At 60.1% G+C, this 57,671-nt stretch carries 46 protein-coding genes and 1 riboswitch (2 of these 47 running past the window's edge); of the genes, 13 read left to right on the top strand and 33 right to left on the bottom strand.

What is annotated here, in order from left to right:
• The 9 genes from hflC to ACA057_RS02535 form a co-directional block, all read right to left on the bottom strand.
• A protein-coding gene (gene hflC, locus ACA057_RS02575) for a protease modulator HflC (RefSeq protein ID WP_059405812.1) crosses the window boundary here: on the bottom strand, nucleotides 1-65 show its 5' end (the start). It extends 805 nt beyond the left edge of the window; 65 of the gene's 870 nt are visible here — the first part of the coding sequence; it begins with the start codon at nucleotides 63-65; its stop codon lies beyond the left edge, outside the window.
• Nucleotides 65-1,237: an FtsH protease activity modulator HflK gene (gene hflK, locus ACA057_RS02570; RefSeq protein ID WP_059405813.1), complete on the bottom strand. Its 1,173-nt coding sequence runs from the start codon at nucleotides 1,235-1,237 to the stop codon at nucleotides 65-67. Before hflK ends, hflC begins: the two co-directional genes overlap by 1 nt.
• Before the next feature lie 96 nt (nucleotides 1,238-1,333).
• Nucleotides 1,334-2,635: a ribosome rescue GTPase HflX gene (gene hflX / locus ACA057_RS02565; RefSeq protein ID WP_059405814.1), complete on the bottom strand. Its 1,302-nt coding sequence runs from the start codon at nucleotides 2,633-2,635 to the stop codon at nucleotides 1,334-1,336.
• Nucleotides 2,636-2,647: 12 nt separating this feature from the next.
• Nucleotides 2,648-2,908, bottom strand: a complete 261-nt coding sequence (gene hfq, locus ACA057_RS02560) for an RNA chaperone Hfq (protein ID WP_057397732.1) — start codon at nucleotides 2,906-2,908, stop codon at nucleotides 2,648-2,650.
• A 94-nt stretch (nucleotides 2,909-3,002) separates the two neighbouring features.
• Nucleotides 3,003-3,974, bottom strand: a complete 972-nt coding sequence (miaA, locus tag ACA057_RS02555; protein WP_401362539.1) for a tRNA (adenosine(37)-N6)-dimethylallyltransferase MiaA — start codon at nucleotides 3,972-3,974, stop codon at nucleotides 3,003-3,005.
• A complete protein-coding gene (mutL, locus tag ACA057_RS02550) occupies nucleotides 3,974-5,884 on the bottom strand; it encodes a DNA mismatch repair endonuclease MutL (RefSeq protein WP_497345713.1) in 1,911 nt (636 codons plus the stop codon). Before mutL ends, miaA begins: the two co-directional genes overlap by 1 nt.
• Nucleotides 5,881-7,308: an N-acetylmuramoyl-L-alanine amidase gene (locus ACA057_RS02545; protein ID WP_401362528.1), complete on the bottom strand. Its 1,428-nt coding sequence runs from the start codon at nucleotides 7,306-7,308 to the stop codon at nucleotides 5,881-5,883. Before ACA057_RS02545 ends, mutL begins: the two co-directional genes overlap by 4 nt.
• Complete coding sequence (gene tsaE / locus ACA057_RS02540; protein ID WP_059405818.1) at nucleotides 7,309-7,779, bottom strand: tRNA (adenosine(37)-N6)-threonylcarbamoyltransferase complex ATPase subunit type 1 TsaE; 471 nt, start codon at nucleotides 7,777-7,779, stop codon at nucleotides 7,309-7,311. It abuts the gene before it with no gap.
• A complete protein-coding gene (locus ACA057_RS02535) occupies nucleotides 7,767-9,266 on the bottom strand; it encodes an NAD(P)H-hydrate dehydratase (RefSeq protein ID WP_497345710.1) in 1,500 nt (499 codons plus the stop codon). The genes tsaE and ACA057_RS02535 overlap by 13 nt, the downstream gene beginning before the upstream one ends.
• Nucleotides 9,267-9,329: 63 nt before the next feature.
• Here ACA057_RS02535 and queG point away from each other — a divergent pair, with 63 nt between their 5' ends.
• Nucleotides 9,330-10,400 (top strand): tRNA epoxyqueuosine(34) reductase QueG, encoded by a 1,071-nt coding sequence (queG, locus tag ACA057_RS02530; protein ID WP_497345708.1) that lies wholly within the window; start codon nucleotides 9,330-9,332, stop codon nucleotides 10,398-10,400.
• Nucleotides 10,401-10,460: 60 nt separating this feature from the next.
• Here queG and ACA057_RS02525 read toward each other — a convergent pair whose 3' ends face one another.
• The 5 genes from ACA057_RS02525 to orn form a co-directional block, all read right to left on the bottom strand.
• The gene (locus ACA057_RS02525; RefSeq protein WP_497345706.1) at nucleotides 10,461-15,215 is read right to left on the bottom strand and encodes an RHS repeat domain-containing protein; all 4,755 of its coding nucleotides are present in this window, start codon (nucleotides 15,213-15,215) and stop codon (nucleotides 10,461-10,463) included.
• Between the two features lie 4 nt (nucleotides 15,216-15,219).
• Nucleotides 15,220-16,188, bottom strand: coding sequence for a hypothetical protein (locus ACA057_RS02520; RefSeq protein WP_497345704.1), 969 nt, complete (start codon nucleotides 16,186-16,188; stop codon nucleotides 15,220-15,222).
• Nucleotides 16,189-16,366: 178 nt separating this feature from the next.
• Nucleotides 16,367-20,281, bottom strand: a complete 3,915-nt coding sequence (locus ACA057_RS02515; protein WP_497345702.1) for a dermonecrotic toxin domain-containing protein — start codon at nucleotides 20,279-20,281, stop codon at nucleotides 16,367-16,369.
• Nucleotides 20,282-20,389: 108 nt separating this feature from the next.
• Entirely contained in the window at nucleotides 20,390-21,001 is a 612-nt protein-coding gene (locus ACA057_RS02510) for a trimeric intracellular cation channel family protein (protein ID WP_497345700.1), read from the bottom strand.
• 180 nt (nucleotides 21,002-21,181) lie between these two features.
• Entirely contained in the window at nucleotides 21,182-21,724 is a 543-nt protein-coding gene (gene orn / locus ACA057_RS02505) for an oligoribonuclease (RefSeq protein ID WP_008035288.1), read from the bottom strand.
• Nucleotides 21,725-21,831: 107 nt separating this feature from the next.
• Here orn and rsgA point away from each other — a divergent pair, with 107 nt between their 5' ends.
• The gene (gene rsgA, locus ACA057_RS02500) at nucleotides 21,832-22,863 is read left to right on the top strand and encodes a small ribosomal subunit biogenesis GTPase RsgA (RefSeq protein ID WP_497345698.1); all 1,032 of its coding nucleotides are present in this window, start codon (nucleotides 21,832-21,834) and stop codon (nucleotides 22,861-22,863) included.
• 89 nt (nucleotides 22,864-22,952) lie between these two features.
• Here rsgA and ACA057_RS02495 read toward each other — a convergent pair whose 3' ends face one another.
• From ACA057_RS02495 to motA, 3 genes are all read right to left on the bottom strand, one after another.
• Entirely contained in the window at nucleotides 22,953-23,222 is a 270-nt protein-coding gene (locus tag ACA057_RS02495) for a hypothetical protein (protein ID WP_461952106.1), read from the bottom strand.
• Nucleotides 23,223-24,109: 887 nt separating this feature from the next.
• The gene (motB, locus tag ACA057_RS02490; RefSeq protein ID WP_497345696.1) at nucleotides 24,110-25,123 is read right to left on the bottom strand and encodes a flagellar motor protein MotB; all 1,014 of its coding nucleotides are present in this window, start codon (nucleotides 25,121-25,123) and stop codon (nucleotides 24,110-24,112) included.
• A 3-nt stretch (nucleotides 25,124-25,126) separates the two neighbouring features.
• Complete coding sequence (motA, locus tag ACA057_RS02485) at nucleotides 25,127-25,978, bottom strand: flagellar motor stator protein MotA (RefSeq protein WP_497345694.1); 852 nt, start codon at nucleotides 25,976-25,978, stop codon at nucleotides 25,127-25,129.
• Between the two features lie 166 nt (nucleotides 25,979-26,144).
• Between motA and ACA057_RS02480 the strand changes: the two genes are divergently transcribed.
• The 4 genes from ACA057_RS02480 to ACA057_RS02465 all read left to right on the top strand — a co-directional run bounded on the left by ACA057_RS02480 (nucleotide 26,145) and on the right by ACA057_RS02465 (nucleotide 31,374).
• Complete coding sequence (locus tag ACA057_RS02480; protein WP_497345692.1) at nucleotides 26,145-27,683, top strand: HDOD domain-containing protein; 1,539 nt, start codon at nucleotides 26,145-26,147, stop codon at nucleotides 27,681-27,683.
• 42 nt (nucleotides 27,684-27,725) lie between these two features.
• The gene (locus ACA057_RS02475; RefSeq protein ID WP_497345690.1) at nucleotides 27,726-28,541 is read left to right on the top strand and encodes a rhodanese-like domain-containing protein; all 816 of its coding nucleotides are present in this window, start codon (nucleotides 27,726-27,728) and stop codon (nucleotides 28,539-28,541) included.
• Between the two features lie 18 nt (nucleotides 28,542-28,559).
• Complete coding sequence (asd, locus tag ACA057_RS02470) at nucleotides 28,560-29,420, top strand: archaetidylserine decarboxylase (protein WP_131058796.1); 861 nt, start codon at nucleotides 28,560-28,562, stop codon at nucleotides 29,418-29,420.
• 181 nt (nucleotides 29,421-29,601) lie between these two features.
• Nucleotides 29,602-31,374, top strand: a complete 1,773-nt coding sequence (locus ACA057_RS02465) for a cyclic-di-GMP receptor FimW-related protein (RefSeq protein ID WP_497345688.1) — start codon at nucleotides 29,602-29,604, stop codon at nucleotides 31,372-31,374.
• A 113-nt stretch (nucleotides 31,375-31,487) separates the two neighbouring features.
• Here ACA057_RS02465 and serB read toward each other — a convergent pair whose 3' ends face one another.
• Complete coding sequence (gene serB, locus ACA057_RS02460; protein ID WP_497345686.1) at nucleotides 31,488-32,702, bottom strand: phosphoserine phosphatase SerB; 1,215 nt, start codon at nucleotides 32,700-32,702, stop codon at nucleotides 31,488-31,490.
• A gap of 135 nt (nucleotides 32,703-32,837) precedes the next feature.
• Here serB and ACA057_RS02455 point away from each other — a divergent pair, with 135 nt between their 5' ends.
• Nucleotides 32,838-34,358, top strand: coding sequence for an AhpA/YtjB family protein (locus tag ACA057_RS02455; RefSeq protein WP_497345684.1), 1,521 nt, complete (start codon nucleotides 32,838-32,840; stop codon nucleotides 34,356-34,358).
• A 230-nt stretch (nucleotides 34,359-34,588) separates the two neighbouring features.
• On the opposite strand, the gene ACA057_RS02450 is transcribed toward ACA057_RS02455, so the two are convergent.
• From ACA057_RS02450 to ACA057_RS02410, 9 genes are all read right to left on the bottom strand, one after another.
• The gene (locus ACA057_RS02450) at nucleotides 34,589-35,302 is read right to left on the bottom strand and encodes a PqiC family protein (RefSeq protein WP_059405834.1); all 714 of its coding nucleotides are present in this window, start codon (nucleotides 35,300-35,302) and stop codon (nucleotides 34,589-34,591) included.
• Nucleotides 35,303-35,478: 176 nt separating this feature from the next.
• Nucleotides 35,479-37,746 carry a DNA topoisomerase IV subunit A gene (parC, locus tag ACA057_RS02445; RefSeq protein WP_497345682.1) on the bottom strand — a complete coding sequence of 756 codons (2,268 nt, stop codon included), beginning with the start codon at nucleotides 37,744-37,746 and terminating at the stop codon, nucleotides 35,479-35,481.
• A 7-nt stretch (nucleotides 37,747-37,753) separates the two neighbouring features.
• Nucleotides 37,754-38,278: a retropepsin-like aspartic protease family protein gene (locus tag ACA057_RS02440; RefSeq protein ID WP_497345680.1), complete on the bottom strand. Its 525-nt coding sequence runs from the start codon at nucleotides 38,276-38,278 to the stop codon at nucleotides 37,754-37,756.
• Nucleotides 38,275-39,264, bottom strand: a complete 990-nt coding sequence (locus ACA057_RS02435; protein WP_497345678.1) for an esterase-like activity of phytase family protein — start codon at nucleotides 39,262-39,264, stop codon at nucleotides 38,275-38,277. Before ACA057_RS02435 ends, ACA057_RS02440 begins: the two co-directional genes overlap by 4 nt.
• The gene (gene parE, locus ACA057_RS02430; protein ID WP_497345676.1) at nucleotides 39,264-41,168 is read right to left on the bottom strand and encodes a DNA topoisomerase IV subunit B; all 1,905 of its coding nucleotides are present in this window, start codon (nucleotides 41,166-41,168) and stop codon (nucleotides 39,264-39,266) included. Before parE ends, ACA057_RS02435 begins: the two co-directional genes overlap by 1 nt.
• Nucleotides 41,169-41,222: 54 nt before the next feature.
• On the bottom strand, nucleotides 41,223-41,831 hold the full coding sequence (locus ACA057_RS02425) for a YqiA/YcfP family alpha/beta fold hydrolase (RefSeq protein ID WP_497345674.1): 609 nt from the start codon (nucleotides 41,829-41,831) through the stop codon (nucleotides 41,223-41,225).
• Nucleotides 41,832-42,017: 186 nt separating this feature from the next.
• Nucleotides 42,018-42,833, bottom strand: coding sequence for a 3',5'-cyclic-AMP phosphodiesterase (gene cpdA / locus ACA057_RS02420; protein ID WP_497345672.1), 816 nt, complete (start codon nucleotides 42,831-42,833; stop codon nucleotides 42,018-42,020).
• A gap of 98 nt (nucleotides 42,834-42,931) precedes the next feature.
• Nucleotides 42,932-43,384 carry a DUF1249 domain-containing protein gene (locus ACA057_RS02415; RefSeq protein ID WP_046819863.1) on the bottom strand — a complete coding sequence of 151 codons (453 nt, stop codon included), beginning with the start codon at nucleotides 43,382-43,384 and terminating at the stop codon, nucleotides 42,932-42,934.
• A complete protein-coding gene (locus ACA057_RS02410; RefSeq protein ID WP_497345669.1) occupies nucleotides 43,375-43,992 on the bottom strand; it encodes an NUDIX domain-containing protein in 618 nt (205 codons plus the stop codon). Before ACA057_RS02410 ends, ACA057_RS02415 begins: the two co-directional genes overlap by 10 nt.
• A gap of 213 nt (nucleotides 43,993-44,205) precedes the next feature.
• Between ACA057_RS02410 and ACA057_RS02405 the strand changes: the two genes are divergently transcribed.
• Nucleotides 44,206-44,952, top strand: a complete 747-nt coding sequence (locus ACA057_RS02405) for an RsiV family protein (RefSeq protein WP_401362468.1) — start codon at nucleotides 44,206-44,208, stop codon at nucleotides 44,950-44,952.
• Here the strand turns inward: ACA057_RS02405 and cytX are convergent.
• The gene (gene cytX / locus ACA057_RS02400; RefSeq protein ID WP_497345667.1) at nucleotides 44,921-46,213 is read right to left on the bottom strand and encodes a putative hydroxymethylpyrimidine transporter CytX; all 1,293 of its coding nucleotides are present in this window, start codon (nucleotides 46,211-46,213) and stop codon (nucleotides 44,921-44,923) included. The two genes, ACA057_RS02405 and cytX, sit on opposite strands and share 32 nt — an antisense overlap.
• Nucleotides 46,214-46,364: 151 nt before the next feature.
• On the bottom strand, nucleotides 46,365-48,254 hold the full coding sequence (thiC, locus tag ACA057_RS02395; RefSeq protein WP_497345665.1) for a phosphomethylpyrimidine synthase ThiC: 1,890 nt from the start codon (nucleotides 48,252-48,254) through the stop codon (nucleotides 46,365-46,367).
• Between the two features lie 163 nt (nucleotides 48,255-48,417).
• Nucleotides 48,418-48,523: riboswitch (TPP riboswitch) on the bottom strand.
• A 192-nt stretch (nucleotides 48,524-48,715) separates the two neighbouring features.
• Between thiC and ACA057_RS02390 the strand changes: the two genes are divergently transcribed.
• Complete coding sequence (locus ACA057_RS02390; protein WP_401362460.1) at nucleotides 48,716-50,149, top strand: TolC family outer membrane protein; 1,434 nt, start codon at nucleotides 48,716-48,718, stop codon at nucleotides 50,147-50,149.
• 127 nt (nucleotides 50,150-50,276) lie between these two features.
• On the opposite strand, the gene waaA is transcribed toward ACA057_RS02390, so the two are convergent.
• Entirely contained in the window at nucleotides 50,277-51,554 is a 1,278-nt protein-coding gene (gene waaA / locus ACA057_RS02385; protein WP_497345663.1) for a lipid IV(A) 3-deoxy-D-manno-octulosonic acid transferase, read from the bottom strand.
• A gap of 11 nt (nucleotides 51,555-51,565) precedes the next feature.
• Nucleotides 51,566-52,468, bottom strand: a complete 903-nt coding sequence (locus ACA057_RS02380) for a LysR family transcriptional regulator (RefSeq protein ID WP_497345661.1) — start codon at nucleotides 52,466-52,468, stop codon at nucleotides 51,566-51,568.
• A 103-nt stretch (nucleotides 52,469-52,571) separates the two neighbouring features.
• Between ACA057_RS02380 and ACA057_RS02375 the strand changes: the two genes are divergently transcribed.
• From ACA057_RS02375 to ACA057_RS02360, 4 genes are all read left to right on the top strand, one after another.
• A complete protein-coding gene (locus ACA057_RS02375; RefSeq protein WP_008027887.1) occupies nucleotides 52,572-52,904 on the top strand; it encodes a DMT family transporter in 333 nt (110 codons plus the stop codon).
• Between the two features lie 109 nt (nucleotides 52,905-53,013).
• Nucleotides 53,014-54,189, top strand: a complete 1,176-nt coding sequence (locus ACA057_RS02370) for an NAD(P)/FAD-dependent oxidoreductase (RefSeq protein ID WP_497345659.1) — start codon at nucleotides 53,014-53,016, stop codon at nucleotides 54,187-54,189.
• Nucleotides 54,186-54,998, top strand: coding sequence for an aldo/keto reductase (locus ACA057_RS02365; protein WP_497345657.1), 813 nt, complete (start codon nucleotides 54,186-54,188; stop codon nucleotides 54,996-54,998). Before ACA057_RS02370 ends, ACA057_RS02365 begins: the two co-directional genes overlap by 4 nt.
• A gap of 32 nt (nucleotides 54,999-55,030) precedes the next feature.
• Nucleotides 55,031-55,999, top strand: a complete 969-nt coding sequence (locus tag ACA057_RS02360; RefSeq protein WP_497345655.1) for a metal ABC transporter ATPase — start codon at nucleotides 55,031-55,033, stop codon at nucleotides 55,997-55,999.
• Between the two features lie 101 nt (nucleotides 56,000-56,100).
• On the opposite strand, the gene hldE is transcribed toward ACA057_RS02360, so the two are convergent.
• Together hldE and cysC are read right to left on the bottom strand one after the other, a co-directional pair.
• Nucleotides 56,101-57,525, bottom strand: coding sequence for a bifunctional D-glycero-beta-D-manno-heptose-7-phosphate kinase/D-glycero-beta-D-manno-heptose 1-phosphate adenylyltransferase HldE (hldE, locus tag ACA057_RS02355; protein WP_401362442.1), 1,425 nt, complete (start codon nucleotides 57,523-57,525; stop codon nucleotides 56,101-56,103).
• 102 nt (nucleotides 57,526-57,627) lie between these two features.
• Nucleotides 57,628-57,671: the final stretch of an adenylyl-sulfate kinase gene (gene cysC / locus ACA057_RS02350; protein ID WP_497345653.1), read on the bottom strand. 562 nt of this gene lie beyond the right edge of the window; the window shows 44 of its 606 coding nt (coding positions 563-606); its start codon lies beyond the right edge, outside the window — the gene reads right to left on this strand; its stop codon occupies nucleotides 57,628-57,630.

The following is a 57,671-nucleotide window of genomic DNA, read 5'->3' as shown; positions in this document are numbered from 1 at the left end:
CAGTTCCAGGCAGCGATCGCCACGACGACGCCGACAATAAGGGCGATCAGCGATTTATTGCTCATCAGCGACTCTCCCTGGTACGTGCTGGCTGTTGCTGCAGATCAGCTGCTGCACGCGCATTCGCTTCATTGCTGCTGGCTGCCGCACCGGTCACCGAAGTGCTGGTGTTGCGACCACTTTCGACCATCTTGTCCAGCGGCAAGTAGAGCAGATTGCTCTGGCCATTCTTGTTGCCGGTCACGAGCACCTTGCTGGTGTTGCTGAAGACTTCCTGCATGGTGTCCAGGTACAGACGCTCACGGGTGACTTCAGGTGCCTTGCGGTACTCGGCCACCAGTTTGGTGAAGCGATCTGCTTCACCCTTGGCGCGCGAGACGGTTTCGTCACGGTAACCATTGGCATCTTCGATGATGCGCTGGGCCTGACCACGGGCTTCCGGCACGACACCGTTGGCATAGGTTTCAGCCTGGTTGCGCGAACGCTGCTCGTCTTCACGGGCACGGATCACGTCATCGAAGGCTTCCTGCACTTCACGCGGTGCCGCTGCGCTCTGTACGTTGACCTGAGTGACGGTGATGCCGGTGCGATAGGTATCCATGAAGCGTTGCAGACGCTCCTTGATTTCGCTGGCCATCAATTCACGACCTTCGGTCAGCACCTGGTCCATCGCGGTGGAACCCACCACATGGCGCAAGGCACTTTCAGTCGCGTGCTGCAGGCTGATTTCCGGCTGGTCGACGCTCAACACGAAGTCCTGCAGGTTGCTGATCTTGTACTGCACGGTCAGCGGCACTTCGACGATGTTTTCGTCTTCAGTCAGCATTTGACCCTGCTTGGTATAGGCACGCTCACGCGTGACGTTTTCCAGGTACTTGCGATCGAGCGGCGGGAAATAGATGTTCAGACCCGGGCCGACGGTTTCGTAGTACTTGCCGAAGCGCAGCACCACGGCTTGCTCCTGCTCGTCGACAACGTAGACCGCGCTGTACAGCCAAACGGCCGCCAACACGACGAGAACGACACCAAGAATGCCGCCGAAGCCGCCACTCTTGCCCGAACCACCGCCGTCATCACCCCGTTTCTTACCACCACCGAACAACCCGTTCAGGCTTTCCTGCAGCTTTCGGAAGGCCTCGTCGAGATCCGGTGGTCCCTTGCGGTCGCCGTTATTGCGGCGTTTGCCACCCCAAGGATCCTGATTATTCGAGTTGCCACCCGGCTCATTCCAAGCCATAGCGCTCTCCATCTGATAAAGCAAAGACGCACCCACGGCGCGCCGACCAATGCTACAGAATGCCTGTCACCACGGCACAACCGCTTTCTCAGGCTTTTATTGCAAAGTGTGTTGCTCGATGAATTCAGTCGGCTGCAAACCTTCGCGGCTCACCAATCGATTCAACTCGATTCGTGGCAAGCGAACGGCCAGCAAGCTGATGCCTTCTTCGTCGTGTTCTTCTTTCTGTACCGCACCGAGTTCGAAAAACTGCGCACGCAGTCGAGCAAAACGTTGCGGCAAGCGCAAGGTGCCGATAAACAACTCACTGCCCAGCAACTCGGCAATGGCTTGCTCAAGCAATTCCAGTCCACTGCCATCACGCGCCGAAAGCCAGACCCGTTGAGGCTTGCCGTTTTCGTCACGCTGGATTTGTGGCTCAACGCCTTCAAGCAAATCGAGTTTGTTATAGACCTCTAGGATCGGCAAGTCCTGGGCACCAATCTCACCCAGCACCACCATCACCTGCTCGATCTGCAACATGCGATCCGGTTCGGCCGCATCGATCACGTGCAACAGCAGGTCGGAGTTGCTCGACTCTTCGAGGGTAGACCGAAATGCCTCGACCAGCTTGTGGGGCAAGTGGCGGATGAAACCCACAGTGTCGGCCAGGACAATCGGCCCCAGGTCGTCCAGTTCCAGACGGCGCAAGGTCGGGTCCAGCGTGGCAAACAACTGGTCAGCCGCGTACACGTCGGATTTCGTCACGTTATTGAAGAGCGTGGATTTACCGGCGTTGGTATACCCCACCAAAGACACGGTAGGTATATCCGCACGCGAACGGCCGCGTCGCGACTGTTCGCGCTGGCTGCGCACTTTTTCCAACCGGCCTTTGATCTGCCGCAAGCGAACCCGCAGCAAACGGCGGTCGGTTTCCAGCTGGGTTTCACCCGGGCCACGCATGCCGATACCGCCACCTTGACGCTCAAGGTGAGTCCAGCCACGAACCAGCCGGGTGCTCATGTGGTCAAGCTGGGCCAGTTCTACCTGGAGCTTGCCTTCATGGGTACGGGCGCGTTGGGCGAAAATATCGAGAATCAGACCGGTGCGGTCGATCACGCGACACTCGAAAACACGTTCGAGGTTACGTTCCTGACTGGGCGTGAGGATGTGATTGAAGATCACCAGATCTGCCTTTTCGGCATGAACCAGGTCGCGTAACTCCTCGACCTTGCCGCTACCGATCAGGAATTTGGCGGTTGGCCGATGACGCGGCACGTTAAAAAACGCAACGGTCTCGGCGCCAGCCGAATTAGCCAATTCCTGAAACTCCTGCGGATCTTCGCGCGCCTCAGGGTCCTGTCCATCCAAGTGAACGAGGATCACTCGCTCACCACCACCGTGGCGCTCAAAGAACAAAGGAGACTCCTATCAGGCGTTACCTGGCTCAGTGTCACCGGCTTCGGATTCGGTTGCGCTAGGCAGACGAATTGGACGAACCGGCACCACTGTAGAGATAGCGTGTTTGTAAACCATTTGGCTGACGGTGTTTTTCAGCAGGATAACGAACTGGTCGAACGACTCGATCGTACCTTGCAGTTTGATCCCGTTGACCAGGTAGATGGACACCCCAACTTTCTCTTTACGTAAAGTATTCAAGTAAGGGTCTTGTAGCGAATGCCCTTTTGACATGTGCCGCACTCCTTTAAGGATTCAATATAAAAAATAGGTAAACAGATGGCTTGTGGCCGTCACACCCCCAAGGATAGACGGCAATTGCAAGGACTCAGCTCAATATGGAGATGGTCCCCAGGTATTTCAAGGCGCGCGGCAGATTGTCGCAATCCAGGCTGTCCAACCAGTGTAAATCAGCCCAACTGCGCAGCCAGGTGAACTGGCGCTTCGCCAATTGGCGCGTGGCAATGATTCCACGCTCCTGCATCTCGGCTTGCGTCAGCTTGCCATCCAGGTAGTCCCAGACTTGTCGGTAGCCTACTGCACGTATCGACGGCAACCCGGCGTGCAGGTCACTTCGTTTACGCAGGGCTACGACCTCGTCAATGAATCCCTGTTCCAACATTAGCGTGAATCTTTGTTTAATTCGCTCATGCAGTACCTGTCGATTTGCCGGAGCAATCGCCAAGTTCGCGACAGTATAGGGCAATTGTTGGCGTCCCGAAGCGGCTGCTTCAGTACTTTGCGCAGATTGTTGCAAACGCAGTGCGGTCATGCTCTGACCGCTGACCCGATAAACTTCCAGTGCTCGACTGAGGCGCTGGGGATCGTTCGGATGAATACGCGCCGCAGATTCCGGGTCGATCACCGCCAATTGCTCGTGCAGGGCCTGCCAGCCAAGGCGTGCAGCTTCTTCTTCGATCTGCGCGCGGACCTCGGGATCGGCTGCCGGCATGTCCGCCAGACCTTCGACCAAAGCCTTGTAATAGAGCATTGTGCCGCCCACCAGCAGCGGTATTTTGCCGCGCGCGGTGATCTCGGCCATGGCTTCAAGGGCGTCACGACGGAAATCAGCGGCCGAATAGCTCTCTGCCGGGTCGAGAATATCGATCAGACGGTGCGGGAATTCAGCCAAAAGCGCTTTCGAAGGCTTGGCGGTGCCGATGTCCATGCCGCGATAGACCAGCGCCGAATCGACGCTGATCAGCTCGCAAGGCAAGACTTTGGTGAGCTCGATGGCCAGATCGGTCTTGCCGGCAGCCGTCGGCCCCATCAGGAAAATCGCAGGAGGGAGCTGGCTCATCAACGACCGCGCAAGAACAGTTTGTCCAGATCGTCCAGACCCAGTTGGGTCCAGGTCGGTCGGCCATGGTTGCATTGACCGCTGCGCTCGGTGTTTTCCATATCGCGCAGCAGACCGTTCATTTCTGGCAAGGCCAGGCGCCGATTCGCACGAATCGCGCCGTGACAGGCCATGGTGCCGAGCAGTTCGTTCAGGTGCGCCTGAATGCGGTCGCTGGTGCCGTATTCCATCAGGTCCGCGAGTACGTCGCTGACCAGTCGATTGGCTTCGGCCTGCTTGAGCAACGCCGGAATCTGCCGGATCGCCAGGGATTCCGGGCCCAGGCGCTGCAATTCAAAACCCAGGCGCTGGAACCAGGCGACGTGCTCTTCGGCGCAATCGGCTTCACGCTGACTGACTGCGAGGGATTCCGGCACCAGCAGCGGCTGACCGCTCAATCCTTCGCTGGCCATGGCGATTTTCAGGCGTTCGTACATGATCCGCTCGTGCGCGGCGTGCATGTCCACCAGCACCAGGCCTTGGGCGTTTTCCGAAAGTATGTAGATGCCCTTGAGCTGCGCCAGCGCGTAACCCAGCGGCGGGATGTCGTCCTGCCCGGCCGGCAGTGCCACGGCATTGGCTTCGGGCAACGGCGCAAAGAACTCGCGGTAGGCGGCCTGAGCTTCGGCGACGGGAACGCCGGACTGAGGCCGAGGCGTGTACTGATATTGATAACCGGCGCCAGCGCCCGAACCTGCCGCCGTATTAAAGGCGGGCTGTGGCTGAGGCTGCTCAAGCAGTGCGTTGGCCGCCAGGCGCATTTCGCCTTGCGGGCCGAATTCGCCGGCGTCGATGCCGGTAGGCCGAACGATGGCCGTCGCCACAGGCGCCGCCAGATGATCTTCCGGGCGCACATCGCCCAAGGCGCGGTGCAAGGTGCCGTAGAGGAAATCGTGGACCATGCGCCCGTCACGGAAGCGAACTTCGTGCTTGGTCGGGTGCACGTTGACGTCGACGCCCGCTGGGTCGACTTCGAAAAACAGCACGAACGTCGGGTGCCGGCCGTTGAACAGCACGTCACGGTACGCCTGGCGCACCGCGTGGGCCACCAGCTTGTCGCGCACCGCACGGCCGTTGACGAAGAAGTACTGCAAATCCGCCTGGCTGCGGTTGAACGTCGGCAACCCGACCCAACCCCACAGGTGCAAGCCGTTACGCTCGATTTCGATCGGCAGCGCTTGCTCCAGAAAACCCGAGCCACAGATCGCCGCCACTCGCCGGGCCCGGGCCGCGTCATCGTGGGCCTCGTGCAGGCTGAGAATGGTTTTGCCGTTATGGCGCAGATGGAACGCCACATCGAAACGCGCCAGCGCCAGGCGCTTGATCACTTCTTGCAGGTGATCGAATTCGGTTTTCTCGGTCTTGAGAAACTTGCGCCGCGCCGGGGTGTTGAAAAACAGGTCACGCACTTCCACCGACGTGCCCACCGGATGGGCGGCCGGCTGCACGCGCGGCGCCATGTCCCGGCCTTCGGTCTCGACCTGCCAGGCCTGATCGGCATCTTTTGTGCGCGAGGTCAGAGTCAGGCGCGCCACGGAACTGATCGACGCCAGTGCCTCACCACGAAACCCGAGGCTCATGACTTGTTCAAGGTCTTCGAGGTTGCGGATCTTGCTGGTGGCGTGACGCGCCAGGGCCAGCGGCAAGTCATCGGCAGAAATGCCACTGCCATCGTCGCGCACCCGCAGCAGCTTGACGCCGCCCTGTTCGACGTCGACATCAATACGCCTGGCGCCGGAGTCGAGGCTGTTTTCCAGCAGCTCCTTGATCACCGACGCCGGGCGTTCAACCACCTCGCCGGCGGCAATCTGGTTCGCCAGCCGTGGGCTGAGCAGCTCGATGCGCGACGTGTTGGTCAACACCTGGTTCATTCTTTGGCCGCCAGTTCAGTGCCAGGAATGGTCAAGTGCTGACCGACCTTGAGCTCATCATTCGACAGCTTGTTGGCGCTGCGCAGCGTGGCCGGAGACACCTGATAGCGCACGGCAATCATCGCCAGCGTCTCGCCGGGATTGACCCGATGGTCACGCGGTCCTTGGGCGATCCCACCGGAATCACGCAGCCAGGCGATGTAGGTGCCCGGCGGTGGGTTCTGCTGGAAGAACTGGCGCACGCCGCTGCTGATCGAACGCGCCAGCGCCTGCTGGTGGTTCGCTGCGGCAAGCTTCGAGGCTTCGTTGGCGTTGGAGATGAACCCGGTTTCCACCAGGATCGACGGAATGTCCGGCGATTTCAGCACCATGAACCCGGCCTGCTCCACGCGCTGTTTGTGCAGTGGCGTGACACGGCCAATGTTGGTCAGCACCTTCTGGCCGACGTTGAGGCTGGACGTCAGGGACGCCGTCATCGACAAATCGAGCAGTACGCCTGCCAGCATGCGGTCCTTGTCATCGAGGCTGACGTTGCCGGCACCACCGATCAAGTCGGAACGGTTTTCACTGTCGGCCAGCCAACGGGCGGTCTCGGACGTCGCGCCGCGATCGGATAACGCGAACACTGACGCACCAAACGCAGCGGCGGAAGGCGCGGCGTCGGCGTGGATCGACACGAACAGGTCGGCGCCCTTCTTGCGGGCAATTTCGGTACGGCCGCGCAACGGGATGAAGTAGTCGCCGGTACGGGTCAGTTCGGCGCGGAAGCCTTTCATGCCGTTGACCTGACGCTGCAATTCGCGGGCGATGGCCAGCACCACGTCTTTCTCACGCTGACCGCGAGAACCCGAGGCGCCCGGGTCTTCGCCACCGTGGCCGGCGTCGATCACCACAATGATGTCGCGCTTGCCGGCCGGTGCGGGCGGCAGCTTGACCGCCGGCTCCACCGGAGTGACCGGGACCGGGGCCACCGTCGCGACGTTGGTCGGCGGCGGGATTGGCGCTGCGTCGGCGGGGTTATCGAACAGGTCGACCACCAGGCGATTGCCGTACTGGGCATTCGGCGCCAGGGTAAAACTTTTCGGCGTGACGGCTTTTTTCAGGTCGATGACCACCCGCAGGTCGGTCGGCGTACGCTGAGCCGAGCGCATCGCGGTGATCGGGGTGTTCGAGCTGTTGACGTTCAAAGGCGCGCCAAGACTGGCACCATTGATGTCGATCACCAGCCGATCGGGGGAGCTCAGGGTAAAAACACTGTGCTGGACGGGGCCGGTCAGGTCAAACACCAGTCGTGTGTTGTCCGGCGCCCGCCACAGGCGAACACTGTTGACCTTCGTCTCGGCCACAGCGTCGACGGTCACCGCCAAAAACAACACCCCTACGGCAGCAACCAACGCGCGAAAGCGCATACCTAACCCCATCATTTAATTGGATTCCAATGCCAAAGCGGCACACCACGACTCGCCACGCGAGCCCTGGGATAAAATTTTCAGCGAACGCCCGCTGTCTTGCGGGCTAATGGTAATGGTCAGGTCGGGCTTTGGCAAAAAGCCTGCACCCTTCTGGGGCCATTCGATCAGGCACAACGCGTCGTCTTCGAAGTAATCACGGATGCCGAGGTACTCCAGCTCTTCGGGATCGACCAGGCGATAGAGGTCGAAATGGAAGGCGCGGATATCGCCGATCTCGTAGGGCTCGACCAGGGTAAAGGTCGGGCTTTTTACCGCTCCCACATGCCCCAGGCCCCGGATGATGCCGCGGGACAGCGTGGTTTTACCCGCCCCCAGGTCCCCCTCGAGAAAAATCAGACCGTGCCCTTCAGTGGTTTGTGCGATGCGTGCGCCAAACGCGGTCATCGCCTCTTCATCAGCCAGGTATAGGGTTACTTCAGACACGGTGCTTGCTCCTCCAATAACTGACGAATGGCTGGGATCAGATCACTGGCCGCCAGTCCACGGCCCGATTTACCTTGTTGCGCGCCGGCATTGGCGTGCAGCCAGACCGCCAGGCTGGCGGCCTCGAACGCCGGCATACCCTGGGCCAGCAAGGCGCCGACCAGACCGGCCAGCACATCGCCCAAACCGGCAGTGGCCATGGCCGGATGGCCCTGATGACACACCGCCAAACGCCCATCGGGGCTGGCGATCAGGCTGCCGGCGCCTTTCAGAATCACCACGGCGGTGTATTTTTTGCTCAACGCGTGTGCGGCCGCGGGACGATCCGCCTGAACCTCGGCCGTCGATATCCCCAGCAACCGCGCCGCTTCGCCGGGGTGCGGGGTGATCACACAGTCCTTGGGCAAGCTCACATGTTCGCGGGCCAGGAGATTCAACGCATCCGCGTCCCAGACTTGTGGCAGCGGTGCGTTAGCCGCGGCCGACAACAGACTACGTCCCCATGCCGCTTGACCAAGCCCCGGGCCGACGACCAGCACGCTGACCTTCTCCAGCAGGCCCATCAATTGATTGGCCGACGAAGTCCCCAGCACCATGGCTTCGGGCACCCGCGTCAAGGCAGCGGAAATATGTTCACTGCGAGTCGCCAGGGACACCATGCCGGCCCCACTGCGCAGCGCACTTTGCGCGCTCAGCAGGATCGCGCCACCAAAACCGCGATCACCGCCGATCAACAGGACATGACCGAACTTGCCTTTGTGCGAAGCGGGCGCCCGGGATGCGAGGCGTGGCAGGTTACAGGCCGTCAGACGACGCGCCGTGAATGGCGCCCCATCGAATAATTCCGGTGGTGCTTGCAGGTCGTTGAAGACCAGTTCGCCGACCACGTCTGCCGCATCACCGGTGAAAAGCCCCAGTTTCAAACCGATGAACGTCACGGTCAGGTCGGCTCGCACCGCAGAACCGAGCCTGCGACCGGTGTCGGCGCACAGCCCTGAAGGGATATCCACCGCCGCCACTGGCAAACCGCTGGCATTGATCGACGCGATGACGCTGGCGTAGGGCTCGCGCACTTCACCGGTCAGGCCGGTGCCCAGCAAGGCATCCAACACGACGCCGCGCAATTGCGCCTGCGCGGTCCAGCTTTCGATTGTAACGTTCTCGGCGACGGCCTCGGCATGCGCCAACGCCGCATCGCCCTGCAAACGCTGAGGATTGCCAGCAGCCAGCAGTCGGACCGACCACCCGGCCCGCCGGGCCAGTACCGCCACCAGATAGCCGTCACCGGCGTTGTTGCCATGGCCGGCCAGCACCGTCAGTTCATGGGCTGTCGGCCATTGACGGACCAACGCCCGCCAGGTCGCATGGGCTGCGCGCTGCATCAATTCGAAGCCCGGTGTGCCGGCCGCGATCAGGCTCGCATCGAGCCCACGGACTTGCGCGGCGCTGTACAGCGCGTCGGGTAATTCATCTTTAGTGTGCGGCATGCGTCTTCGGGCTCCGATGTCTGGCAGAATTATACGCACCTCAGCTCCGGTTTCTCTCGCCTCATGCCTGCTATTACCACAGACCTGCCCGCCCTCGCCCAATCCATTAAGGATTGGGGTCGTGAGCTGGGTTTCCAGCAAGTCGGCATCAGCGGCCTCGACCTGGCCGAGCATGAGCAGCACCTGGAGCGCTGGCTCGAAGCCGGCTACCACGGCGAAATGGACTACATGGGCGCCCACGGCAGCAAACGCTCGCACCCGGAAGAACTGGTGCCGGGCACTTTGCGCGTGGTTTCGTTGCGCATGGACTACCTGTCGGGCGACACCAAAATGGCGCAATTGCTGGCCCAACCGGAAAAAGCCTACGTCTCGCGTTATGCCTTGGGCCGCGATTACCACAAATTAATTCGTAAGCGCGTGCAACATCTGGCCGAAAAGATTCAGACCGTCATCGGTCCCTTTGGCTACCGCGCCTTTGTCGACAGCGCCCCGGTGCTGGAAAAAGCCATCGCGGAAAAGGCCGGCCTGGGCTGGATCGGCAAAAACACCCTGGTCTTGAATCGCAAGGCCGGCAGCTATTTCTTCCTCGCCGAACTGTTCGTCGATTTACCGCTGCCGGTTGACCCGCCGCACGCCACCGAACATTGCGGCCGCTGCACCGCGTGCCTCGACATTTGCCCGACCAACGCCTTCGTCGGCCCCTATGTACTGGACGCCCGGCGCTGTATTTCCTACCTGACCATCGAACTCAAAGGCGCCATCCCCGAAGACCTGCGAGCGCTGATTGGCAATCGGGTATTCGGCTGCGATGACTGCCAGATCGTCTGCCCATGGAACCGCTTCGCCCGCCCCTCCGGCGAAAGCGACTTCAAGCCCCGGCACAACCTTGACAACGCCGAACTGGCCGAACTGTTCATGTGGGACGAGGACACGTTTCTCGGCAACACCGAAGGCTCGCCGCTGCGGCGTGCAGGTTACGAAAGCTGGCTGCGCAATCTGGCAGTGGGATTGGGGAATGCGCCTTCAACGATTCCGGTGCTGGAAGCGTTGAAGGCGCGACGGGATTATCCGTCGGAAATGGTCAGGGAGCATGTGGAGTGGGCGTTGCGACAACACCTTACCCGCAGCGCTTAGCGTAAACAGAAGCCTGCCTGGGGCTGTCTTGCATCAATATCTCCTGCCCTGTCCGCTGCTTTAAGAACCTTTTACTGTATGGCTGATCTTGTGAAGCGTCACAACCCGCGAGTCCCTGTTGGCGAAGAAAAAAAGCCGAAGACCTCCGTTGAGTCTGATCTCGGTGAACCCCGTCGGATTGAGTCCCGTTGCCCTATCGGTTTTGCTTGCATCGAACTTGATCATCTCGCGGAACTTGGTGTGTTTGCCGACCTGCATAGCGGCATCTTCCGGGGGTAAACCAAGGTCCCTGATAATATTTTTGAACTGGAAGAAACGATCGCGAGACGACCCCTCCAACATTTCGAAACCCGAAAGATTGCGCTGCGTCGTGTAAGTCCACTTTGCAGCGGTCGTTTCTGCGGCCTGGATGGATGATCCAGCCCTCGCGGCCCCGGCGGATGACCCAGCCATCGCTCTGCCGCTCATCCCGCTTCTCATCGCCCGTGCAGCCCCTGCGGAATCACTGCTTAACGGGACCCTGAGCTTTCCAGCGACCTTGCTGGCCCCCTGAAGCGTAGCCCCGACGCCGGCGACAGCAGATGCCACACCCAGCCCAAGACTTACATAGCCAAGGATGTCACCCAACACCGATTGCGGCGCAACCTCGTGCGCAACTGCACTCGCGATGCCCGTAATCCCGGAAGCCAACGCTAACGTGAGGCTCGCGATCGCCAGCGGCGTCGCGGCACCAAAGGTCAGGATGCTCGCCGCGATGCTGAATATCGAAAGACCAACTCCCAAAACAGACTGCCAGGAAACGTGTCCGGTCGGATCAACCCGATTAATCGGGTCGCCGAGGCAGTAGGCGTATGGATTCAGCCCCCCAGCACCAAACGGGCTCAGGTTGTCCGGGCTGAGAAAGCGCATCAATGTCGGGCTGTAGGCCCGATACCCATTGCCCAACAGGTACAGGCCGGTCAGCGGATCGAGTTGCTCACCATTGAAACCTGCCAGGCTGAACACCCCGCCCTCCGCAGGACGAAATCCGTAGGGACTGTAGGCAATTTCGCTCCGCTGCGTACCCGCCACGAAGGTTAAGACGCTTTGCTGCAGGTCCGTACCGATCTGCTGAACGCCAACGTCCGATCGCTGCTCGCCCAGCAGCAGGCCGGACTGGCGCCAGCAGGTGCGCAAGTCCTTGCCATTGATCTCATTGATGACGCGCCCTTCATGATAGAAGCGTTGGGCAAGAGAACCCGCCGGCCCAGACAGCTCAACCAGGCGATCGCGCGCGTCGTAGTGATAATCGCGGATCACCGCGCCTGTCGCAGTGGCGATTCGCGTTAGCCGGCCAAGTGGGTCGTAGCTGAGCGAACGTGTCAGGTCGTCCTTGATCATTTGGCCGTCAGCGTCGTAATGCAGTGTGACGGGGGCGGGATAATCGGTGTGGGAATGGCGAACCTCGAGCAGTTGGGTCGGATCAACAGTGCCATAGGTGAACGTCGCGAGGTTGTCGCCGCCGGGAAACTCGGTGCGCACAGTGACAATATTGTCCAGCGCATCGAACACATAGCGCTGGCTGATGATCTCTTTACCGTAAGGATCGCGTGCTCGTTGCGCCCCGTCACAGGTGTAGCCACTGAGCCGGCCTCGTTGATCGTAAGTGAAGTACTCGTCGCGCAGCACCTCTTCACCGCTGCTGAGCACCTTCTGCGCCAGCTTTCCGGCCAGGGTATAACTCGATGTCAGGGTTTGCGTGGCGACCCCATCGATCACAAACGTGCGCGATGTTTCTCGCCCCAGATCGTCGTAGGCCAAACGGGTCTCCAGGGAGCGTCCGGTTTGCCTGTCCTGGGAATCTATGCGCTCCAGCAAGCCCAAGGCGCCGTAGACCAAGTCTGCTTTCAGCGCACCCTGCTCAAATGAATTTGCTCGCCCCCATTCGTCGTAGCCGGTTTTGTGTTCATTGCCCAGCACATCGGTATAGGTCAGGGGTCGGCCGCCGAATGAGTAGGTATAAGAGGCTGTCTGGTGTTGGGCGCCGACAGTGGTCTCATTTTTGAGTCGGCCGGAAGGGTAATACTCGAAATGGGTTTCACGCCCTTGCTCTATGCAGCTCGTGGGCTGTCCGTGCACCGGGCTATAGGTGTAACTGGCGACTGATCCAGTCGCCTTGCGTTGCATCAGTCGCCCACCGAAGTCGCGTGCGTAATCAAACTCGACCCTCTCACCACTAGCGCTTTTTTGCCAGGCCGGCTGCCCGGACCCCGCCTCGTAGCCGGCACTGCACGTGCGCCCACCGATGGTGCTTGCAGTCAAACGGCCCAGCCCATCGAACGTTTGCTGCCCAAGGCGTTGACCAGACACTTCCATCCGGGTGGGCAGCGGCTCGGGGCTGTGAATTGCGAACTCGGTTTCCACGATGTGCCCGTCCGGCAATTCGCTTCGGCACAGTCGATTGAACACGTCGTACCCAAACGTCGTCCTGTTGCCAACCGCATCCGTCTGACTGGCCGCTCGACCCAACCCGTCATAACCATGAACGATCTTGCCCAGGCTTTCACCTTCGAGGTTGAACGCTTCGACAGTGTCCGGTTTACCGAAATCATTGAAGCGGGTGACGGATTTGCTCATGCCTTCGAACCAATACGTCTCGGTTCGTGACACCGGATCGTAAGTGCGATGCTCTTTGCGCCCGTCAGCATGGGTCGTGGTTTTGACCTGCCCCCAGTCATCGTAGTCAAAAGTGGTTGTCATCGGCCGGGCAACCCCCTGCCACCAGTCAGTGTGCGTTTGTTCTACCAGTCGTCCGAGACCGTCGTGGCGCGCGGCGAAGATGACGCGCGTATGGTTCATGGCTGCTTCATCAGGGTTATCGCAATCCTGCTCTTCGATCCCGATGACTCGTCCGAGACCGTCGTAGCCAGTCTGTTGTAAAACGCCTGCCAGATCGGTTGAACGCACGGTCGCCGGCGCTTCGTCGCTGGCTGCTTGATACACCGTATGGCTCGTCGCGGCGTAGGGGGTACCTGCCGAGACGGTCGTGCTCACGATCCGTCCAATGGCATCGTATTGGTACCGGGTCACGCCTTCGTCTTCACTTCGTTCGGAGCGCTTCATTCCGTTCAGCGCGGAAAATGTCTGCGATGAAGTCGTGCTGGCACCCTCAAATCCGACCGTGGTGACGCTCAGCGTCAAAACATCCCGAGCACTACTGTACTGATGTTCGGAACGAGTCTTGAGGCCGTTCATTTCAAGCGTGCGATGACTCAACAGCCCATGGCGCGTCGAGTCTTGCGGCGTGTTGAAATAGGCCAAGTCGTAGCGTGAACGCAACGCCTCACCCTTATCGGTCAGCTCATATAACTTTTCCTCAACAGGCAGAATCATGGGGCACTGCGAACCATCAAGGCCCTTATGGAGCGCGTAGCGAAAACGCGTAACCGTCGTACTGGCGGCAAATTCAGTGTTTGCTGGAACAATCGTCCGCTGTTTTACGTAACGAATGAAACCTGAAGTGTCGGCTGGGCATCCATCCCCCCCGGTAACCGGATAAAACTCGGAAACAGTGATCACACCGCTGGGTTCGGCCTGCTTGATCAAATTACCGAAACTGTCGAACTCCGTACGAGTGACTTCGTCGCGAGAAATACCGGTCTCCGAGTGCTCGTAACGTCGAGTCATCACACGCGGCAAACGGAATTGTGGCGGCTGCTCGGCAAGGCTCTTTCCGGACTCCAGGTGGTATTCCATCAGTTCTGACGTCACTGCATCAGCACACGTTGTGACCTGGGACAGCAATAGGTGAAATCTGTTGTAGGTTCGCACTGTGGAATGATGAATCTTTTTGCCAAGCATCAGGTTTTCGGTCGACGTATAAACATAGTCAGGGGCGGCGGCATCCAGGTTATCTCCCACTTCGGACCAGTTGAATTCGCCACCAAAACCCAAGAAATTGGCGTCCGAGAACGCATACTCAGTCAGGATGGCTGGCTGATCGTGTTGCGGGTACACCGTATGAGAGCTGACACACGGCATTGACTGCATAGGGGCCAGGGGCGGAAAGAAGTGCCGATCCTCGGTATAGCTGATGACTTCCCGCCCGCCCAGCGGTGAATTGACTTGAGTGAGGCAACTGAGACCACCAACGATCTCGTATTCCAACTCCCATTTTTCGCCAGTGGGCAAGCGAATGGTTGAAATGCGCTCATCTGTCAGAGACAAGGTAATGTGGGTCTCCTCTATCGTTCCCGGGTACCGAGTGAGCGTGACCTGACTGTCACTTGTCACAACGTCCAATAGTAAACGCTGCGTGTCTCTCACCTCTCTCAGCACTGGCTGGTCGTTGAAGGTGACATATCGGAGGAAGATACTTGCCCCGTTGGCCGCCATGATCTGCACGGGCACCGCAATACCGCTTTGCTCATACACTTCCAGCGTTTCCCGCGTCCCGTTTTTATTGAGCAGCTGAAAATGATCGACATCGGGCCTGGTCACTTTGACGGTGTCGAGTTTTTGCTCTGCAAATATCAAACTCGACTCAAGCTCTGTTGCTTTATAGCGCTCGCCTGTCGGCAACGTCATGATTTTATTTAATGTGTCATAACGCGACAAAGCGATTGACCAGCCAGTTCCAAAACCGACATTCACCGCATTTAACGGATTAAACTGAAGTACAACACCCAACGAAGGTCCGTTTGCACTTCCAGAGGTTATCTCACCCAACGATAATGAAAAGGTGTATATCCCGGTTCTGTGGTCAACCCCCCCTTGTAGAAAACTACTAAAATTAAACGCATTGGAGTACAAGGAATTTGTTTGCTGAGCTTGCATTAAATCAACCCCGCTCCAAAATGAAGTCAGCCGGCCGCACATCAAAATCCGGCCGTATTCGCAATTTATGCGCCGTACCATAAGCGTCATAAGCGGTAAAACCAAAAATGCCCCGATTCGCATAAGAATCGGAAGAAAAAGACTCGCCCACACCACGAATGATGGAGAGCTCACCGTCTCTGTCATTAACCTCTATATTGTAAACTTCGTGAGATCGTTCGCCCTCTGCGGGTGGGAGCACCATGACGACCTCCTTATCTTCCACCGCTGCCAACTTACAATCCACATACCAGCGATAATCATTGTCGATATATCCGCCATAGGCATCAAATACAGTCCTTGTCAGCCTGTAGTGATGGCCATCGTCAGCTGCCGACCAGTCCACCAGCCTGAGTTGACGACCTGCTGGATACAAACCCAGATAGCAGTGAAAAATTTCGTGATTCCATCTGCCTTCGCTGCGCACGCGTCCTAACTTGAAATCATCCATGGAGTAAGTCACAGGGGCCTCGGCGACCAGGGTGACACTGCTGTCATGTTTGTCGCCCACGGTCGTGTTATTGGTCCTGATTACCCTGTCGTTCAGAACTACCGACGCACCTACGTGTACGGTATCCACCACCGTTGAAGAAACCCAATACTCAAGAACCGTAATGTCAGGCTCGACACTTTCCAGAGGGGCCTGCGTTGCTTCGGAACCCGACATTGCATACCAATACTGGTTAGGTCGTTCGCTCACTTGCCAATCTCCCTGCAACACCTTGCCTGTACGGTAATTAATGAGCCGGACAGTATGAAAAACCGACGGACTCAGGGGCACCGACTTTCCGTCTTTATCTTTACCCCTGAGCGTGACCAATATACGAACCTGCATATTTCCATTGGCGTACAGGCTCTTCGACTGAGTCGCCGACGACGCATCAAAACTTACATTAAAGCGGGTAAAACCTTTTACTTCAGTCATAGCACTCATGCGATTCACTCTTTCCATTAATTGCAGTCACAGCCTTCAATGTTGCGCGGCTTCCTGACTAGACAAATAACAAAAATCAGAACCCTGTCCCACTCAAAAAAACAATCAAGACATGTACAAACCATAACCCCCCTATTCTGAAGAACCCAACGCACAACACTGATATACCCAAAACGGCTCAGTCATCTTCTCCAGCGCTCTCCACCCCGCTGTCCTCCCCTTCAGACTCTGCGCCCCCATCATGTTCAGCAACCCATTCGTCATCGACCTGGATGAGCAACTTCCTGTCAGCGCCGGCACTTTCGATATAGCTGACAACCCGCTGCTTACTCACATCACTCAACGGATTATTTCGAAAGTTGTAGTTGGCTTCGCGTGTATCGGAAACTTCAAATAACTCATCAGGCAACATTGTTATTTCATTGAATGTCAAATCGGCGAAAGCCAGGCTCTCAAGTGAGAACACTCCGTAGGGAACCGTCGTCAACCCTGTGTTTTTCAAGTACAGACTGTCCAACTGCTTCATGTAGCCGACATTGGGGGCCCATTCCAGCGGATTGTTTTCCAAATCCAGAAGCGTCAAACCTTCGATGTGTGCCAAACCTTCGACAGTGGCTTCGGTGAGCCGGATATCACAATCATCGAGCGTCAACGAAACAAGCTCGCGCATTTGATAAACCTCGACGGGGAAAGCCTTAAGGGCGAAGCCAGACAATGTCAGGGACCGAACGCCCGGGAAGCTGGCGAAAAAAGCGTGGCCTCCCGCACGGGAGGAACTGCTCAGTGACAACTCGCGCACATGGCTGAAATCGGCCGACAATTCGGGCAGCCCACCCAGAATGTCCAGTTCAAACTCAAGCGTCGTGATGTAACGGGTAGCCGTGTCCAGCAAGGCCTGCATGAAACTCAGTCTGCACTGACGCTGAACGGCAATTTCAGCATCTGTCAGTGGCGCCCCGGTGCGAGGATGAACAGACGGCACATCAATGCTCCACATCTCCAACTCATTGACCAGCACAACGTGTTCGTTTTCCAGCCTGGCAATAGCCAGCAGGGGATCCCCGGTCAGTCGCTCCCTACGCAAGGCCGCCATCTGCTCTTCAGAAAGCGTTGGATAAAGGGCTCGAAGCCGTTGTGCGATGGTTTGCGCCTGAGCTGGCTTGAGATCCTCCCCTCCTAACAAGTAACCAGAACGCCCCACGGCCAGCCCCATGGGCGAACGGACGGCAGGCCCCAGCGGTGGCTGCTCGAACAATGCGCGCACCACGGGACGATCCAGCAGCGGTTGTCGCCTGAGCATTTGTTTCAGTCCGGCCCACTGCCCCACATGGGGTAACCCCAACGCCAGGCGTTGCGCGTCTGGAAGCGCATGCATCACCGCACCATATAGCGTGTCGAGCCCGTGCAATTGCTCACCGGAACCATCGTGTGCCTGGTAGTGCCCACCCTGCCTGACCAGCACTTTACGCAGCGGTGCCTCGCTGCGACCGATACTGTCCAGCAACGCCCCATCGAAACGACTGTCACGCATCTCGATACGAACATCGGCTGACCACCCGTTCAGTGTTTCGAGCATGTGCAGCGCCAGCCTGTCGCTATCCAGGCTGGTGACAGAATCCAGGTAAAGCCCTTCGCACGCCCGGCTGAGTCGCACCTCTCGCAAATAGAAAAGCGCTTCGTGCGCCATTCGTTTCGTTATTCCAGGGTGATTGCGCATGTGCAGGCGATCAGCCGCACTGGCATTGCGCGATAGCTCTTGAGCGATCGTTTTCGGCAGATCGGGGAAGATCCGGCGTAGCTGCCGCGTGTCTGTCTCAGCACGCTGTTCGAATGCCTCTTCACGTGCCTTGAACAAGGCGCCACGATGTTCCTCGGCCCAATCGGCCATCTTCGAACGCAACCTCGCTGTTCGAACGTCGATCCCCGTCAATGAATCACCAAACGCCGGACTTTCATCCAGCAGTTTTTTCAGCGTCGCTTCGTCCAGTGATTCAACGATGCCTTGAACCCCATTATCGTTGCGCAAACGGCTCTCAGGTACGCGGATACCTTGCGTTTCCAGCAGCTGAACTTGCAACTGTAGATCAGCTTTTGTGTACACAGCCGGATCCGGACTTTGCAGCTGCGCACGGAACATCTTGATCTGCTCATCAAGTCTGAATCGCCGAATGCTGTCTTCAAGCAAAGCCGGCGGACGCCGAGAGTGAACGTGCATGTCACGCAGTACGGCTTCATCAATGCCGCTGACTTCCAGGATGCGTCGAGCGGTGCCATCGGAGAACTCGGCCACTGAATGACCCAAACGACGAAACAGTTGTGCGCCTTGCCATTCCATGGGACGGTCGACTTCATGCGCCCAGGCCCCGGCACCGTTGTGCGTGAGCCTTGGTCGGTAGGCGTTTGGCCGTTGCGGATGACGGACGTGCCGGGCACTTTCGCCTGGCCCGGTGCCCACCTCGTACAAACTGCCTTCGAGCGGCAGGAACGTCGCCCCCCCGTGTTGATGCAAACCCAGTTCGTCCGGCACGGAACCGGCTGGCAATGAAGCATCGTGCTCATAAGGCTTCAGATCAGGATTCCACAGTCGCGTCCGGCCATCTTCCAGCACGACGGGCTTGAGACTGTCGACAAAGGTCGAGGGTTTGATAGCGAGCACCTTCCCGGCCACCGCACCAGCCACCGCGAACACGCCCAGTTGCGCGAGATTTTCAGCGATGGCCAGCAGGTGATCGGATGCCTCGACCACCTGCCCTTCGGCCCAATCCAGAATACCGGTACAGGCCTCGTCCAATAGCTGGTAGGCGGTGTACGCCAACATCAATTCGCCTAGAAACGGCACAAAGGGCACCGCCACCAGGGTCGCGACCTGCAGAACGATCGAGGCGATTTTTTCCAGACTGTCCCAGGTTTCCCAGCGAGATTTGCGGTCTTCATCCGCGGTAGGTACGGCAATGACACGGGCGTCGTTGAGAATCTTGTTGAGTTTTTGCTGATACAACCAGGTCCACGGATCGCCATGAACCGTTCGCGAGTCCCACTTCATCACGGTCAAAGGATCGTTGAGAGCAGCAAAAAAATAACCGCGCTGCTCATGAGCGACGAACCGGGCAAAAAAACGCTGGTAGTCCGCAGAGCGCAACCGGCTTGCCAACTCTGCCCTGAAAGCAGCCGTCGACGGGTACTCTTTGATCGGATGCTGCGGATCATCGGGGATGTACACGAGCACCGGCTCTACCCTGGAAGCACGCTCCAGATCACCGGCCAGCAGCAAGATCCCGGTCAACTCCGCCTTCATGACCTGCAATTGATGGCACTGCAAAACCGGCGCCCCCAAGGCAGGCTTGGTGCCGCCATCGAGCAGATGTAACAAAGAGGCGTGCGAATGAAGGCCGATATCCCCTTTCATGCGAGCCAGGAGTATCGCAGCCCTGAACGCGTCTTTCTGGCTGGTCTTTACATAGAGTTCCAGCACTGCCCTGGCGACAGCATCCTTGGGCAATAACAACGTCTCCAGTTGCTGGGTGTACTGGCCACCGATGTCCAGTTCACGACACATCGAAATAAAAGCGCCGACACTCATGCATTGATTAACAGCGAGCACATCAAACTGCCCTGACATGTTGGGTTCGCTGATAAAACAGGAAGCTGCATCGAAGTAGTGAGTACCTTCTTCCTTTGCCTCAAAGTTGTGCAAGGCTGCATCCAGCAAGGAAAGAGTCTTAACTTGATAGCCCGCTAAAATACCGGTGGGCCGATAGAGCTTCAGATAGACCCTGGTGACATCCACTTCAATGGCGAAACGTTCGTTCAATGCCTGTCGAAGCAGGGGCTCTGCAAACTGACGGACATTTGCCAGCCGCTCAAACGCCCGATCAACCCTGGTTTGCGAGACCCAACTCGCCTTGATGGCTTGTGCCAGCGCCAAGTGAGAAGCCGCCGAGGCGGTCTTGTACCATTCAGGAATCGCCACGGCAGTGCGCTTCAACGACATGCGCCTGTCTGGCGAAGCGCGAATCAGCCAGTGGGGGATCTTTTCTTCAATGAACTGTTGATGACGGTTGCCATGGGGTTGCTGCGCGGGTATGTCAAACATATAGGTAGTCTTTAAGCCGAATTAAAAGCGCAGCTTATTGAACTATCTACTCATAAATGCCTACATAATTACCGCACTCACACAGGCAAAGAGTGCTCACACCGCTATTTACTGCTCGTCGTTATAAACGAACTTGGGCATTTCCCAGTGAAAACGGATCGCCAGCAAGCGCAGCAGAAAGCCGCCAAACAAGGTGATCAGGATCGCCTGTTCTCCCGGCAGGTTCAGGTAAAGACATAACATGTAGCACCACGCCGCCGCGAACGAGACGCTGGCGTAGAGCTCGCGGCGGAAGATCAGCGGGATGTCGTTGCAGAAGATGTCCCGCAGGATGCCGCCGAACACCCCGGTGATCACGCCGCTGACCGAAGCCACGAGCATGCCGTGGCCCATTTCCAGGGCGGTCATGCAGCCGATCAGGGTGAACGCCACCAGGCCCACGGCGTCGAGCACCAGAAACAGCGAGCGCAGATGGCGCATCCAGCGTGCGGCAAAGACGGTGAACATCGCCGCGACTGAGGTCAGCACCAGGTATTCCGGGTGTTTGACCCAGGTCAGCGGGTAATGGCCGAGCAACACGTCGCGCACCGAGCCGCCACCGAGGGCGGTGACGCAGGCGATCAGCACCACGCCAAACCAGTCCATCCCGCGACGGCCGGCGGACAGGGCACCGGTCATGGCTTCGGCGGTAATGGCGATCAGGTAAAGCATCAGCAACATGGTGGCGGTCCTTGCAGGAAGGCGCGCAGTCTACTCACTTCACCCGGGCACCAAAAGTGGGCGCACGATCAAATAGACCGCGTCTCCTTCTTCGCGGGCATGCCTCGCTCCTACGGGTACAACACAGGGCCTGTAGGCGCGAGGCTTGCCCGCGAAAGCATCGGTGCAGGCCCCGCCAGATCAGAACTTGATAAAGTGCTTGCGGTAATGCTGCAACTCGGCGATCGATTCGCGAATGTCGTCCAGCGCCAGGTGGGTGCTGCCCTTTTTGAAGCTGTCGCGCACGTCCGGCGCCCAGCGTGCGGCCAACTCTTTAAGCGTCGACACGTCGAGGTTGCGGTAGTGGAAGAAGCTTTCCAGGGATTTCATGTGGGTATAAAGGAAGCGACGGTCCTGGCAAATGCTGTTGCCGCAGATCGGCGACTTGCCCTTCGGCACCCATTTTTCCAGGAAGGCGATGGTCTCGGCTTCGGCTTCGGCCATGCTGATGCGGCTGTCGCGAACCCGTTGGGTCAGCCCGGAGCCGCCGTGTTGACGGGTATTCCACTCGTCCATGCCAGCGAGGATTTCATCGCTGTGGTGGATGGCGATCACCGGGCCTTCGGCCAAGGTGTTCAAGTCACTGTCGGTGACGATGGTGGCCATTTCGATGATGACGTCGGTATCCGGGTTCAGACCGGTCATTTCCAGGTCGATCCAGATCAGATTCTGTGGGTTTTGCATGTGTCGGCTCCTAGGCAATGCTGCGCAGTTTAGCCTAGGCAAGTGGCCGGGCGTGCTAAACTCGCGGCCGTTTTACCTAATCGCTGCATTCTTGATACGGAACACCCATGGCCAAACGCCAACTCAATCGTCGTCAAAACTGGCGCATCGAAAAGATTCAGGGCGAGCGCGCTGCCCGCGCCGCCAAACGCGAGTCCTCGGCTGTCGAGGCACTTGAAGGTGGCGACCTGGGTCCGGAACAGACGGGCCTGGTGATCGCGCACTTCGGTGTGCAAGTCGAAGTCGAAGCGCTCGATGGCGAGTTGGCCGGCCAGGTGTTCCGCTGTCACTTGCGCGCCAACCTGCCTGCGCTGGTGACCGGCGATCAGGTGGTCTGGCGTGCCGGCAACCAGGGCATCGGGGTGATCGTGGCGCAACTGCCACGTAAAACCGAACTCTGCCGCCCGGACAGCCGTGGTCAGCTCAAGCCGGTGGCGGCCAACGTCGACATGATCGTCATTGTCTTCGCCCCGCTGCCCGAGCCCCACGCCAACCTGATCGACCGCTACCTCGTCGCCGCCGAGCATGCGGGCATTCGTCCGTTGCTGCTGCTGAACAAATTCGACCTGATCGACGAGCAGAACGCCCCGGCGCTGAATGCTCTGCTGGCGGTTTACCGCACGCTGGGTTATCCGGTGCTGGAAGTGTCGGCGCACCACGGCAACGGCATGGAGCAACTTCAAAAACAATTGGACGGGCGCATCAGCGTGTTCGTCGGCCAGTCCGGCGTCGGCAAGTCATCGCTGGTCAACAGCCTGCTGCCGGAAGTCGAAACCCGTGTCGGCCCGCTGTCCGAGCTGTCCGGCCAGGGCACTCACACCACAACCACCGCGCGGTTGTTCCACTTCCCCGGTGGCGGTGAGTTGATCGACTCCCCGGGTATCCGCGAATTCGGCCTGGGCCACGTCAGCCGCGCCGACGTCGAAGCCGGCTTCATCGAGTTCAACGACTTGATCGGCACCTGCCGCTTCCGCGACTGCAAACATGACCGCGAGCCGGGTTGCGCTCTGCTCAAAGCTCTCGAAGAAGGCCGCGTGCAGCAGCAACGGATGAACAGCTACCGCTCGATCATCGCCAGTTTGCCGGAAAGCAGCTATTAAGTAGCCTGGATCATTTTCGTGATGCCACGAAAATGATCGGCAGCTTCCCGCGTAAAAAAAGCCGCGATCATCTCGCGGCTTTTTTGTTTTCAGCGTGCGGCTTTTTCCAGCGTCCACCCCAGCACATCCAAAGCATCACAGCCATCCTGGATCAACATGTGCGCAGCATTGGCGAAATGCTCCAGGTCGTGTCCTTCGGCTTCTTTGACGCACAGGCAGGTGACGCTGTTGAGCAGATTGCGCGCGGCTTTGAGTCGGTGGACGGCAGTTTCAAGAAGATCGGAAGCGCGGGCTTCGGTGTCGATGTACAGCGTCGGTCCGACGCTGAAGTTGCCTTGGAGCGGGTGGTATTTAGGCATGACTTGAATCTCATCTGATAGGTGAAACTCCCACCCTTTCGTGGCTAAACGAATTGGGGTGGTAGCTGTACGCGGGTTAGCCAACCGGACAGATGAACCCGGCACACCCGAAGGTGTCCCACGCACAGCCACCATAGACATGTAGATGTCAGGCAGCAAAAAGCGCCGCGATTATACGGGCGCTTGTGCATCATCTGTTACGACTGGCTAAAGTCGATCACCGATTCGTCGGCGACGGACAAACTATAGGCGAGCCTTAAGCGAAGAAAAACCCGGTTTAAACGTCTCGGAGACTTCCTACACCTTTCTCGGACATGCCCTCACTCCTTGATTTTTAACGCAATCAGAAGATCTTAAATGCGCAGCGTTTATCCTGTTTAAACGCGTCATCGTTAACGACCTTCGCGAGCAAGCTCGCTCCCACAGGGAAACGCATGCGCTGAAATCAGGCCGGCCGGTAGGCCGCCGTGCTTTTGATCTTGATGCACCGCCCCATCGAGAGGCTTCGTTCCGGTTCTGCGCAGTGGGCAACCCGGCAGGGATGCCGGGTTAGCCGCCCCCGGCCATGGATGGCCGATGGCGGCGGGCCCACGGAGCAGGACCGGAGCGAGGGCATGCCGAGCCTTAGCGAGGCACCGAACGAAAGGGGCAGAAGCGCTTTGGTTACTTTCGACTGGGCCGGCTTCCGGATTTTCGAAAGTGACCCGCCGTAAGGGCGGAACCAATAGCAGGCGTTACCGCAGAAATGGATATGTACACTTGAAGAGAATGGTCGGCTATAAAGCCGCCTTCGCTGGCAAGCCAGCTCCTACAAGGGGCCGCGTCTGGCTTCCAAACCAGTGAAAGCCGCAAAAAAAAGCCGACATCACTGTCGGCTTTTTTGTGGGTCACTGCTTCGGTGGTTCTGCGGGCTTCGGGTTATCGAACAGATTCAGACGTTCGCGCAGCTCATGCGCCGGCAATGGTTCCTTGTCCGCCGGCAACGCATGCGGATCAGCCGGCACTTCACCCGGCCCACCCTGCCCTTGCGTCGGCTCCGGAGCCGGTTCCGCCCCCTGCGAACCTTCGATGGCACGCTGGGCTTTCTTGGTCAGCACGACGATGTCGATACGACGGTTGACCGGGTTGAACGGATTATCGCGATCAAACAACGCCGACGAGGCATAACCGACAACACGTGCCACCTGCGCTTCCGGATAGCTGCCGGCCACCAGTGCACGGCGTGCCGCGTTGGCACGGTTGGCCGAGAGTTCCCAGTTACCAAAATCGCCGGTGCCGGTGTACGGCTTGGCATCGGTGTGGCCGCTGATGCTGATTTTGTTCGGCACCGCTTTGATGGTGTCGGCCATGGCCAGCAGGATGTCTTCGAAATACGGTTTCAGCCGCGCACTGCCGGAATCGAACATCGGCCGATTTTCCGCGTCCACGATCTGGATGCGCAAACCGTCCGGGGTGATTTCGAAACTGATCTGGTCTTTGAATTTCTTCAGTTGCGGGTTCTCTTCGACCTTGTTCTGCAGTTCTTGCAGCAACAGTTCGAGGCGTTCTTTCTCGACCTGCTCGGCCATGCCTTCGACCTGTTCGGTGTCGATGGTCACTTTGTCCGGTTGCGGCTGGGATTTCACCTCGGGGTTGAGGGTGTTCTCCGGCGCCAGGGTCGGCGTGCCGCCCAAGTCGATGATGTACGGCGTGCCGCTTTCGGAAAAACCGACCGGGTCCTTGAAGTAGCCGGCGATGGCGATCTTCTGTTCTGGCGTGGCAGTAGACAGCAGCCACAGCACCAGGAAGAACGCCATCATCGCCGTCGCGAAGTCGGCGAAGGCGATTTTCCATGCCCCGCCGTGATGCCCGCCGGCGATGCGCTTGACGCGCTTAATGATTATCGGCTGATTATTTTCCATGACTTAACGTCCGCGAACCGCTTGTTCCAGCTCAGCGAAGCTAGGACGGTGCGCCGGGTACAGCACCTTGCGGCCGAACTCTACTGCCAGTGATGGCGGCATGCCGGAAGCGGAAGCGACCAGTGAGGCCTTGATGGCTTCGTAGACGTTCAGTTCTTCCTTGGCATCGTGGGCCAGGGAATGGGCCAGCGGGCCGAAGAAACCGTAGGCCGCGAGAATACCGAAGAAGGTACCCACGAGTGCCGCACCGACGTGCAGGCCGATGGATTTCTGGTCGCCTTCACCCAGGGAAGCCATGGTCACCACGATCCCCAGTACCGCCGCGACAATACCGAAACCGGGCATGGCGTCGGCGATGCCGTTGACGGCGTGGGACGGGTGCTCCAGGTCTTCCTTGAGGCTGTAGAGTTCCATGTCGAAAAGGCCTTCCAGCTCATGGGGAGCCATGTTGCCGGAGGACATGATGCGCAGGTAATCGCAGATGAATGCGGTCATGCGGTCATCTTTCAGAACCGTCGGGTACTTGGCGAAAATCGGGCTCGCCGCGGCATCTTCGATGTCGCCTTCAATCGCCATCATGCCTTCGCGGCGGCTCTTGTTGAGGATCTCGTAGATCAGGCCCAGCACTTCCAGATAGAACGTGTGGTTGAAGCGCGAACTGAACATGCTCAAGGACTTCTTGAGCACGTGCATCGTCATGTAACCGGGGTTGGCCTGCAGGAATGCGCCGAGCGCCGCGCCACCGATAATCAGCACTTCGAAGGGCTGGATCAGGGCGGCAATTTTGCCGTGGGAGAGCACGTATCCGCCGAGTACGCTCGCGAATACGACGATGATGCCGATTATTTTAGCCATAGGTAGGAGAGCACTTACTGAGTCGGGTTCAAGGTCATATTCGGAAGTTAAAAAATCTCTTCTTCTACTTATCGGCAAAACTGCGCCAGACTAAAGCCAGTTCAGGCGAAAAGCCAATTAAGCCCGCTCCGGGCATAGGTAATGCAGACGGTGATCGCGTCCAACCATGGCTAATGAAACGAACGTTCCAACTCCAAAACCGACCACGCTCGAAGGCTGGGTCAAGCTTCTCGATGGCGTGCGCCTGCCGGTTCCGCAAGTCAGTCATGACCGCGTCTGCAAGGCCCTCGCCAACAGTCGCAGCTCGCTGCGTGATATCGCCGAACTGATGCAGGACAGCCCGGCCCTGGCTTTGAGCGTGATTCGCGAAGCCAACCGGCACACCCATGGCAGCATGACCGAGCCTGCGGAAAACCTTGAGGTGGCGATCAATCGCCTCGGTTTGAAACGCACCGAAGAACTGCTTGCCCGCCTGCCTGCCTTGCCTCAGTCAGAGATCCCGGTGGCCCTGCGCCAACTGCAGCTGATCAGCCAGCACGCCACCCAACAAGCCAACGGTTTTTTTGCCAGTCGTCTGGCGCGACTGTGGCAGGACATTCATTGGGGCAGCCTGCTGTTTCTTTCGCCGCTCTGGCCGTTGGCACTGACGCATCCGCAATTGCTCGAAGAATGGGAGCTGCGGGTCATCCATAAAGGCGAGTCGGCGCGCACAGTCGAAAAGCAATTATTTGGCGTGCGCCTGCTGGAAATCGGCCTGGCGCTGGTGGACATCTGGCGCCTGCCGATCTGGGTGCAGCAAGGCTATCGACTGTTGCTCAACGAACAACGGGAGTTGGTCAAAGTCTTGCGCATCGCGCGTGACAGCGAACATCCGTTGCGCCAGCAAAACCGCCTTGATGACGATCCGTCCTTGCGCCGCTGGCTCAATCAACCGGCCAACACCGTGTTGCTGGCCAACGGGCTGGCGCTGTCGGCGCAACAGGCCTGGGACAGTCCGCACAGTGAACGCTGGCAGTACCTGACCAGCCTTTACCTGCAAATGCCGATGGACGAGGTGCAGCAGCAGTTGCACCAACAGGCCGCGAACAGCGCCCGCCATCACGCCATGCCCGACCTGTGGCACCCGGCGGTGTCGCTGATCTGGCCGTGGGGCGTGAACCGCATCCATGCCGGTTTGCTGCCGGCCCCGGCACCGACCGCCGAAGACCTGGCGAAGTGGCGCAAGCAATGCGCCGAGTTGCTGGTCGAGCCGAGTCGCTTCACCAATGCCATGCACTTGACCACCTCTGCCCGAGACGCGTTAGTCGCGTGCGGCATGCGTCGGGTGATGATCCTGATGGCCGACCGCACGCACGCCAATCTGCGTGTGCACCAGATCGCCGGGCTGCCGAAAGAAGCGGCCGGCCTGAATTTCCTGGTCAGCCAGAGCACCGTGCTGCAACGCCTGCTCTCGCAACAGGCACAGGTGCGACTGACACCGGCCAACAACGCGCAATTCTCGGCGCTGCTGCCGGCGAGCCTGCGCTCACAGTTCAGCGGCGAACACCTGCTGCTGCGCTCACTGGTCAATAATGGTCGGGTGATCATGATTGTGGTGGCGGATCAGGGCGGCGGGCCGTTCTCGGAAATCACCGTGCAAGCCTTCGGTAAAACCGCGCAATGCATAGAAAAAGCGCTGCATAGCTTTAGCACCCGCGGCCAATGAGGCTGCGCTACAATCCTCCCCTTTGTGCTCTGGAGACCTCACATGTCTGACTTCTCTGGCTTGCCGCTGGTCATCGAGCCGAGCGACTTGCTCCCGCGTCTCGACGCCCGCGAACTGATTCTGGTGGACCTGACCAGCAGCGCCCGCTATGCCGAAGGGCATCTTCCCGGGGCGCGCTTTGTCGATCCAAAGCGCACTCAGCTGGGTCAGGCGCCGGCGCCAGGCCTGCTGCCGACCCACGCCGCGCTTGAAGCATTGTTCGGCGAGCTGGGGCACAACCCCGATGCGGTCTACGTCGTTTATGACGACGAAGGCGGCGGTTGGGCCGGGCGCTTCATCTGGCTGCTGGATGTCATCGGCCATCGTCAATACCACTATGTCGACGGCGGCCTGAAGGCCTGGCTGGCGGAAGGCTTGCCCATGTCGATCCAGATTCCGCCAGCGGTCGGCGGCCCGGTCGCCCTGACGCTGCATGACGAACCCACTGCCACCCGCGAGTACCTGCAAAGCCGTCTCGGCGCCGCCGACCTGGCGATCTGGGATGCGCGCGGGCCGCTGGAGTACTCCGGCGAGAAAGTCCTGGCCGCCAAGGCCGGGCACATTCCGGGCGCGGTCAATTTCGAATGGACCGCGGGCATGGATCAGGCGCGTAACCTGCGTATCCGCACCGACATGCCGCAGATCCTGGAAAAACTCGGGATCAGCAAAGACAAAGAAGTGATTACCCACTGCCAGACACACCATCGTTCTGGCTTCACCTATCTGGTGGCCAAATCCCTCGGTTATCCGCGGGTCAAAGGCTACGCCGGTTCCTGGGGCGAATGGGGCAACCACCCCGATACGCCCGTAGAGATTTAAGGTTTTTAAGGACAGTTAATGAATAAGCGTTTGTTTATCCTCAGCCAATACTTGCTGCCCCATCACCTGCTGTCGCGACTGGCCGGCTGCATTGCCGAATGCCGCGTGCGCTGGTTCAAGAACGCCTTTACCGCCTGGTTTGCCAAGCGTTATCAGGTGGACATGTCCCAGGCACTGGTCGAAGACCTGACGGCTTATGAGCACTTCAATGCGTTCTTCACCCGCGCACTGAAAGACGGCGCTCGCCCTCTGGACGAAACGCCGGGCGCGATCCTCAGCCCGGCCGACGGCGCCGTCAGCCAGCTCGGTCCGATCGAACACGGTCGTGTGTTCCAGGCCAAGGGCCACAGCTTCAGTGTGTTGGAGTTGCTGGGCGGTGACGCCGCGAATGCCGCGCCGTTCATGGGTGGTGATTTTGCGACTATTTACCTGTCGCCGAAGGACTATCACCGCGTGCATATGCCATTGGCCGGCACCCTGCGTGAAATGGTCTACATTCCGGGCCGGATTTTCTCGGTCAACCAGACCACCGCTGAAAACGTCCCGGAACTGTTCGCCCGCAACGAACGTGTGGCGTGCATTTTCGACACCGAGCGCGGACCGATGGCCGTGGTGCTGGTGGGCGCGATGATCGTTGCATCGATCGAAACGGTCTGGGCCGGCTTGGTGACACCGCCAAAACGCGAGCTGAAAACCTTCCGTTACGACGAAGCTGCCCGCGCACCGATCCATCTGGAGAAAGGCGCAGAACTGGGTCGCTTCAAGCTGGGTTCGACCGCTGTCGTGCTGTTCGGCCCGGATCAGGTCAAGTGGGCTGAAGAGCTCGCGGCCGGTTCGCCAGTGCAGATGGGCCAGGGCATGGGCCTGCCGAACGCCTGATTCCCTGATTTAACCCCGCGAAAAATTTTCGTGGGGTTGACCCCGCCCCTGCAGGCGCGAGGCTTGCCCGCGAAGACGTCCTTAAGATCGCCTTCGCGAGCAAGCTTCGCTCCTACAGGGGCCATAGCTGCTACAGTCAGGTCATTCACTGCCCATTTCCCGGTTGGAGTTTTTCCACGGCATGAATGAAACCAGTCCTCACCTGCTGCTACGCGCCCCGCTCCCGACGCAGTCACGCCTGTCGTTCTGTGAGCCCACCCCGCGCGACCTCAAGCGCTGGATCGCCGACCTGCCCAAAGCCAATATTGGCGAAACCGCTCGCCAGTTGTATCAAGGCTTGAGCGAACTCAATCAATTGCTCACGCCCAGCGATAACCGCCTGCAACTGCTCGAACTGCTGCGGCCAGAGGTGTATTACGTCTGCAAACACCTGGAGCGGCATTTTTTGCATCAGGCGATTGTCCTCGACGAACGCTCACGCAAGATCGCCAACCTCTGCCAGGCGCTGCAAAGTCACTTGGCGATCGGCTATAAGCAGATTGTCGTGCGCATCACCCCGCGCTTCACCAAGGACCGTGCGCCGCTGCTGGCCCAAGCGCTGCAACGGGCAATCCATTGCCTTAACGGCCCGCTGATTCGCTCGACCCAACTCTATTGCCCGGTGCCGGAAGGCCTGTGGCTGGAGCTGCATCAGCTGTATCGGATCGCCTGCGCGCACCGGCTCCAGCACCTGAGCCTGCGCGATGAACTGGCCAGCCAGACGACTAACCTGAGCGTCGAACAGACTTACGTGGTCGCTTTGCTGCTGGGCGCCTCGCGCTGTAATCAGCTGCGCCAGAACCAGATCGCCCGGCTCGCCGAGGTGCTGGAGCCCTGGAGCAAATGGATCAAGCTGCAACCCGGCCAACCGGCTGATGGACTGTTTGCGGTCGCACCCGACCTCGACAGCGGGCCGCGTTACCGCTCCAGGTTTCAGGCCGAACAGCAGGCGAGTTTGCTCGGGATCGATCCGCAGCCGCTGGTCGCCGCCATCGAGGCGCACCTGCAAAAAACCGAAACCTCATCACCGCTGCCGGTACCGACGGGGTTGAGCCTGGACACCCTGCAACATCTGCATGCCGCCTGGGGCCAGGCCGCCGAGCGCGGCTTCCAGCGCACCGCCAGCCAAGGCACCTTGACCCTGTGCGTGGGCATGAGCGCGCTGCATTATTATCTGGGTGGCCAACGTTCGTTCAGCGACATTCTGAAAACCCCCGGTGTGCGCCCCGCGCAATTTTCGGTGACCGCGCCTGCGGGCCGGGAAAAAGATCAATGGCGCCACGCCTTTGATGCGGCCCCCCATGGCGACGCGAGCGCACTGCTGCCCTACGAAGAAATCGAATACCCGCAGCTTCAGAACGATGACAGCCATGAGGCGGCCGATCGCAATCGACAATTTGTGAAGTATGCCCTGCCGGTGATCAATCACAGTCCTGGTGGTTATTGCCTGGCCTGGCCTGGCGCGGTGCCTGCCGAGTTACAGGCTGGCGAAATGATCGGCATCGAAGATTCCGCCGGTCAGGGTTGGAGCATTGCGGTGGTGCGCTGGATTCGCCAGGTGCGTGGCGGCGGTACGCAAATGGGCATCGAACAGGTCGCGCCTTACGCCGAGCCTTGCGGCCTGCAACTGATGCGCACCCGTGATGAGCACAGCCATTACCTGCGCGGCCTGTTGTTGCCCGCGATCAGCGCGATCGACCTGCCGGCCACCCTGCTCGCCCCTCGGCTGCCTTTTGAGGAAGGCAACAAGGTGATCATCAATACCAATGGCGAGGAACGCCGGGCGGGGCTGGATCGGCGGCTGGCGAGTACCAACAGCTTCAATCAGTTTGCCTATCGGCCGCTGGAAAACGCCGCGGGGAGCGGCGCGGTCGGTGCTGAAGAGGATTTTGATTCGTTGTGGAAGTCGTTGTGAGTCTGTGAAACCGCAGCGCGGCCTTCGCGGGCAAGCCTCGCTCCTACAAAATCACCGCATACCTGTAGGAGCGAGGCTTGCCCGCGAAGGGGCCTGATCAGTCAATACAAATCTCAGAGCTGCCCGTCACGATCCCGGAAGCCCAGCAGGTACAGCACGCCATCCAGCCCAAGGGTGGAAATCGCCTGCTTCGCCGACTGCTTGACCAGCGGCTTGGCGCGGAACGCCACGCCCAGCCCGGCAATCGCCAGCATCGGCAGGTCGTTGGCGCCGTCACCGACCGCAATAGTCTGCTCCAGTCGCAAGCCTTCCTTGTGCGCCAGCTCCTTCAGCAGATCCGCCTTGCGCTGCGCATCGACAATCGGCTCAACCGCTACGCCCGTTACCTTGCCGTCGACCACTTCCAGTTCGTTGGCGAACACGTAATCGATGCCCAACCTGGCCTGCAATTGCTTGGCGAAGTAGGTGAAGCCGCCCGACAGAATGGCGGTCTTGTAACCCAGGCGTTTGAGTTCGGCGAACAGGGTTTCGGCGCCTTCGGTCAGGCGCAGCGACGCGCCGATCGAATCCAGCACGCTGACGTCCAGCCCTTTGAGCAAGGCCAGGCGCTCCTTGAAGCTGGCGCGGAAGTCCAGTTCACCGGCCATTGCCCGTTCGGTGATTTCGGACACCTGATCGCCCACGCCCGCCGCTTTGGCCAGTTCGTCGATGACTTCGGCTTCGATCAGCGTCGAGTCCATGTCGAACACCGCCAGACGGCGGTTACGGCGGAACAGCGAATCTTCCTGGAAGGCGATGTCGACGTTCAGTTCCTGCGCGACGCTGAGGAATTCGGCCCGCAGCGCCTGCGGATCAGCCGCTTCGCCACGCACGGAAAACTCAATGCAGCCCTTGCCCTGGTCGGCCGGGGTGTCCAGCGGCATGCGCCCGGACAGACGATCGATATGGTCGATGTTCAGGCCATATTTGGCGGTGATCGAACTCACGGCCTGCAATTGCCCGGCAGTCACTTTGCGGGTCAGGAGGGTCACGATGTGGCGTTTTTTACCCTGATTGCCGACCCATTGCTGGTAATCCTCTTCGGACACCGGCGTGAAACGCACCTGTTGATCGAGCTTGTACGCCGTGAACAGGATGTCCTTGAGCACCGACTTGCCTTGCTCGGTGTCAGGAATTTCAACCAGGATGCCGAACGACAGCGTGTCGTGGATGACTGCCTGACCGATGTCGAGAATGTTCACACCACCCTGGGCCAGAACGCCGGTAATGGCCGCAGTCAGACCCGGACGGTCGACTCCCGTGATGTTTATCAGGACGATTTCGCGCAAGGCGCACCCCCGCAGGTGGAAAAAAACCGCATTCTACCCACATTCAGTGACCATCGGGCACCGTGAGCGCTTTGCCGGCCTAGGGCCTGTCGCTATACTGCGCGTCAACTTCACGGACAAAAGAGCCGAGCTCAAGTGAACCGGCCCACGCCAGTAAAAACCGATAACTTCTTTCTGCTGATCTTCCGTGCACTGCGCCACCGCCGTGTACCGATTGCATTGCGCATTGCCAGCCATAACGTGATCCTGGTCGCTCTGGCCCTGGTGATTTATGCCTGTGTGATGGGTTTGCAGTTCAAGCAGGCCATGCACGAGCAGGCGGATGCCCTGGGCGAGAGCCTGACCACGCAGACCGCCACGTCGGCCACGGAGCTGTTGGTGTCCAACGACATCCTCAGCCTCAACGTACTGCTCAACAACCTGACCAAAAACAAGCTGGTGGCCCACGCCGCCATCTATAGCGTGGATAACCGCATCCTCGCCGAAGCCGGTCAGCGCCCCAAGCATAGCCTGCTGGGCGAAGCCGAAGGCATGTACCAGAGCAAGATCACCTTCCAGGACGTGACCGCCGGGCAACTGCGCATCAGCCTGGACATGGATCAGTTCCAGCAGCCGATGACCATCAGCCTGCAAAGCATGGGCATTCTCAGCGCAATTCTGTTGGCGCTGTCCCTGGCCTTGAGCTTGCGCCTGGGTCGGCACATCTCCACGCCGCTCCTGCAATTGCGCGTGTGGCTGCGCAATATCGACGAATACACCCCGGGCACCGAGCGTCAGGATGAGATCGGCGACCTGGCTCGCCAGCTCCACGCCAACTTCGCGCCTGAGCCGGCCGAGCCTGAGCCGGAGCCTGAACCCGAGTTCGAAGATATCGACGATACCGATCCGGCCTTCGAAGTGCGTAACCTGCGGGATCCGAGCTTCGATGAAAGCAAGCCTGTGGCCGGCCTCAAGCCCGCGCCCCGGCACATTGTCAGCACCGTTGAAGACGATGACGACGATGAAGATCCGTTTGCCGATCTTCGCGATGACTCGGCCGTTGCCGCGCCGAAACCGGCTGCCAAACCCGTCGTCTCGAACGTGCCACAGCACAGCGCGGTGCTGGCCGTGCAACTGGGCGCTCAGGATCAGCTGCGTCGTCTGCCCCGCACGCGCCTGGAAGAACTGCTCAAGCGCTATCGCGATTGCCTCGATCAGGCCGCCTCGCTCTACCAGAGTGAGCTGCACACCCTGAACGATGGCAGCACGCTGATGCTGTTCCACACCGAAGACAGCGGCGACGATTACCTGACCAACGCCATTTGCTGCGGCGAGTTGCTGCGGGCGTTGGGCCATCAGTTGCAGATCGAAGTCGCCGACAGCGGCATCACTCTGCAATTGCAGCTGGGCCTGACCCTGGGCGACGAGTTGTTCGGCCTGAGCCAGATCGATCTGCTGCTGACCGAGGCCGCTCAGGATGCCCTGGCCCTGTCGCAACACAGCCGCAACCTGCTGCTGGTGGAGCGCAAGATCGGTGACGACGCGCTGATCCGCCAACGTGCGCGGATCCGTCCGATCGCTAGCCCTGAGGGTGCTTGCTGCGTGGAACGGCTGATGGAGCCTTACCCGTCGATGCTCGAGCGGCAACTGGCGCGGATGCACGAACGCCGGGCGTAGTAATTGCCCTGTTATGAAGAAGCCCGCAGGTGAGTGATCGCCTGCGGGCTTTTTGTTGCCTGTGTCGGCCTCTTCGCGGGCAAGCCCGCTCCTACAGGGGCGGAGTCGTTTGCGAATACCTGTAGGAGCGAGGCTTGCCCGCGAAGAGGCCATCAGCAGCGATAAAGGTCTAACCCGCAGAAACAACAAAGCCCGCATCAATGCGGGCTTTGCTGTGAATCAATCCAGGCCTAGAACCTGAACACTTCCATATCGGTCCGGATCGGCGAGGCCATCGGGATCTTTGGCTGCTTTTCCGCTTCTGCTGCCGGTGCTGCCGGCTTGGCGGCTGGTTTACGTGGCGCTTCGGCGATCGGCGGCTGATTGGCCAGCGGCTTCAACGCCACCGACAGCTGCTCGGCCAGACGCTGCAGCAATACACCCTGCGCCTGAACCTGAGCCGCCGTACCGCCGGCGTGCTGTTCCTGCAGATGAATGATGCGGTTATCACGCACTTGCCCACGACGGTCGATCAAACGCCATTGCGCATCAAGGATCGCCGGTTGCGATTCACCCGAATCCAGACGCGTGATGGTCAGCAATACCTGAACATCCGGTGTGAAACCCAATGTCGCTGGTGCCAGCACCACACGCTGGCTGTCCAGGTGACCCGCGACCTGACGCAGCAACAGCTGATCGATGTCCGAAGACAGGCTACCCGCCCAACGACCATCCGTCGAAGCTTGCAGGCTGCCATCCGGTTGCCGCTGCAACAGCGTTTCGCGTTGCAGGTAATCGGCTACCGTTACAGGACCCAACAATACGGCCATGCCCGCGCTTTGCGCAGGTTGAACCGGACTTCCGCTGTCCAGTTGATACAGCGACACCGGCTGGTGAACGCTGCAACCCGCCAGGCCAAGTACGCCGGCGAGCATCAAAATAAAAGGAAGGCGCAGAGCAGTCATCGTCCCGTCCAGGTGGTTGCCACAAGGCTAACCACAGTGAAAATACTCAATAAATATGAAGAACGCTCGGCCACGCCGGCGCTTGAAAGGCCATATCATCCGTGAATATGCGTTCCGACTCCAGCGCCAAAGTGTCGATCTACGCGTTAAATCGTAGATCGAGCGCTCTGGGACGCCTAATTGAGGTTTTCGACGAGCAGCGCATCGACCCGCTGAAAGCCACGTGGCAGTTTGTTACCACGACGTCCACGCTCACCTTTGTAGTGTTCGAGGTCGTCTGCTTTCAGTGACAAGGTACGTTTCCCGGCCTGTAGCACCAACGTGGCACCCTCCGGCAATACGGCGATGTCCGTGACATATTCTTCGCGACTGGCCACACGCTCACCGTTGATCCCGATGATCTTGTTGCCTTTGCCCTTACCTAATTGTGGCAGATCGCTGATCTTGAAGATCAGCAGGCGACCTTCGGTGGTCACCGAAGCCAGCCAATTGTTCTCACGATCGGTCACCGGGCGCGGAAGAATAACCTTCGAGTTGTTCGGCAGGCTCAACAACGCCTTGCCCGCCTTGTTCTTGGCTTGCAGGTCTTCACCCTTGACCACAAAACCGTAACCGGCGTCGGAGGCGATCACGTACAGCGAATCGTCTTCCGGCATCAGCACGCATTCAAAGCTCGCCCCGGGTGGCGGCGTCAGACGACCGGTCAGCGGTTCGCCCTGGCCACGGGCCGATGGCAACGTGTGCGCAGCCACCGAATAACTGCGACCGGTGGAGTCGATAAACACCGCGAACTGGTTGGAGCGTCCCGCCGACAAGGCCTTGAAACCATCCCCGGCCTTATAAGAAAGCCCGGTGGCGTCGATTTCGTGCCCCTTGGCCGAACGAACCCAGCCTTTTTCCGACAGTACGACGGTCACTTTCTCATTTGGCAGCAGATCGTGCTCGGTCAGCGCCTTGGCCTCGGCGCGCTCGACGATTGGCGAGCGACGGTCGTCGCCGTAGGTTTCGGCGTCTTTGATCAGCTCGGTGCGCACCAGTTTTTTCAGCTTGGCTTCGCTGCTCAGCAGTGCTTGCAGCTTGGCCTGTTCCTTGAGCAGTTCATCCTGCTCGGCCCGCAGCTTCATTTCTTCCAGTCGCGCCAACTGACGCAAACGGGTGTCGAGAATGTAGTCGGCCTGGATTTCGCTGAGGGCAAAACGCTCGATCAGCGCGGCTTTCGGGTGTTCCTCGGTGCGGATGATGTGAATCACTTCATCCAGGTTGAGGTAGGCAATCAGCAAGCCGTCCAACAGGTGCAGGCGACGCTCGACCTTGTCCAGGCGGAATTGCAGGCGACGACGCACGGTCTGGACCCGAAACTCCAGCCATTCCACCAGCAGCGCACGCAGGTTTTTCAGTTGCGGCTTGCCGTCGAGGCCGATGATGTTGATGTTGACCCGGTAGCTCGACTCCAGCTCGGTGCTGGCGAACAGGTGAGTCATCAGTGCATCGTGGTCGAAATTCTTGCGGACGCCCGGAATGATCACGATCCGGCACGGGTTTTCGTGGTCGGATTCGTCGCGCAGGTCAGCGATCTGCGGGGCTTTGGACGGTTTGGCCTGCATCATCGCGGCGATCTGTTCCAGCACCTTGGCGCCGGAGACTTGATGCGGCAATGCGGTGACGATGATGTCGCCGTCTTCGATGTGGTACACGGCGCGCATGCGCACCGAGCCCTTGCCGGTCTCGTACATTTTCAGCAGGTCGGCGCGCGGCGTGATGATTTCCGCTTCGGTCGGGTAATCCGGGCCCTGGATGTGTTCGCAGAGCTGTTCGACCGTGGCTTTGGGCTCATCGAGCAAGCGCACGCACGCCGTCGCGACTTCGCGCAGGTTGTGCGGCGGCACGTCGGTGGCCATGCCCACGGCAATACCGGTGGTGCCGTTGAGCAAAATGTTCGGCAACCGCGCGGGCAACACCAGCGGCTCGTCGAGCGTACCGTCGAAGTTCGGGCCCCAGTCCGCGGTGCCCTGGCCCAGTTCGCTGAGCAGCACTTCGGAATAACGCGACAGCCGCGCTTCGGTGTAACGCATGGCGGCGAAGGACTTGGGATCATCCGGCGCACCCCAGTTACCCTGGCCGTCGACCAGCGTGTAGCGATAGCTGAATGGCTGAGCCATCAGGACCATGGCTTCGTAGCAGGCCGAATCGCCGTGCGGGTGGAACTTACCGAGCACGTCACCGACGGTACGCGCCGATTTCTTGTGCTTGGAATCGGCGTCCAGCCCCAACTCGCTCATCGCATAGATGATGCGCCGCTGTACCGGTTTCAGGCCGTCGCCGATATGCGGCAAGGCACGGTCCATGATCACGTACATGGAATAGTTGAGGTAGGCATTTTCGGTGAAGTCAGCCAGTGACCGGCGCTCTACACCGTCCAGGCTGAGATCAAGGGAGTCGCTCATGCGGGCCTCATTGGTTCGTTGTCTGGCGCAGCAGCATGGTGCCACCGCGCTGGGTAAATTCAAGTTTGTTCAGCGCGCTCATTCCGAGCAGCACCTGATTGCCGCTCAAGCCTGGCGCGACGAGGGCGCGGACATCACGCAACACAATGTCGCCCAGTTGCAGCCGGTCGATGCGGGTGCGATAGCCCTGGCTCAGGCCATTGGCCGTGCTCAGGGTTACCCCGAAGCCTTTTTCCAGCTTCAGCCGTTCGGCCATTTCCGCCGGGATCGACACATCGGTCGCCCCGGTATCGAGCATGAAATCCACCGGCTGGCCGTTGATCTGGCCGCTGGCGACGAAGTGACCCTGCGAGTTGCTGGCCAGTTTCACTTCGATAAAACCTTCGCCCTGCTCCGAGCTGACGACGGTGTTGGGGTTCTGCTGACGCGCTTCCCACTGGCCGAAAAACCGCGTCGCCAGAAACAGCGCGGCGCACCAGGCCAGCACCAGGAACACCCGGCCGGCGCGCTTGCCCGGCGTTTTTTGACTCACGGCTTGGCACTCCAGCCACCTTCAGGCGCGGCGAAGCGCCAGACGATCGGACGAACCTCGCCATCGGCGCGGGCACCGGTGTTGTTGTCGATGCCGATCCAGGCGCCATCGGCGTCCACGATCAATGCTTCCGCCAGCCCATAGGCCTGTGGATAACGACGATTTTCCTGCAACGCCTCGGCGGCAAACGACCAGCAGCGCTCAACCTTGGCCGTCACCGCATCACGGCGGCAAATCTCGAAGGCGTTGCGCTCCAGGGTAAACAACTTGCCGTTGAACAAGGCCAGATCGGCAAAATCCTTGGGCATCGCCCTGGCACGGGGAAATTGTGCAGGCTGCATTTCCCTCCCGGCCTCGCTCAGCAGCACACAGCCGCCATCGCAGTCCCAGATAGTTTGCTTGCGTTTGATCAGCAGTAACCCGCGGCTCTCGCGTTCGGCGGCCAGCCATAATTGGTCACCTTCAGGATTGATCGCCAGGCCTTCGAACAACGCATTGAAGTGCAGCAACAGGCCACTGGCCCTGGCTTCGCGAACCATGATCGGCGAGATTTTCAGCCAGGAGGCCGGCCCCGTGGTGGGCACTTGCAGCACCGCCGCATGGGCCTCGCTGACAATGTAGCGATTACCGGCGCTGTCGCAGCTAATGCCTTCGAAATCCAGATCGCCACCGCGCACGAACGCCGCCGCCCAGGTCCGCGCACGCAAACCCCAGGGCAAGCCGTTGTCAGGCACTGGCGGTACACCGATGCCCACGGTTTCGGCCTGCCAGACCGGGTCGCGGGTATCGAGGCGGTAGATCTGATCGTCATCGCGATCGGAAACCGTCCACAAGTCCTTGCCACACTGGGCCAGCCCCGACAGGTTGCCGCCGCGCATGCCATCGATGGCATGCTCGGACAACAGGCGCAGTTCCGGCGCCGGCTCGGCAAACGCCGTCACCGAGGTCAGAAGTAACGCACACGCCAGGGCAAAGCCAAACCGCATCAGCCAAGAACCTCGGCCAGGTTGCCTTTGGATTCGAGCCAGGATTTACGATCGCCGGCGCGCTTCTTCGCCAGCAACATGTCCATCATTTCCGAAGTCGCTTCGAAATCATCCAGCGTCAGTTGCACCAGGCGCCGAGTGTTCGGGTCCATGGTGGTTTCGCGCAATTGCGGCGGGTTCATTTCACCCAGACCTTTGAATCGGGTGACCTGCGGCTTGCCGCGTTTCTTCTCGGCCACCAGACGATCGAGGATGCCATCGCGCTCGGCTTCGTCGAGGGCGTAGTAAATCTCTTTGCCCAGGTCGATGCGGTACAGCGGCGGCATCGCGACGTAGACGTGACCGGCATCCACCAACGGGCGGAAATGCTGGACGAACAACGCGCAGAGCAAGGTGGCGATGTGCAGACCGTCGGAGTCGGCGTCGGCGAGGATGCAGATCTTGCCGTAGCGCAGTTGGGCGATGTCCGCCGAGCCCGGATCGACACCAATCGCCACGGCGATGTTGTGCACTTCCTGGCTGGCCAGTACTTCGCTGCCGTCGACTTCCCAAGTGTTCAGGATCTTGCCGCGCAACGGCAGGATCGCCTGGAATTCTTTGTCCCGCGCCTGCTTGGCCGAACCGCCGGCGGAATCACCTTCGACCAGGAACAGCTCGGAACGCATCGGGTCCTGCCCGGCGCAGTCGGCGAGCTTGCCCGGCAACGCCGGACCGGCGGTGATGCGTTTGCGCTCGACTTTCTTGCTGGCTTTCAGACGACGGCCGGCGTTGTTGATCGCCAGTTCCGCCAGCAGCATGCCGGTTTCCGGGTGGGCGTTGAGCCACAGGCTGAACGCGTCCTTGACCACACCGGACACGAAGGCCGCCGCTTCACGGGACGACAAGCGTTCCTTGGTCTGGCCGGAGAATTGCGGCTCCTGCATCTTCATCGACAGTACGAACGCAATGCGCTCCCAGACGTCTTCCGGGGCCAGCTTCACGCCGCGTGGCAGCAGGCTGCGGAATTCGCAGAACTCACGCATCGCATCGAGCAAGCCCTGACGCAGACCGTTGACGTGAGTACCGCCCTGCGCGGTCGGGATCAGATTGACGTAGCTTTCCTGAACACTGTCGCCGCCCTCAGGCAACCACAGCAGCGCCCAGTCGACGGCTTCTTTATTACCGGCCAGGCTGCCGCAGAACGGCTCGTCCGGCAGGCGTTCAAATCCGCTGACAGCGTCGACCAGGTAGGAGCGCAATCCGTCTTCGTAATGCCATTCGACTTTCTCGCCGGTGGCCTTGTCTTCAAAACTGACCAGCAGCCCCGGGCACAGAACGGCCTTGGCCTTGAGTACGTGCTTGAGGCGGCTGATGGAGAATTTCGGCGAATCGAAGTACTTTGGGTCCGGCGCAAAAAACACGCTGGTGCCGGTGTTGCGCTTGCCGACGGTGCCGATCACTTCCAGTTCGGTTTTCTTGTAACCGTCACCGAAGGTCATCTGGTATTCGTTGCCGTCACGCTTGACGCGCACCCGGACTTCGGTCGACAAGGCGTTGACCACGGAAATACCCACCCCGTGCAAACCGCCGGAGAACTGGTAGTTCTTGTTGGAAAACTTGCCGCCCGCGTGAAGCTTGGTGAGGATCAGTTCGACGCCCGAAACGCCTTCTTCGGCGTGAATGTCCACCGGCATGCCACGGCCGTCATCACTGACTTCCAGGGAATGATCGGCGTGCAGGATGACCTGCACCGACGTTGCATGCCCGGCCAAGGCTTCGTCGACGCTGTTGTCGATGACTTCCTGGGCAAGGTGGTTCGGCCGACTGGTGTCGGTGTACATGCCGGGGCGTTTGCGCACCGGGTCGAGGCCCGAGAGGACTTCGATGGCGTCTGCGTTATAAGAGCTAGCGCTGGGAGTGGCCATGGGGTCTCGTCGTCCGCCTGTAAAAAGAGTGTTCTATGAAAAAGGGGCGATGATTCACAGTGCAGTGAAATCAATCGCCTGATACACATCTGCGCCGATGCCGGCAAAACTCAGCATGGCCGGCAATTGCTCGGCAAAACCCTGGAAACTATGGTCGCCGCCGGCCTGGATGCGCAAGGCACAGGCACGGTAATACTGCTGGGCGAGGCGGTAGTCCAGTGTTTCATCGCCGGTCTGCAACCACACCTGATACCGCTGTGGATCCTGGGGCGCCGGCACTTCCAGCTCGGCCAGGGCCGTCACATGGTCGTGGGTCAATTCCCAGGCCTCATCGGTATACAGGTTTTTCTGCGTCCCCAAATACCCGTCGAACATCCGGTGCGGACTGACGGCAGGGTTGACCAACAGGGCCTTGAGGCCGTGGCGCTCGGCCAAGTGAGTCGCATAGTAGCCGCCGAGTGAGCTGCCGACCAGCAGTGGCCGCCCCAGCTCCTCAATCGCCCGTTCCAGCTGACCGATGGCCTGTCGCGGATGGTGATGCAAGGCCGGAACGCGCAGTTGATCGCCCAAACCCAGCCGCTCCATCACCTTCACCAACTGCGTGGCCTTCTTCGAGGCGGGTGCGCTGTTGAAACCGTGGATATAAAGGATCGAACCGGACATTTGAGCTCCCTGTGCGTCGGGTAAAGAGACGGAGTTTACAGGGTGTCGGGGGAATCGGGGACATCCGCAAAATTCATGTCGTCTGAGCGGACGCCATCGCCAGCAGGCTGGCTCCCACATTGAATCTGCGTCGCGCACAAATCCCTGTGGGAGCCAGCCTGCTGGCGATGGCAGCACCGCAGATAGTCAGTAGCCGTTGGAGCCGTAATCAACCTGAAAGTCGAACCCGGTCACACGCTCTACGCCAGTTTCAATAAGGCCATCCGGCAAAAGTCGCAACCACCGATACCCCGGCGCCTGCTCCCCAACCTTGAAGTCATCACTGCCCGGTTCGAACTGAATACACGTGGAAGGCGAGGCAATCAGCCGCACACCATTGCGATCCTGGTCGATCTCCTGATGCACATGCCCCCATAAAACAGCACGCACCTGCGGAAACCGGTCCAGCACCGCAAACAACGCTTCCGGATTACGCAACCCGATCGGCTCCATCCAGGCACACCCGATCGACACCGGATGATGATGGAAGCACACCAAATGATGGCGCTCCGGCGCCTCACTCAACGAGCGGGCCAGCAACTGCAACTGCTCATCCTGCAAATAGCCTGGCACCGAACCCGGCACGGCCGAATCAAGCAACGTCACCCGCCAGTTACCGACATCCACCACCGACTCCAGCAAGGCACTCTGCACCGCGGCCTCGGCCATGATCTGCGGCTCATCGTGATTCCCCGGAATCCAGCGCGCCGGCGCATCGAGTTGCCCCGTCAGGTCGCGAAACAACTGATAAGACTCCAGCGACCCGTCCTGAGAAATATCACCACTGGCAATGATCAAGTCGATCCGAGGCTGCTGCAGGCGCACCAGTTCGATGACCTTTTGCAGGCTGTCGCGTGTATTCATGCCCAGCAACGCCCCGTCCGTTTCGGCAAACAGATGACTGTCGGAGAGTTGCACCAGCAACGCCGAATCGGCGGTAGTCAATGTGGATACGCTCGGCAAGGCGTTCTCCCAGGGCTGAATCACGGGATGGATGAGTGCCGCAATTATGCTGGGGGACGATCAAAAGGGGAAACCTGTGAACCTGACGCAGTTCACAACTACCGTACGACTTCGTACTCGTGCCCCAACGCCAGACAATGGCTCAGCCATTCCCCCAGGAACATATTCAGCTGGGCTTTTTCATCCGGCTGATGCATCGAGGCGTTCGGGTAAGGATAGATGCCGCGAAAGCGTCGTGCATGTTCAGCACTGACCACTTCGGCCATGCACGCGTCGTGATAGACCTGAACTTCCAGTTGCGGCACCGGCAGCCAGGGCAGGCTGTGTTCCTGACGCACTTGCAGGGTCGTGGTGTACGGACAGACCTGCAGCACTTCCAGGGCCAGTACGCCGAGCATCTGGTCGCCATGGGTCACGGCAATACGCCGCGCGGCCGGCTCATTGCGCATGTCCGGCAGCAGTCGCATCAGTCGTGCGTAGTTCGCCTCGCAGGACGCTTGCAGCCCCACCAGGTCCACCCGATAGCGATCGCGCAGCTTGTTTACGACCATAACCCCCTCACTTCAACGCGGTTCAACGCTAACCATTGCAAGGCAATGATGCTTGCCGCGTTGGCAATACGACCGTCGCGTACGGCTTGCAGGGCATCTTCAAACGCCCAGACCGTGACGCGGATATCTTCTGCTTCTTCCTCCAGCCCATGCAGGCCGCCAGCCCCGGCGCTATCGCAGCGCCCAAGGTACAAATGCACGAACTCATTGCTGCCGCCCGGCGATGGAAAGTATTTAGTCATCGGCCAGAGCGCCCCGAACACAAGCCCAGCTTCCTCCTGCGCTTCGCGGTGAGCAACTTCTTCCGGTTGTTCATCCTTATCGATCAGACCAGCGACCAGCTCGATCAGCCACGGATTGTCGGTCTTGCCCATGGCGCCGACGCGAAACTGTTCGATCAGCACCACTTCGTCGCGCTGCGGATCGTAGGGCAGCACGCAGACCGCGTCATGGCGAACGAACACTTCACGATGGATTTCGCGGCTCATGCCACCGGCGAACAATTCGTGGCGCAAGTGCACCCGATCGAGCTTGTAGAAGCCCTCGAAGCACTTTTCGCGCCGAACGATATCAACGGCGGTCGGAATGGCGTTGGCAAAATCAGTCATGACAATCCTCGTTCTACAAATCCTATCCGAGGCTCCAGCCTCGACTTCGCGCCATCCTAACGCGCCCGCGACCTTTGATGCAGCCCCTTTACCGTCAGCGGGATGGACGGTGAGGGTGAAACCAACTCTAATTAGCTTAGTGGCGAACTGACTGCTTCGTTGATAGTCGAAGCGGATAACTTTTCGCCTTTCCCTGTTTTATGAAGGACGCCCATGTCGCTTTTTAAAATCGCCTCCGTGGCCGCAATCGCCCTGACCCTGGGCGCGTGCCAGAGTCTGTTCCAGCCCAACTACCGGGCGCCGCTGGAAACTACCCGCGACGCGTCCGAACAGCTGAAGCCAGGTTGCACGACGCCTGATTGCCCGCTGGTGAACATCGATACGCTGCGCTTCCCGGCCGAACCCCAGCTTGACGGCATCATCGAAAAACGCCTGTTGCAAATGACCCGCACCTCGCCCGACGCCCCGGCGGCGCCGACGCTGGCGGCCTATCGCGATGAGTTTTTGCGCACCGCCGGCCCGCGCTACAGCAGCTACTTGCAAGCCAAGGTACGTGAGCAGCATGACGGCTTGGTGATCGTCGAATTTTCCAGCTATCTGGATACCGGCGGCGCACACGGCACGCCGGGTCGCAGCTTCATCAACTATTCGCGCCAGCAACATAAAGTGCTGACGTTGTCGGACATGCTGTTACCCGGGCAGGAAGAAGCGTTCTGGAAAGCGGCGCAGGTCGCGCATAACAGCTGGTTGATCAGCACCAAGCTCGATCAGGAACCGGAGTTCGTCAAGAGCTGGCCGTTCCAGAAAACCCAGAACGTGGCGCTGACCTACGGCGGGGTGATCCTCAAGTACGAAGTGAGCACCATCGCGCCTTACGCGCTGGGCCACGTCGAACTGAAGATCCCTTACCCACGCCTGAACGGCATTCTCAAGCCCGAGCTGTTTCCGGGCCGTAACTGAAGGCCCGACCCAGCACCAGCTGCAGCAGCCCTGCCAGAATCAACGACGGCAGGGTTGCGCCGATGTCCGGGTACAAGTTGGCCAGCAAGTGATAAGTGCTCACCCCGCCCAACCAGGCGAGCAACGCCGGCCAGCGCAACGCGGCTGACGCCACCTGAGCACTGCGTTTGCGCAGGATGAAGTGATCCACCAGCACCACGCCGAACAGCGGCGCAAACACCGAACCGATCAACAACAGGAAGTTCTGGTACTGGGCCAATGGCGCCAGGCAGGCGATCAGTGTGCAGATCACGCCGATGGCCAATGCCAGGTGCTCGACTTTCAAGCGCAACAGAATCCCGCTGGACACCGCTGCCGAGTGAATATCGGCGAACGCGTTTTCCGACTCATCCAGCAGAATCAGCAGCAGCGGAATCCCCAGGCCAGCACCGGCCAAGGCCAACAGCAAGGCATTCACTTCACCACTCGGCGCGAACGCCAGGGTGTAGGCCACGCCCAGGCTCATCAGCCAGAAGTTACCGATAAAGAAGCCGATGGCGGTACCGCCGAAGACATTTTTCGCACGCTTGCCGAAACGCGAGTAGTCGGCAATCAGCGGCAGCCACGACAGCGGCATGGCGATGGCGATGTCGAAGCCCACGGCAAACGGCATCGAACCGTCACCGGCCTGTGCCCACAACGCCGCCAGATCGGCTTTGGCGAACAGGTTCCAGGTCAGCCAGATGCACGCCGCCAGCAGCAGCCAGATGCCCCACTTGCGCAGGATCTGCCGCACGAACGTCAGCGGGCCACTGACCGCCAGCAAGGTTGCCAGGCCGCCGAAGAAAATGGTCCAGAGCAGCGGGTTCGACAGCAGGCTGCCTTCGCTGAATGCACGCGCGCCCAACAGGCTGGCGGCGTCGCGCATGACGATGATTTCAAACGAGCCCCAACCGATCAGTTGCAGCAGGTTCAGTACCGCCGGCAGGCTCGCGCCGCGTTTGCCGAGGCTGAGCTTGAGCGCGGCCATCGACGACAGGCCGGTGTCGCTACCGATCACGCCGACGGCGGCCAGCAACAGCACGCCGACCAGCGTGCCGAGGAAGATCGCCAGCAGCGAGCCGGACAGGCCCAGGCCTGGCGCGAGCAGAGCGCCGGTCTGCAGGACCATCAGGCCGATGCCGAGGGAGAACCACAGGGAAAACAGATCGCGACCGCCGAAGACACGTTTGTCGGTCGGCACCGCAACATCAGGGGAATATGTGCTGGGTTGAATGCTCAAGGGTGTTATCTCAGAGGGACATTTGTTGTTGTATCGATCGCTATCGCCAGCAGGCTGGCTCCCACAGGGGATTGGGGGTGTTCACAAGTCCCCTGTGGGAGCCAGCCTGCTGGCGATGGGGCCCTTTCAGGCCCCTCCCTTTCGGGTCAGATCAAACCTTCTTGTACAGCTGACTGCCTTCCTGCTTGAACCGCTCGGCCTGTTCCGCCAATCCCTGGGCGACTTCGGCATCGATCGTTTCGATCCGCTGGTTGGCCGCGTACTCGCGGACTTCCTGGGTGATTTTCATCGAGCAGAATTTCGGCCCGCACATGGAGCAAAAGTGCGCGACCTTGGCCGAATCCTTCGGCAGGGTTTCATCGTGATACGAACGCGCGGTGTCCGGATCGAGGCCCAGGTTGAACTGGTCTTCCCAACGGAATTCGAAACGCGCCTTGCTCAAGGCATTGTCGCGGATCTGCGCGCCCGGGTGCCCTTTCGCCAGATCGGCGGCATGCGCGGCGATCTTGTAGGTGATGATCCCGGTCTTCACGTCATCCTTGTTCGGCAGGCCCAAGTGTTCCTTCGGCGTCACGTAGCAGAGCATCGCGCAACCGAACCAGCCGATCATTGCCGCACCGATACCCGAGGTGATGTGGTCGTAGCCCGGTGCGATATCCGTGGTCAGCGGGCCGAGGGTGTAGAACGGCGCCTCGTCGCAGCACTCCAGCTGCTTGTCCATGTTCTCTTTGATCAACTGCATCGGCACGTGGCCAGGGCCTTCGATCATGCACTGCACGTCGTGCTTCCAGGCGATCTTGGTCAGCTCGCCGAGGGTTTCCAGCTCGCCGAATTGTGCGGCGTCGTTGGCGTCGGCAATCGAGCCCGGACGCAGGCCATCGCCCAGCGAGAAGCTGACGTCGTAGGCCTTCATGATTTCGCAGATGTCTTCGAAATGGGTGTAGAGGAAGTTCTCTTTGTGGTGCGCCAGGCACCACTTGGCCATGATCGAACCGCCACGGGACACGATGCCGGTCACGCGCTTGGCGGTCAGCGGCACGTAGCGCAGCAGCACACCGGCGTGGATGGTGAAGTAGTCGACGCCTTGCTCGGCCTGCTCGATCAGCGTGTCGCGGAACAGTTCCCAGGTCAGGTCTTCGGCAGCGCCGCCAACTTTTTCCAGCGCCTGATAGATCGGCACGGTGCCGATCGGCACCGGCGAGTTACGGATGATCCACTCGCGGGTTTCGTGAATGTGCTTGCCGGTGGACAGGTCCATGACCGTGTCCGAACCCCAGCGAATGCCCCAGGTCAGTTTCGCCACTTCTTCTTCGATGGACGAACCCAGTGCGCTGTTGCCGATGTTGCCGTTGATCTTCACCAGGAAGTTACGGCCGATGATCATCGGTTCCAGTTCGGTGTGGTTGATGTTGGCCGGAATGATCGCGCGACCGCGAGCGATCTCGTCACGGACGAATTCTGGAGTGATGATTTTCGGTACGCTGGCGCCGAAGCTGTGACCGGCGTGTTGCTGGTCCAGCAGGCCCGCGGCACGCGCCACTTCCAGCTTCATGTTTTCGCGGATGGCGACGTATTCCATCTCGGCGGTGATGATGCCTTTGCGGGCGTAGTGCATCTGGCTGACGTTGGCACCGGCCTTGGCGCGGCGCGGGTTGTTGACGTGGGCGAAACGCAACTTGGTCAGCTCGGCATCGGCGAGGCGTTCCTGGCCGAAGTTCGAGCTCAGGCCCGGCAGGCGTTCGGTGTCGCCACGGGATTCGATCCACGGCGAACGCACATCGCCGAGGCCTTTGCGCACGTCGATGATGACGTTGGGGTCGGTGTACGGACCCGAGGTGTCGTACACAACCACTGGCGCGTTGATCTCGCCGCCGAAGTCGGTCGGCGTCACGTCGAGGCTGATTTCGCGCATCGGCACGAGGATGTCCGGGCGGGAGCCCTGGACATAGACTTTTTGCGAACGGGTAAACGGCTGAACCGACTGTTGATCGACTTGGGCCGAGTCACTCAGGTTCGTAGTGTTTTTTAATTTTATCGTCATCACGGGCTCTCCAGACAGCATCCAGGCATTGGAATTTTGTCGGAGCGAACCTGTAACGAATGGACGCACGTGAGCTGGGGAAACCAGCAGTGCTGTGCTCAGTGCTCGAGGGGTGTTCGATTGTCGAACAACATCCCGGACGAAGCACAAGAGGACTCGCCGGGTGACGAGAAATCTTGTTCCCTACGCAGGCGCTAACCTGATCAGGTTCAACGGGATCCGAAATTATTCGATCTCAGCCTCATAGCAAGGCACCCCGACAAGAACCCGGCCAGTCTAGACACAACTGACAAAGAACGCCAACACCGAGGTAAACACCATGATGAATGGCGCAATTACAGGATTGTTGCCACGCGTAGGCGCAACTACACTCGCCAAGCCATGCTGCGCCTTGACGCTATGCGGGTCGCGCCGTACCTTTGGCGCTCAAATTATCAGCGTAATTTTTTAGGGATCGCCTCATGCTGCGCAAACTCTCACTGGCCGTTGCCGTGTCTTGTGCGTCCAATGGAATGGCCTGGGCAGCAGAAGCGCCCTTATCGACCAAAACCGATCTGGTCAGCGTCTATCAGGAGGCGGTGGACAACAACGCCGACCTCGCGGCCGCCATCGCTCAATATGGCGCCCAGAAAGAAGTCGTGCCCCAGGCCCGCGCCGGGCTGCTGCCCAATCTCTCGGGTGGTGCTGAACTGGCCGCCGTGCGCACCGCGATCGATCAGCCTTCGGCGACCGCCAACCGTAACGCTCATTCCTATCAGGCGACCTTGGCGCAACCGCTGTTCCGCGCTGATCGCTGGTTCCAGTTCCAGGCCGCCAAAGACGTCAACGAACAGGCCGCCTTGCAGCTCTCGGCGACCCAGCAAAACCTGATCCTGCAAAGTGCCGAAAGCTACTTCAACGTGCTGCGCACCCAGGACAACCTGGCCTCGACCAAAGCTGAGGAAGCCGCGTTCAAACGCCAGCTTGACCAGTCCAACGAGCGCTTCGACGTCGGCCTGTCGGACAAGACCGACGTGCTGCAATCGCAGGCCAGTTACGACACGGCGCGGGCCAACCGGATCGTCGCCCAGCGTCAGGTGGACGATGCGTTCGAAGCCCTGATCACCCTGACCAACCGTCAGTACAACTCGATCTGGGGGGTTGTCCACACCCTGCCGATCTTGCCGCCGGTGCCGAACGACGCCAAAGCCTGGGTCGATACGGCAGCCAGACAGAACCTGAATTTATTGGCCAGCAACTACGCCGTCAGCGCCGCCGAAGAAACCCTCAAGCAGCGCAAGGCCGGCCATGCGCCCACCGTGGACGCCGTGGCGAAATACGAGAAAGGCGACAACGACGCCCTCGGTTTCAGCAACCCGAACGCCTTCGGCCAGCCTTACGGTGGCAACGTCGAGCAAACGACGGTGGGCCTGCAATTGAACATCCCGATTTACAGCGGCGGCCTGATCAACTCCCAGGTGCGCCAGTCGTATGCACAACTGGATCAGTCCGAGCAGCAACGCGAATCGCTGCGTCGGCAGATCGTCGAGAGCACCCGCAATCTGCACCGCGCGGTCAACACCGACGTCGAGCAGGTGCAGGCGCGCAAGCAGTCGATCATCTCCAACCAGAGCGCGGTGGAAGCGACCGAAATCGGTTATCAGGTGGGCACGCGAAACATCGTCGACGTGCTGGATGCCCAGCGCCAGCTGTACACCTCGGTGCGCGACTACAACAACACGCGCTACGACTACATTCTCGACAACCTGCGCTTGAAGCAGGCTGCCGGCACGTTGAACCCTGGGGATTTGCAGGATCTGGGGCGTTACCTGAAGGCCGATTACAACCCGGACAAAGACTTCCTGCCGCCGGACCTGGCAAAGGCTGCGGCTGAGCAACTCAAAGCCCGGCCTTAAGCACAAAAAGCCAAAAGCATTCGCGAGCAAGCCCGCTCCCACACTTGATCTGCGGCGTGCACACATTTTGTGTTCACATGAGATCTAGTGTGGGAGCGGGCTTGCTCGCGAATGCAGGCGACGCGGTTTAACGGTCGATCAACCGCCCCAACCCATCCAGCAATCGCTGCAACGCGCCCTGATTGCTGCGCATCACCTTCAACCCTGCCTCCGCCATCCGCTGCGCATCGCGCGGCAATTCGAACAGCCGCTGCACGGCCAGCGCCAGACTTTCGGCATCCTCCACTTCCTGCAACGCCCCGGCACTGCGCAACTGCGCGGCGATTTCGAGGAAGTTGAACAGGTGCGGCCCACTCAATACCGGCTTGGCCAGCGCCGCCGGTTCCAACAGGTTATGCCCGCCATTCGGTACCAGGCTGCCGCCGACGAAGGCGCTGTCGGCCAGCGCATACAGAAACAGTAACTCGCCCATCGTGTCGCCCAGCAACACCGTGGTATCCGCAGTCACCGGTTCACCCGTGGAACGACGCACCGTGGCAAAACCCTGCTGCCGGCACAACTCGAACACCGGGTTGAAACGCTCGGGATGGCGCGGCACCAGAATCAGCAAGGCATCGGGATGGCTGGCGAGCAACTGACGATGCGCCGCCAGCACCACGTCGTCTTCACCGTCATGCGTACTCGCGGCGATCCACACCGGGCGTTCCTGCGCCTGCCATTGGCCACGCAACTCGGCGGCGCGCTGGAGCAGTTGCGGGTCGATGGTCAGGTCAAACTTGATCGAACCGGTCACGTCGACGGTTTGCGCGCGCGCGCCGAGATCGCGGAAGCGCTGGGCCTCGGCTTCGGTCTGCACCGCGAACAGGCTCATCTCGGCGAGCATCGGCCCGGTCAGTTTGGCAAAGCGGCCATACCCCTTGGCCGAGCGCTCTGACAGTCGCGCATTGGCCAGCGCCACGGGAATGCCGCGCTGGGCACATTGGTGAATGTGGTTCGGCCAGAGTTCGGTCTCCATGATCACCGCCAGTTTCGGCTGGACCCGATCAAGAAAACGCTTTGCCGCGCACGGCAAATCGTACGGCAAATAGCAGTGCTGGATGCGCGGCTCGTTGGCGAACAGGGCGTGGATGCGCTCCGAACCGGTCGGGGTCATGCACGTCACGGTGATCGGCAGTGTCGGATAGCGTTGCAGCAAGGCGCGAATCATCGGTGCCGCGGCAATGCTCTCGCCCACGGACACCGCGTGCACCCAGATACCACCGGGCTTCATCGCCGGCAGTCCGAGGGAAAAACGCTCGCCAATGCGCTTGGCATACGCCGGCGCCTTGCGCGAGCGCAGCCACAGCCGAATCGCTACCAATGGCAGCCCCAGGTAAAACAGCGCGGTGTAGAGAGTTCTATTCATGGCGGCGGAGTTTATCGGCTTTTCTCGCCGATCGCCTGCAAGTGCACGGCAAAACGTTCCGCCAACCAACGCGCGGCCGGGCCGAGGGGCTCGTCGCGGCGCCAGACCAGTTCCACCACCAGCGCTGGCGGGGTCCATTCGCTGTTCAGTTCGACCATCTGATCCTGATACGCCGGGTACTGCACCACGTGGCGCGGCAGCCAGGCCCAGCCGAGGCCGCGAATCAGCCATTCGGCCATCACGTAGAAACTGTCGGCCCGCCAGACTTGCGGGCTGGCCGGCTCGCTGCCCGGATAGACACTGGACTGAGTGGACATCAGCAGCTGCCGATGTTGCGCCAACTGCTGACAATCGACCTGAGCCTGCGTCGCCAGTGGATGCCCGACGCCGCACACCGTGACCATTTCAACACTGCCCAGCACCCGGCGCTCAAGCGCTTCGGGAATTTGATCGTGATAAAACAGCAAGCCCAGGTCAGCCCGACGCTCCACCAGTTTGCGCGCCACCTCGCCTTGGGCGGCGCTGGTCAGTTGCACTTCCAGGCTGGGAAATTGCTCGGAAAGCGCTTCGAAACTTTCGATGATCGGCTGATACGGCATTGCCTCGTCTTGCGCCACGCACAGGCGCGCTTCCTGACCGCGCATCATCGCCAGCGCCCGGCCGTTGAGGCGTTCGCACTGGCGCAGCACCTCCCGCGCCTCTTCCAGCAAGGCGTTGCCAGCCTCAGTGAGTTTCGGCTGACGGCCGCTGCTGCGATCGAACAGGCTCACACCCAGGTCCTCTTCCAGCAGCGCAATCGAACTGCTGACCGCCGACTGCGCCTTGCGCTGATCCCGCGCCACGGCCGAGAACGATCGCTGCTCCGCGACGCTGACAAACAAGCGCAACTGCTCCAGATTCCATTGCATGCTCATGGCTCAACCCATCTTCAGAACAGATAGGTAATGACTTTACCGCATCTGAAGAATCTCTAAAATGCCGACCTTAGAAAGCAACACTTCATACGAGGATTGACCCATGACCGCTTACTACTACCTGGCCATCGCCATCTGCGCTGAAGTGATTGCCACTGTTTCGATGAAAGCGGTCAAAGGCTTCAGCACGCCACTGCCACTGATTCTGGTGATCGTCGGCTACGGCATTGCCTTCTGGATGCTGACGCTGGTGGTGCGCAGCGTGCCGGTGGGCGTGGCGTATGCAGTGTGGGCCGGCATGGGGATTGTAATGGTCAGCGTCGCGGCGCTGTTCATCTACGGGCAGAAACTGGACGTGCCAGCGATGCTGGGGATGGCGCTGATTGTGCTGGGTGTCGTCGTCATCCAGCTTTTCTCCAAAACCGCCGGGCACTAAAACCCGAAGCGCTCCCACAGGTTTCGCATGCACCCTGTTGATCGCCAACAAAACCTCCAATCTTTGAGTCTGTATACTGCGCCTTCGTCTTGAACACTGAGGTCGCTGCATGCCATCCGTTATTTCCACCGACGTTCTGATTGTCGGCGCTGGTGTCGCCGGCCTCTGGCTGAATGCGCGCCTGCGCCGCCAAGGGTTTTCGACCGTGCTGGTGGAAAGCGCCAGCCTCGGTGGCGGGCAGAGTGTGAAGTCCCAGGGCATCATCCACGGCGGCGCCAAGTACGCGTTGCATGGCGCCCTGACCGGCGCCTCGGAAGCGATCGCCGACATGCCGCGTCGCTGGCGTGAAGCCCTGGCCGGCGATGGCGAACTGGACCTGTCGGGTGTACGCCTGCTGTCCGAAGCCCATTACCTCTGGTCCCCCGGCACAATCGCCGGCAACCTCACCAGTTTCTTTGCCAGCAAAGCGGTGCGCGGCCGCGTCGATCAGGTCAAGGGCGATCAGCTGCCGCCCGCCCTGCAAGACAAACGCTTCAAGGGCAAGGTTTACCGATTGGCGGAACTGGTAATCGACGTGCCGAGCCTGGTCCAGCGCCTGGCCGATCTGGCAGGCGATGGCTTGCTCGCCGGGCAGCAGATCGAACCGTTGCTGGAGGGTGGAAAACTCGTCGGCTTGAAGGTTGACGAGCGCGAGATCCGCGCCCAGCGCATCGTCCTCAGCGCCGGTGCCGGTACGGCGGCATTGCTTGAAACGCTTGGGCTGACCCAACCCGCCATGCAACGCCGGCCGTTGCACATGATCATCGCAAAAGGTCCGGGCCTCAAACCGCTGTATGCGCATTGCCTGGGCGGCGGCACCAAACCACGCATTACCGTGACCACCCATCCAGCGGCCGACGGCCAATGGGTCTGGTACCTGGGCGGCGATATCGCCGAAGCCGAAGGGGTTGCCCGAGACCCGGCCGAGCAAATCGCCACGGCGCAAAAAGAACTCGGCCAGTTACTGCCGTGGATCGACCTGAGCACTGCGCAATGGGCAACGCTTCGCGTGGATCGCGCCGAGCCGCTGCAATCGGGCCTGACGCGCCCCGACAACGCGTTCCTGGCCGAAGAAGGTCGCTTGCTGGTCGGCTGGCCAACCAAACTGGCGCTGGCGCCGGACTTCGCCGATCGTGTCATTGCCTCCCTGCAACGCGACGGCATCCAGCCAAGTCATCCTGCCCCGTTGCCTGAATTGCCAAAACCACCGATGGGCGTTCCTGCCTGGGAGCAACTGTTGCCATGAGCCAACCGACCCTGCACGACCTGCATCGCCCCTTGGGCAGCACCGGCCTGCTGGTTTCGCCCCTGGGCCTGGGCACGGTGAAACTGGGCCGCGATCAAGGGGTGAAGTACCCCAGTGGCTTCCAGATCCCCGACGATGACGAAGCGCGCAGGCTGCTCAAACTCGCGCGCGACATGGGCATCAACCTGATCGACACCGCCCCGGCCTATGGCCGCAGCGAAGAGCGCCTCGGCCCGTTGTTGCGGGGTCAGCGTCAGGACTGGGTGATCGTCAGCAAGGTCGGCGAAGAGTTTGCCGACGGTCACTCAAGCCACGATTTCAGCGCCGCGCACACCCGGCTTTCGGTAGAACGCAGCCTGCAACGCCTGGAAACGGATGTCATCGACCTGGTGCTGGTGCACTCCGATGGCAACGACCTGGCGATCCTGAACGACAGCGAAGTCTATGCGACCCTCGCCGAGCTGAAGCGCGAAGGCAAGATTCGTGGCTTCGGCTTTTCCGGTAAAACCGTCGAAGGCGGTTTGAAGGCTCTGGAGCAAGGCGATTGCGCGATGGTCACCTACAATCTGAACGAACAGAACGAGAAGCCCGTCATTGACTATGCTGCTGCTCACGGCAAAGCCATTCTGGTCAAAAAAGCCCTCGCCAGCGGTCACGTGTGCCTGAGCCCAGGTGTGGACCCTGTGCGCGCCAGCTTCGAGTTGTTGTTTGAACATCCGGGCGTTGCCAGTGCTATTGTCGGGACCATTAATCCGCTGCACCTCGCCCACAACGTCGCGACCGTTGCCCAGGTCCTACGTAGAAACTGATGCCGCCCACGCGGCCTTAAGCAGGAGCCGACATGCCGCGTACGCTCATAAGAAAGAACCCGAGCAACTTCAAGACCCTGCCGTTGTACGTCGAAGCGACTCCCGAAGGCCTGAGCTACCAGAGCGTCGGGATGCCGCTGAATTTCTCCCAGACCTTGCAACGCCGTCGCCCGGTGGCGGTGGACGACACTGAGCGTTTTGCCCTGGAGCTGGCCAACCTCGGGGTCTCGGTGCGCCTGACCCTGCACTGGCAGAATCGCGATTACTGGGTGTTGGTGCGTCAGCGGCGGCAGGACCGTGGCGATGTGGTGCTCAAGCTGATCTCCGGTTACGTGCCGGCCCATGAGCTGAACCTGCCGCTGCACACGGCGATCCAGGAGATTGCCGAAGAATGCCTGCTGGAGACCCCGGAAGGCTGGCTCGGCGGACGCTTCAACGACACCTGGCTACCGGCGCCCTACTCGTCCGCCTTGCATTACCGTGAAGCGCTGCCCTTTCGCCTGACACCGTTGTCCGGTTCGGCGCGACCAGTGCGTTGCGCCAAGATGCAATTGATCGAACGCCCACGCGCTTACGTGCACTTACCCACAGCGTCGTTGCAATTGATTTATGACTTGCGCCTGGACGTGCCCAAGGAAGCCAAATCCCTGAGTCTGTTCCATGTCGACGAGCGACTGGAAGGCGATCAACTGGTGGCCCGGCTCGATCGCAAACGCCCCGATTTGTATTTGATGCCGTTGCAGGACGGCCAGCCGCTGGCCGAGCTGTATACCTTGAAGAAGGATCAGCTGTACCCGGCGAGTACGCGCGGGTTGTACCTGGCCGAGAGTTTTGCCCGGCAGGAAGGCTGGCTGGTGCGCGATGAGCGGATTCGCTGGAAGGATTGGGTGCGGCAACAGGGCTTGAGCCCACCAGGAAAGGATTCGGGCCTGGCCCGGCTACGCGGGAAAGCCAAGCAACTGCTGAAGAAAATCGTGCCGCGCAAGAAAGTCAGCTCTTAAAGCAAAAGATCGCAGCCTCGTTTCACTCGACAGCTCCTACATTGAAATGCGAATTCTTGTAGGAGCTGTCGAGTGAAACGAGGCTGCGATCTTTTATGGCTTCACTCGGACTGTCGGATTTTTTCGACAATCGCGGTCGTCGAGCTGTTTGCCACCAGCCCCAGCACTTTCACGGTCCCGCCATATGCGGTCACGATGTCCGCGCCAACGACTTGTTCGATCCCGTAGTCCCCACCCTTGACCAACACGTCCGGCTTGACTTCGCGCAGCAGGTTTTCCGGGGTGCCTTCGGGGAAGCTGATCACCCAGTCGACAGCGCCCAGACCGGCCAGTACCGCCATGCGCCGGTCGACGCTGTTGATCGGACGGCCCGGCCCTTTCAGGCGGCTCACCGAGGCATCGTCGTTGACCGCAACGATCAGGCGATCGCCCTGGGCCCGCGCCTGTTCGAGGTAGGTCACATGACCGGCATGCAGGATGTCGAAGCAGCCGTTGGTGAAGACGATTTTCTCTTTGTGCGCACGCGCATCGTCGACCGCCAGCAACAGCTGCTCAAGGCCCAGCACACCGCGCTCGGAACCCTCTTCACGCTGGATGGCGCGACGCAGTTCCGGCGCGCTGATGGCCGCCGTACCGAGTTTGCCGACCACGATGCCTGCCGCCAGGTTGGCCAGGGCCACCGCGTGGGGCAGTTCTTCACCCGCGGCAATCGCTGCCGCCAGGGTGGAAATTACCGTGTCGCCGGCACCGGTCACGTCGAACACTTCACGGGCACGGGCCGGCAAGTGCAGCGCCGGATGATCCGGACGCAGCAAGGTCATGCCGTGTTCGCCACGGGTCACCAGCAACGCGCCGAGGTCGAGGTCGTGCATCAACTTCGCGCCTTTGCTCACCAGCTCGTGCTCATCGGCGCAACCGCCGACGATGGTTTCGAATTCGCTGAGGTTCGGCGTGATCACGCTCGCACCGCGGTAGATCGAGAAATCCTTGCCCTTGGGATCGGCCAGCACCGGAATGCCACGGGCACGGGCGGCCTGGATCAGCACCTGATGGTTTTTCAGCGCGCCTTTGCCGTAGTCGGACAAGACCAGCACCTTGATGCCTTCGAGCAATTCGTCGACCTGTACCCCCAGCGCCAGGGCGTCGGTGGCGAACGGTTCTTCGAAGTCGATACGCAGCAGTTGCTGGTGACGGCTCATGACCCGCAGCTTGACGATGGTCGGCTGGTGCGCGATGCGCTGGAACATCGCCCGTACGCCAGCGCCCTTGAGGCTATTGGCCAGGCTGTCGGCGGCTTCATCGTCGCCGGTCACGCCAACCAGCGAGGCCGGGGCACCGAGGGCGGCAATGTTCAACGCAACGTTGGCGGCACCGCCCGGACGGTCCTCGATTTGCTCGACCTTGACTACCGGTACCGGCGCCTCAGGGGAAATCCGTGAGGTACCACCATGCCAGTAACGGTCGAGCATGACATCGCCGACCACCAAGACAGGGGCTTGATCGAATCGCGGCATGGACAACTTCATGGAGCAACCCACATACAAAATGAACAGGGGCGCGATATTAACACAGGGTTGGCGTGGGCTTGTGTGACAGCTGCAATGGGATGATTCAACCGGGGTTTCTGCTCATTTATTGATCAGGAAAGCGGATAACCGCTGGCAGGCCTCGC

The sequence above is a fragment of the Pseudomonas sp. LBUM1661 genome (assembly GCF_059695925.1).
This window is presented reverse-complemented; position numbering and strand designations above follow the sequence as displayed.

Bases quoted from the DNA above. Each gene is read 5' to 3' on its own strand.
- ACA057_RS02545 (WP_401362528.1), bottom strand. From the start codon at position 7,308: ATGATGGGGTTAGGTATGCGCTTTCGCGCGTTGGTTGCTGCCGTAGGG.
- ACA057_RS02450 (WP_059405834.1), bottom strand. From the start codon at position 35,302: ATGACTGCTCTGCGCCTTCCTTTTATTTTGATGCTCGCCGGCGTACTT.
- waaA (WP_497345663.1), bottom strand. From the start codon at position 51,554: ATGAATAGAACTCTCTACACCGCGCTGTTTTACCTGGGGCTGCCATTG.
- ACA057_RS02510 (WP_497345700.1), bottom strand. From the start codon at position 21,001: ATGTTGCTGATGCTTTACCTGATCGCCATTACCGCCGAAGCCATGACC.
- parE (WP_497345676.1), bottom strand. From the start codon at position 41,168: ATGGCCACTCCCAGCGCTAGCTCTTATAACGCAGACGCCATCGAAGTC.
- ACA057_RS02520 (WP_497345704.1), bottom strand. From the start codon at position 16,188: ATGAGTGCTATGACTGAAGTAAAAGGTTTTACCCGCTTTAATGTAAGT.
- ACA057_RS02360 (WP_497345655.1), top strand. From the start codon at position 55,031: ATGCCGCGTACGCTCATAAGAAAGAACCCGAGCAACTTCAAGACCCTG.
- ACA057_RS02425 (WP_497345674.1), bottom strand. From the start codon at position 41,831: ATGTCCGGTTCGATCCTTTATATCCACGGTTTCAACAGCGCACCCGCC.
- ACA057_RS02525 (WP_497345706.1), bottom strand. From the start codon at position 15,215: ATGCAAGCTCAGCAAACAAATTCCTTGTACTCCAATGCGTTTAATTTT.
- ACA057_RS02515 (WP_497345702.1), bottom strand. From the start codon at position 20,281: ATGTTTGACATACCCGCGCAGCAACCCCATGGCAACCGTCATCAACAG.
- ACA057_RS02465 (WP_497345688.1), top strand. From the start codon at position 29,602: ATGAATGAAACCAGTCCTCACCTGCTGCTACGCGCCCCGCTCCCGACG.
- ACA057_RS02365 (WP_497345657.1), top strand. From the start codon at position 54,186: ATGAGCCAACCGACCCTGCACGACCTGCATCGCCCCTTGGGCAGCACC.
- ACA057_RS02370 (WP_497345659.1), top strand. From the start codon at position 53,014: ATGCCATCCGTTATTTCCACCGACGTTCTGATTGTCGGCGCTGGTGTC.
- parC (WP_497345682.1), bottom strand. From the start codon at position 37,746: ATGAGCGACTCCCTTGATCTCAGCCTGGACGGTGTAGAGCGCCGGTCA.
- hldE (WP_401362442.1), bottom strand. From the start codon at position 57,525: ATGAAGTTGTCCATGCCGCGATTCGATCAAGCCCCTGTCTTGGTGGTC.
- hflK (WP_059405813.1), bottom strand. From the start codon at position 1,237: ATGGCTTGGAATGAGCCGGGTGGCAACTCGAATAATCAGGATCCTTGG.
- ACA057_RS02410 (WP_497345669.1), bottom strand. From the start codon at position 43,992: ATGACTGATTTTGCCAACGCCATTCCGACCGCCGTTGATATCGTTCGG.
- thiC (WP_497345665.1), bottom strand. From the start codon at position 48,254: ATGACGATAAAATTAAAAAACACTACGAACCTGAGTGACTCGGCCCAA.
- ACA057_RS02535 (WP_497345710.1), bottom strand. From the start codon at position 9,266: ATGCCGCACACTAAAGATGAATTACCCGACGCGCTGTACAGCGCCGCG.
- ACA057_RS02480 (WP_497345692.1), top strand. From the start codon at position 26,145: ATGGCTAATGAAACGAACGTTCCAACTCCAAAACCGACCACGCTCGAA.
- ACA057_RS02495 (WP_461952106.1), bottom strand. From the start codon at position 23,222: ATGCCTAAATACCACCCGCTCCAAGGCAACTTCAGCGTCGGACCGACG.
- mutL (WP_497345713.1), bottom strand. From the start codon at position 5,884: ATGAACCAGGTGTTGACCAACACGTCGCGCATCGAGCTGCTCAGCCCA.
- orn (WP_008035288.1), bottom strand. From the start codon at position 21,724: ATGCAAAACCCACAGAATCTGATCTGGATCGACCTGGAAATGACCGGT.
- ACA057_RS02390 (WP_401362460.1), top strand. From the start codon at position 48,716: ATGCTGCGCAAACTCTCACTGGCCGTTGCCGTGTCTTGTGCGTCCAAT.
- asd (WP_131058796.1), top strand. From the start codon at position 28,560: ATGAATAAGCGTTTGTTTATCCTCAGCCAATACTTGCTGCCCCATCAC.
- ACA057_RS02375 (WP_008027887.1), top strand. From the start codon at position 52,572: ATGACCGCTTACTACTACCTGGCCATCGCCATCTGCGCTGAAGTGATT.
- motA (WP_497345694.1), bottom strand. From the start codon at position 25,978: ATGGCTAAAATAATCGGCATCATCGTCGTATTCGCGAGCGTACTCGGC.
- hfq (WP_057397732.1), bottom strand. From the start codon at position 2,908: ATGTCAAAAGGGCATTCGCTACAAGACCCTTACTTGAATACTTTACGT.
- motB (WP_497345696.1), bottom strand. From the start codon at position 25,123: ATGGAAAATAATCAGCCGATAATCATTAAGCGCGTCAAGCGCATCGCC.
- miaA (WP_401362539.1), bottom strand. From the start codon at position 3,974: ATGAGCCAGCTCCCTCCTGCGATTTTCCTGATGGGGCCGACGGCTGCC.
- ACA057_RS02415 (WP_046819863.1), bottom strand. From the start codon at position 43,384: ATGGTCGTAAACAAGCTGCGCGATCGCTATCGGGTGGACCTGGTGGGG.
- queG (WP_497345708.1), top strand. From the start codon at position 9,330: ATGCCTGCTATTACCACAGACCTGCCCGCCCTCGCCCAATCCATTAAG.
- ACA057_RS02435 (WP_497345678.1), bottom strand. From the start codon at position 39,264: ATGCGGTTTGGCTTTGCCCTGGCGTGTGCGTTACTTCTGACCTCGGTG.
- ACA057_RS02380 (WP_497345661.1), bottom strand. From the start codon at position 52,468: ATGAGCATGCAATGGAATCTGGAGCAGTTGCGCTTGTTTGTCAGCGTC.
- ACA057_RS02405 (WP_401362468.1), top strand. From the start codon at position 44,206: ATGTCGCTTTTTAAAATCGCCTCCGTGGCCGCAATCGCCCTGACCCTG.
- ACA057_RS02475 (WP_497345690.1), top strand. From the start codon at position 27,726: ATGTCTGACTTCTCTGGCTTGCCGCTGGTCATCGAGCCGAGCGACTTG.
- rsgA (WP_497345698.1), top strand. From the start codon at position 21,832: ATGGCCAAACGCCAACTCAATCGTCGTCAAAACTGGCGCATCGAAAAG.